This window comes from Streptomyces sp. NPDC090108 (assembly GCF_044747185.1).
Taxonomy (GTDB): Bacteria; Actinomycetota; Actinomycetes; order Streptomycetales; family Streptomycetaceae; genus Streptomyces.
Genome location: NZ_JBIVDQ010000001.1, coordinates 416,015 through 473,685, shown reverse-complemented (window position 1 = coordinate 473,685; position 57,671 = coordinate 416,015). Strand labels below are relative to the sequence as shown.

Annotated in this window: 45 protein-coding genes, 1 tRNA gene and 3 pseudogenes (1 of these 49 cut by a window edge); 33 read left to right on the top strand and 16 right to left on the bottom strand. The window is 71.0% G+C overall.

Features of this window, described 5'->3' with window-relative positions; translation table 11 throughout:
• Positions 1–465, top strand: partial view of a MarR family transcriptional regulator gene (locus ACIPRD_RS02015; protein ID WP_356405488.1) — the 3' portion only. Its footprint begins 33 nt before the window's first position; 465 of the gene's 498 nt are visible here — the last part of the coding sequence; its start codon lies beyond the left edge, outside the window; it ends in the stop codon at positions 463–465.
• A 173-nt stretch (positions 466–638) separates the two neighbouring features.
• Here the strand turns inward: ACIPRD_RS02015 and ACIPRD_RS02010 are convergent, their stop codons facing one another.
• Complete coding sequence (locus ACIPRD_RS02010; protein ID WP_401559139.1) at positions 639–1,427, bottom strand: hypothetical protein; 789 nt, start codon at positions 1,425–1,427, stop codon at positions 639–641.
• Positions 1,428–1,809: 382 nt separating this feature from the next.
• Between ACIPRD_RS02010 and ACIPRD_RS02005 the strand changes: the two genes are divergently transcribed.
• The 5 genes from ACIPRD_RS02005 to ACIPRD_RS01985 are packed head-to-tail and all read left to right on the top strand — an operon-like array spanning position 1,810 to position 7,606.
• The gene (locus ACIPRD_RS02005) at positions 1,810–4,779 is read left to right on the top strand and encodes a nitrate- and nitrite sensing domain-containing protein (protein ID WP_401559138.1); all 2,970 of its coding nucleotides are present in this window, start codon (positions 1,810–1,812) and stop codon (positions 4,777–4,779) included.
• Entirely contained in the window at positions 4,776–5,273 is a 498-nt protein-coding gene (locus ACIPRD_RS02000; protein ID WP_356405482.1) for a roadblock/LC7 domain-containing protein, read from the top strand. The genes ACIPRD_RS02005 and ACIPRD_RS02000 overlap by 4 nt, the downstream gene beginning before the upstream one ends.
• A complete protein-coding gene (locus ACIPRD_RS01995; RefSeq protein ID WP_356405480.1) occupies positions 5,270–5,689 on the top strand; it encodes a DUF742 domain-containing protein in 420 nt (139 codons plus the stop codon). The genes ACIPRD_RS02000 and ACIPRD_RS01995 overlap by 4 nt, the downstream gene beginning before the upstream one ends.
• Positions 5,670–6,323 (top strand): GTP-binding protein, encoded by a 654-nt coding sequence (locus tag ACIPRD_RS01990; protein WP_401559134.1) that lies wholly within the window; start codon positions 5,670–5,672, stop codon positions 6,321–6,323. The genes ACIPRD_RS01995 and ACIPRD_RS01990 overlap by 20 nt, the downstream gene beginning before the upstream one ends.
• A gap of 26 nt (positions 6,324–6,349) precedes the next feature.
• Complete coding sequence (locus ACIPRD_RS01985) at positions 6,350–7,606, top strand: styrene monooxygenase/indole monooxygenase family protein (protein ID WP_401559131.1); 1,257 nt, start codon at positions 6,350–6,352, stop codon at positions 7,604–7,606.
• Between the two features lie 83 nt (positions 7,607–7,689).
• Here ACIPRD_RS01985 and ACIPRD_RS01980 read toward each other — a convergent pair whose 3' ends face one another.
• The 10 genes from ACIPRD_RS01980 to ACIPRD_RS01935 form a co-directional block, all read right to left on the bottom strand.
• Positions 7,690–8,736, bottom strand: a complete 1,047-nt coding sequence (locus ACIPRD_RS01980) for an NlpC/P60 family protein (RefSeq protein WP_401559128.1) — start codon at positions 8,734–8,736, stop codon at positions 7,690–7,692.
• A 158-nt stretch (positions 8,737–8,894) separates the two neighbouring features.
• Positions 8,895–9,275 (bottom strand): hypothetical protein, encoded by a 381-nt coding sequence (locus tag ACIPRD_RS01975; RefSeq protein ID WP_401559125.1) that lies wholly within the window; start codon positions 9,273–9,275, stop codon positions 8,895–8,897.
• Between the two features lie 4 nt (positions 9,276–9,279).
• Positions 9,280–9,939 carry a TetR/AcrR family transcriptional regulator gene (locus ACIPRD_RS01970; protein WP_401559122.1) on the bottom strand — a complete coding sequence of 220 codons (660 nt, stop codon included), beginning with the start codon at positions 9,937–9,939 and terminating at the stop codon, positions 9,280–9,282.
• Positions 9,940–9,984: 45 nt separating this feature from the next.
• Positions 9,985–10,923: a diiron oxygenase gene (locus ACIPRD_RS01965; protein WP_401559119.1), complete on the bottom strand. Its 939-nt coding sequence runs from the start codon at positions 10,921–10,923 to the stop codon at positions 9,985–9,987.
• 253 nt (positions 10,924–11,176) lie between these two features.
• Positions 11,177–12,634: a penicillin-binding transpeptidase domain-containing protein gene (locus ACIPRD_RS01960; protein WP_401560007.1), complete on the bottom strand. Its 1,458-nt coding sequence runs from the start codon at positions 12,632–12,634 to the stop codon at positions 11,177–11,179.
• Positions 12,635–12,657: 23 nt separating this feature from the next.
• Positions 12,658–14,019: an FtsW/RodA/SpoVE family cell cycle protein gene (locus tag ACIPRD_RS01955; protein ID WP_356405464.1), complete on the bottom strand. Its 1,362-nt coding sequence runs from the start codon at positions 14,017–14,019 to the stop codon at positions 12,658–12,660.
• A 49-nt stretch (positions 14,020–14,068) separates the two neighbouring features.
• Complete coding sequence (locus tag ACIPRD_RS01950; RefSeq protein WP_401559116.1) at positions 14,069–14,542, bottom strand: SH3 domain-containing protein; 474 nt, start codon at positions 14,540–14,542, stop codon at positions 14,069–14,071.
• Positions 14,543–14,937: 395 nt separating this feature from the next.
• On the bottom strand, positions 14,938–16,197 hold the full coding sequence (locus tag ACIPRD_RS01945; RefSeq protein ID WP_401559114.1) for an ATP-binding protein: 1,260 nt from the start codon (positions 16,195–16,197) through the stop codon (positions 14,938–14,940).
• Entirely contained in the window at positions 16,194–17,051 is an 858-nt protein-coding gene (locus ACIPRD_RS01940; RefSeq protein WP_401559111.1) for a hypothetical protein, read from the bottom strand. Before ACIPRD_RS01940 ends, ACIPRD_RS01945 begins: the two co-directional genes overlap by 4 nt.
• A 206-nt stretch (positions 17,052–17,257) precedes the next feature.
• Entirely contained in the window at positions 17,258–17,782 is a 525-nt protein-coding gene (locus ACIPRD_RS01935) for a dual specificity protein phosphatase family protein (protein ID WP_356405456.1), read from the bottom strand.
• Positions 17,783–17,884: 102 nt separating this feature from the next.
• On the opposite strand from ACIPRD_RS01935, the gene ACIPRD_RS01930 reads away from it, so the two are divergent.
• Positions 17,885–18,688, top strand: a complete 804-nt coding sequence (locus tag ACIPRD_RS01930; protein ID WP_356405454.1) for a nuclease-related domain-containing protein — start codon at positions 17,885–17,887, stop codon at positions 18,686–18,688.
• Positions 18,689–18,694: 6 nt separating this feature from the next.
• Here ACIPRD_RS01930 and ligD read toward each other — a convergent pair whose 3' ends face one another.
• On the bottom strand, positions 18,695–19,582 hold the full coding sequence (gene ligD / locus ACIPRD_RS01925) for a non-homologous end-joining DNA ligase (protein ID WP_401559107.1): 888 nt from the start codon (positions 19,580–19,582) through the stop codon (positions 18,695–18,697).
• Between the two features lie 93 nt (positions 19,583–19,675).
• Between ligD and ACIPRD_RS01920 the strand changes: the two genes are divergently transcribed.
• Together ACIPRD_RS01920 and ACIPRD_RS01915 are read left to right on the top strand one after the other, a co-directional pair.
• Positions 19,676–20,863, top strand: coding sequence for a Ku protein (locus ACIPRD_RS01920; protein WP_401559105.1), 1,188 nt, complete (start codon positions 19,676–19,678; stop codon positions 20,861–20,863).
• A gap of 159 nt (positions 20,864–21,022) precedes the next feature.
• On the top strand, positions 21,023–22,279 hold the full coding sequence (locus ACIPRD_RS01915) for a hypothetical protein (RefSeq protein ID WP_401559103.1): 1,257 nt from the start codon (positions 21,023–21,025) through the stop codon (positions 22,277–22,279).
• A 148-nt stretch (positions 22,280–22,427) separates the two neighbouring features.
• Here the strand turns inward: ACIPRD_RS01915 and ACIPRD_RS01910 are convergent, their stop codons facing one another.
• Positions 22,428–22,586, bottom strand: coding sequence for a hypothetical protein (locus tag ACIPRD_RS01910; protein WP_401559101.1), 159 nt, complete (start codon positions 22,584–22,586; stop codon positions 22,428–22,430).
• 436 nt (positions 22,587–23,022) lie between these two features.
• On the opposite strand from ACIPRD_RS01910, the gene ACIPRD_RS01905 reads away from it, so the two are divergent.
• From ACIPRD_RS01905 to ACIPRD_RS01895, 3 genes are all read left to right on the top strand, one after another.
• Positions 23,023–23,364, top strand: a complete 342-nt coding sequence (locus ACIPRD_RS01905) for a hypothetical protein (protein WP_356405444.1) — start codon at positions 23,023–23,025, stop codon at positions 23,362–23,364.
• A 287-nt stretch (positions 23,365–23,651) separates the two neighbouring features.
• The gene (locus ACIPRD_RS01900) at positions 23,652–25,187 is read left to right on the top strand and encodes an FAD-binding oxidoreductase (RefSeq protein WP_401559098.1); all 1,536 of its coding nucleotides are present in this window, start codon (positions 23,652–23,654) and stop codon (positions 25,185–25,187) included.
• A 177-nt stretch (positions 25,188–25,364) separates the two neighbouring features.
• The gene (locus ACIPRD_RS01895; protein WP_401559095.1) at positions 25,365–25,955 is read left to right on the top strand and encodes a hypothetical protein; all 591 of its coding nucleotides are present in this window, start codon (positions 25,365–25,367) and stop codon (positions 25,953–25,955) included.
• Positions 25,956–26,534: 579 nt separating this feature from the next.
• Here ACIPRD_RS01895 and ACIPRD_RS01890 read toward each other — a convergent pair.
• Positions 26,535–27,041: a hypothetical protein gene (locus tag ACIPRD_RS01890; protein WP_401559092.1), complete on the bottom strand. Its 507-nt coding sequence runs from the start codon at positions 27,039–27,041 to the stop codon at positions 26,535–26,537.
• Between the two features lie 740 nt (positions 27,042–27,781).
• On the opposite strand from ACIPRD_RS01890, the gene ACIPRD_RS01885 reads away from it, so the two are divergent.
• From ACIPRD_RS01885 to drmB, 5 genes are read left to right on the top strand one after another with little or no spacing between them, the layout of a single operon-like run.
• Positions 27,782–28,672: a hypothetical protein gene (locus ACIPRD_RS01885; protein ID WP_401559089.1), complete on the top strand. Its 891-nt coding sequence runs from the start codon at positions 27,782–27,784 to the stop codon at positions 28,670–28,672.
• A complete protein-coding gene (locus ACIPRD_RS01880; protein WP_401559086.1) occupies positions 28,645–30,234 on the top strand; it encodes a hypothetical protein in 1,590 nt (529 codons plus the stop codon). The genes ACIPRD_RS01885 and ACIPRD_RS01880 overlap by 28 nt, the downstream gene beginning before the upstream one ends.
• The gene (locus tag ACIPRD_RS01875; protein ID WP_401559083.1) at positions 30,234–31,970 is read left to right on the top strand and encodes an NERD domain-containing protein; all 1,737 of its coding nucleotides are present in this window, start codon (positions 30,234–30,236) and stop codon (positions 31,968–31,970) included. The genes ACIPRD_RS01880 and ACIPRD_RS01875 overlap by 1 nt, the downstream gene beginning before the upstream one ends.
• Positions 31,967–35,434, top strand: coding sequence for a helicase-related protein (locus tag ACIPRD_RS01870; RefSeq protein WP_401559080.1), 3,468 nt, complete (start codon positions 31,967–31,969; stop codon positions 35,432–35,434). Before ACIPRD_RS01875 ends, ACIPRD_RS01870 begins: the two co-directional genes overlap by 4 nt.
• Positions 35,431–37,323: a DrmB family protein gene (drmB, locus tag ACIPRD_RS01865; RefSeq protein WP_401559077.1), complete on the top strand. Its 1,893-nt coding sequence runs from the start codon at positions 35,431–35,433 to the stop codon at positions 37,321–37,323. Before ACIPRD_RS01870 ends, drmB begins: the two co-directional genes overlap by 4 nt.
• A 246-nt stretch (positions 37,324–37,569) precedes the next feature.
• Here the strand turns inward: drmB and ACIPRD_RS01860 are convergent, their stop codons facing one another.
• Entirely contained in the window at positions 37,570–38,379 is an 810-nt protein-coding gene (locus ACIPRD_RS01860) for a hypothetical protein (protein ID WP_401559074.1), read from the bottom strand.
• Positions 38,380–38,681: 302 nt separating this feature from the next.
• Here ACIPRD_RS01860 and ACIPRD_RS01855 point away from each other — a divergent pair.
• The 3 genes and pseudogenes from ACIPRD_RS01855 to ACIPRD_RS01845 form a co-directional block, all read left to right on the top strand.
• Positions 38,682–39,074 (top strand): annotated as a pseudogene (locus ACIPRD_RS01855) (replication initiator); the annotation flags it as partial.
• A 20-nt stretch (positions 39,075–39,094) separates the two neighbouring features.
• Positions 39,095–39,265: a helix-turn-helix domain-containing protein gene (locus tag ACIPRD_RS01850; protein WP_355803087.1), complete on the top strand. Its 171-nt coding sequence runs from the start codon at positions 39,095–39,097 to the stop codon at positions 39,263–39,265.
• Positions 39,262–40,637 (top strand): annotated as a pseudogene (locus ACIPRD_RS01845) (tyrosine-type recombinase/integrase). Before ACIPRD_RS01850 ends, ACIPRD_RS01845 begins: the two are co-directional and overlap by 4 nt.
• 655 nt (positions 40,638–41,292) lie before the next feature.
• Here ACIPRD_RS01845 and ACIPRD_RS01840 read toward each other — a convergent pair.
• Positions 41,293–41,364: transfer RNA gene (locus tag ACIPRD_RS01840), tRNA-Arg, on the bottom strand.
• 108 nt (positions 41,365–41,472) lie between these two features.
• Between ACIPRD_RS01840 and ACIPRD_RS01835 the strand changes: the two are divergent.
• The 13 genes and pseudogenes from ACIPRD_RS01835 to ACIPRD_RS01775 form a co-directional block, all read left to right on the top strand.
• Positions 41,473–41,979: pseudogene (locus ACIPRD_RS01835) on the top strand (response regulator); the annotation flags it as partial.
• 372 nt (positions 41,980–42,351) lie between these two features.
• Entirely contained in the window at positions 42,352–43,734 is a 1,383-nt protein-coding gene (gene nrtL, locus ACIPRD_RS01830) for an ArgS-related anticodon-binding protein NrtL (protein ID WP_401559071.1), read from the top strand.
• A gap of 60 nt (positions 43,735–43,794) precedes the next feature.
• Positions 43,795–45,186: a diaminopimelate decarboxylase gene (lysA, locus tag ACIPRD_RS01825; protein WP_356405424.1), complete on the top strand. Its 1,392-nt coding sequence runs from the start codon at positions 43,795–43,797 to the stop codon at positions 45,184–45,186.
• 360 nt (positions 45,187–45,546) lie between these two features.
• Positions 45,547–46,845, top strand: a complete 1,299-nt coding sequence (locus tag ACIPRD_RS01820; RefSeq protein ID WP_356405714.1) for a homoserine dehydrogenase — start codon at positions 45,547–45,549, stop codon at positions 46,843–46,845.
• 6 nt (positions 46,846–46,851) lie between these two features.
• Positions 46,852–47,910, top strand: a complete 1,059-nt coding sequence (thrC, locus tag ACIPRD_RS01815) for a threonine synthase (RefSeq protein WP_356405422.1) — start codon at positions 46,852–46,854, stop codon at positions 47,908–47,910.
• Positions 47,911–48,485: 575 nt separating this feature from the next.
• Positions 48,486–49,415, top strand: a complete 930-nt coding sequence (gene thrB / locus ACIPRD_RS01810; RefSeq protein WP_356405420.1) for a homoserine kinase — start codon at positions 48,486–48,488, stop codon at positions 49,413–49,415.
• A gap of 408 nt (positions 49,416–49,823) precedes the next feature.
• Positions 49,824–51,785 carry a transcription termination factor Rho gene (gene rho / locus ACIPRD_RS01805; protein ID WP_356405418.1) on the top strand — a complete coding sequence of 654 codons (1,962 nt, stop codon included), beginning with the start codon at positions 49,824–49,826 and terminating at the stop codon, positions 51,783–51,785.
• 642 nt (positions 51,786–52,427) lie between these two features.
• Positions 52,428–53,561 (top strand): LCP family protein, encoded by a 1,134-nt coding sequence (locus tag ACIPRD_RS01800; RefSeq protein WP_401559067.1) that lies wholly within the window; start codon positions 52,428–52,430, stop codon positions 53,559–53,561.
• Positions 53,562–53,769: 208 nt separating this feature from the next.
• Positions 53,770–53,991 (top strand): 50S ribosomal protein L31, encoded by a 222-nt coding sequence (gene rpmE, locus ACIPRD_RS01795; RefSeq protein ID WP_330459817.1) that lies wholly within the window; start codon positions 53,770–53,772, stop codon positions 53,989–53,991.
• A 106-nt stretch (positions 53,992–54,097) separates the two neighbouring features.
• Entirely contained in the window at positions 54,098–55,174 is a 1,077-nt protein-coding gene (prfA, locus tag ACIPRD_RS01790; protein WP_356405412.1) for a peptide chain release factor 1, read from the top strand.
• A gap of 203 nt (positions 55,175–55,377) precedes the next feature.
• Positions 55,378–56,217 carry a peptide chain release factor N(5)-glutamine methyltransferase gene (gene prmC / locus ACIPRD_RS01785; RefSeq protein ID WP_356405410.1) on the top strand — a complete coding sequence of 280 codons (840 nt, stop codon included), beginning with the start codon at positions 55,378–55,380 and terminating at the stop codon, positions 56,215–56,217.
• A 52-nt stretch (positions 56,218–56,269) separates the two neighbouring features.
• Positions 56,270–56,917 carry an L-threonylcarbamoyladenylate synthase gene (locus ACIPRD_RS01780; protein WP_356405408.1) on the top strand — a complete coding sequence of 216 codons (648 nt, stop codon included), beginning with the start codon at positions 56,270–56,272 and terminating at the stop codon, positions 56,915–56,917.
• Entirely contained in the window at positions 56,914–57,591 is a 678-nt protein-coding gene (locus ACIPRD_RS01775; protein ID WP_356405406.1) for a protein-tyrosine-phosphatase, read from the top strand. The genes ACIPRD_RS01780 and ACIPRD_RS01775 overlap by 4 nt, the downstream gene beginning before the upstream one ends.
• Positions 57,592–57,671 lie beyond the last annotated feature (80 nt).

Sequence of the window (57,671 nt, the reverse complement as noted above, 5' to 3'; positions counted from 1 at the left end):
GTCGCCGGCGAGATGACGCCGAGCGGCGCGGACCAGGAGTTCCTGGCGCTGGAGCGGGAGTTGACCGTGCTCCTGCGGCGCGCCCGGGCCAGTCAGGGCGAGATGGCCCGCGAGGTGCACCCCGATCTGGAGTCCGCCGCGTACGGCCTGCTCATCCGTCTCGACGAACTCGGCGGCCAGCGCGCCACCGCGCTCGCCGCCTACATCGGCGTCGGCAAGGCGACCATGTCCCGCCAGCTGAGGGCCCTGGAGGAGCTGGGTCTCGTCGCCCGCGCGCCCGATCCGGCCGACGGCCGCGCCTGGCTCGTCACCCTCACCGACGAGGGCCGCCGCCGGGTGGGCAAGGTCCGTGAGGCGCGCCGGGCCCGTTACGTCTCCCAGCTCGCCCACTGGGACCGCCGCGAGGTGGCGGAACTGGCACGCCTGCTGCACGAGTTGAACGGCGGCACGGACAGACACGGCTGAGCGGCGCGGACAGACACAGCTGAGCGGCTCGGACCGCCACGGCTGAGCGGCATGGACCGGCACGGCCGAGCGGCACGGAGGGACATCGGCGGGCGGACCAGAAGGACACCGCCGGGTGGGCCGTAGGGACACCGCCGAGTGGGCCGGAGGGACACCGCGGGGCGGACCGGAGTTCACAGCTCCACGTACACGACCGTCGCGTCGTCGTGCGTCTTGCCGCGTCCCAGGAACGCCCGTTCGCCGGCGTCCGCCGCCTCCAGTTCCCGTACCCGGTCGACCAGCGAGCGGGCGCCCTCCTTCGCGACGATGTCGAACAGGGCCGTCCAGTCGCCCTCCTGGAACTTCTCCGTCCAGCGGGTGGCGCCGTCCGTCAGCGCGGCCAGGGCGCGGACCTCGTGGCGGGGCACCGTGCCGGTGACGGCGTGTTCCGCCACCGAGGGGTCGGCGGCCGCCGTGAAGAAGCCGCCCTCCTTGTTGCGCAGGGTGGCGTCGACCAGGGCGTCGGTGGCGAGGGCGGACCGGGGCAGCCGGGCGAGGCGGTCGTCGAGCACCGGGGTGACCGTGCCGGAGGGTGAGCGCAGGAGCAGCGCGGAGTCCGACAGGACCAGGTACTCCAGGGTGTCGGCCGACCAGCGGGCCAGGACGGCGGTTGCCTGCGGTGTGCGAGGGTGAGAAAGGTCACACGTGTCCACATGGGCCCGGGATGTTTGGCCGATCGCCCGGGTGAGCACCTCGGGCAGCGTCAGATCTCCGCGCGAAACGGTCAGTTCGGTCAGCGCCCCGCCCAGACGGGCGGTGAACCACGGCACGGAGTGCACGCAGCCCGTGCCGTCGCGCGGCGGCGTCACTCCGTCCAGCAAGATCGCGCAACCTCCCTGCCCGGAGGCGGGAAGTCCGACACTGGCGAAGTCCTCGTTGGGGCGGGAAGGGTCGCCGGGTTCCGTGACGAGTTCGGTGCGCATCCGGCCAGTCTGCACGAGCCCTTCACAGGGTCCCCCAAAGAGCGCCGGATCGCGCGTAATTGGCATGACCGCGCAGGTCAGCCGCCTGGTTTGGGGGTAATTGGGGTACTCCGGGAAGGCGTGGCGGCGAATACTGCCAAAGCCTGCCGCGCGCGTCCAACCGGCCCGCCGTGCGGGGCCGTCGCACCGGCCCGCGGAACTTGCCCGTCAACTCCCCTCCGATGTTCACTCCTTCGGGTGGCCGGTCAGGTGATGCACGACCCCTGCCCACCGGCGCTGGGAGGGTCGGGAACCGTACGAACCGGGTGTTCGCACCACTTACACCGAGACGACGGGTCACCGCCCGGGACCTTGCTGGACGAGTTCAGGATTGCGAGCACCGGTGCAGAAGAAGCGGCCGCGGCGCACAGGCAGGCAGACGGCCCCCGAGGGGATCGCCGAGCAGACTCCCGTCGGCACCGGCCGCCCCACTCATGTGCGTACCCGTCTGATCATCGCCGTGGCGGCGGTAGCCGCCGCCATCGCGGGAGCCGGCGCGCCCGCGCTCCTCACCGCCTCCGGCGACGTCAGTGACTCCCAGGAACTGGTGACGCTGGCGGGACGCACCGAGGACGCGCTCGCGCTCGCCCACTCGCTGGCCGACGAACGCGACGAGGTCACCGCCTACATCGCCGCCGGACGCCCCAAGTCGCAGGCGCCGTCGGAGCAGCGCAGCGCGCGGGTGGACCGCCAGATAGAGGACATCCGCGCCGACACCGCCACCCCGGGCGCGCTGCTGACCGATCTCGACGGCATCGCGACCACCCGGCGCGCCGCCCTCACCGGCAAGACGGACGCGCTGCGCACCCATCAGGCGTACTCGGCGACCATCACCGAACTGCACCGGCTCGCCGAGCAGCTGGCGGAGCGGATGCCCGCGCGGGCCGGCTCCGGCGCCCACGCGCTCGCCGAACTGGACACCGCCGTCCAGCAGTCCGCCGCCGCCCGCGGCCTGCTGCTGGCCGCGCTGGACATCCCGTCCTCGACCCGGACGGTGATCGACCCGGCCACCGGGCTGCCCACCACGACCAGCAGCTCGTCCACCGCGGACACCGCCAGGCGGGACGCGCTCACCGCGGCCGCCCAGCAGGCCAGGCTGCGCGCCGACGCGGCCCTCGCCGACTTCCACGCCACCGCGCCCAAGGCGTTCGCCGACTCCTACGACTCCACGGTCACCGGGCCCGAGGTCAACTCCGCCGAGAAGTACCTCTCCCTGCTCACCGCCCAGCCCACGCTCACCGGTACCGCGCTGAGCACCAGTACCAGGAAGCTGGACGCGGCCCTGTCCGCCCGGGTCGACCTGATGCGGGGCGCCGAGTCGGCCCTCTACGACCACCGCACCAAGGACCTCGCGAAGCTCCGGGACGAGGACGTCACCGCCCTGGAGATCCGGGTCGCCGTCCTCGGCGCCCTGATGCTGGTCGCCGTCGGCATCGCCACCGCCATGGCCCGCACCCTGACCCGCCCCCTGTCGGTGCTGCGCCGCGGCTCGGCCCGCCTGGCCGCCGCGGCCGACCCGGCGGCCGAGGAGCCGATCGCCTTCACCGGCCGCAACGACGAGTTCGCCCAGGTCGTCCGCTCGGTCAACGCCCTGCACGCGCACGCCGTCGGTCTGCACGCCACGCTGGGCGAGCGGGCCGGCGCGCTGAACGAGCGCGTCGCCACCCTGGAGGCCGACCGCAAGCACCTGGTCGGGCAGCGGCAGAAGATGGCCGACGCCCGCGAGCAGCTGCGCGCCGAACTCGCCGACTCCGCCGCACAGCTGGAGCGGCTGCGCACCAGCATCGGCGGCACCTTCGTCAACCTCGCGCTGCGCACCCTCGGCCTGGTCGAGCGCCAGCTGTCGGTCATCGAGGGCCTGGAGGAGCGCGAGCAGGACCCCGAGCGCCTCGCCACCCTCTTCAAGCTGGACCACTTCGCCACCGTCATGCGCCGGCACAGCGAGAACCTCCTCGTGCTGTCCGGCACCGAGCACATCCAGCAGCACCACGGTCCGGTCCCGCTGGTCGACGTGGTCCGCGCGGCGGTCAGCGAGATCGAGCGCTACGAGCGGGTCCGGATCGCCACGCTGCCCCCGCACGCGCACATCGCGGGCTTCGCCGCCGACGACCTCTCCCACCTCCTCGCCGAGCTCATGGAGAACGCCAGCTCGTTCTCCCCGCCGGAGCGGCCCGTCGAGGTCTCCGGCTGGCTGCTGGAGTCCGGCGAGATCATGCTCTCGGTCCAGGACGAGGGCATCGGCATGACGAACGGCCGCATGGAGCGCCTCAACGCCCGCCTCGCGGAGTTCGACCCCGAGTCGCCGTACGACCAGGAGGGCGAGGACGGCCTCGGCCTCGGTCTGTACGTCGTGGCTCGCCTCGCCCACCGGCACGGTGCCCGGGTGCAGCTGCGCGAGCAGAAGCAGGGCGGGGTGGCGGCCGTGACCGTGCTGCCCCGCAGCCTCCTCGCCGAGGCGCCCGCCACGCCCGCCCCGGCCGGCCGGGGCGGCGTCGCCCAGACCATCGCCCTGCCCGGAGCCGACGCCGAGGCCAACTCCAACGTCCTGCTCGCCCGCAACAAGGACACCGACCTCCTGGTGGCCCTGGCGGAGCGGTCGGTCCACGACGCGGAGACCAGCGAGAACGCGGCGACCACCGGGGACACGGAGACCAGCGAGAACACGGAGCGCGCGGCGGACACCGCCGGCGCCACCGCACCCTCCGAGAGCGCCGCGGGCGCCGGGAGTTCCGCGCACCACGAAGCCCCCGAGGCGGAGGCCCCCGAGACCCACACCAGGGCGGAGACGACCGGCCCGGCCACCGGGCAGGCGCCGAGCCGCCCGAAGGAACCGGCCGAGACCTTCGCCGAGACCACGATGGAGCTGCTGCTCCCGGACCCCGCGACCGCCCCGGAGGCCTCCCGGCCGACGGCCGGCGAGAGCACCGGGACCGCCGGCTCCGACCCCATGAACCAGCAGGCCGCGGGAGAACACCCCCGCTCCCCCCAGCCCGTGGCCGCACACGGCGAGACAGCCCCGCAGGGGCCGTCCGCACCCGACGACGACAACCGCGCGCGTTCCGCGGACGGCCACGAGAGCGCCGAGGGCGAAGCCGAGGCGCTCACCAGCAAGGGCCTTCCCAAGCGCACCCCCAAGATCACCAGCCCCACCGAGGCGCCGCGCCAGCGGACCCGCTCCGTCGACGCCGAAGCCCTGCGCCGCAGGCTCGGCGGCTTCAGCCGGGGAGCTCACGCCGGCTACCGCGACGTAGAGGCGGAGATCGCCGCCACCGAACCAGCCACGGGGGGCACAGCCGAGGAGGCAAGCAGTTGACCGCGCCCAGTACCTATGGCCTGAGCAGCGCAGCCCGCAACCTGCAATGGCTGCTCACCAACCTGGTCGAGGAAGTACCCGGCATCCAGTCCGTCGCAGTCGTCTCCTCCGACGGCCTGCTGCTCCTGTCCTCCGACCCCAGCCACACGGAGGAATCACGCCAGGCGCGCCCCACCAAGGGCCCCCGCGGATCCTCCGCCGACCTGGCCACCATCGTCTCCGGCATCGGCAGCCTCACCCTCGGGGCCACCAAGCTCATGGAGTACGGCGGGATCAAGCACACGATGGTCGCCATGGAGGAGGGGAGCCTGTTCGTGATGTCGATCAGTGACGGCTCCCTGCTCGGCGTCCACGGCTCCGCCGAGTGCGACATGAGCGTCGTGGCCTACCACATGGCCCTCTTCGTGGGCCGTGCCGGACACGTCCTCACCCCCGAACTCCGCAGCGAGCTGCGCAAATCACTGGAATCCGAGTCGACGGGGAGCGGCCGATGAGCGGCACAGCCGGCAGGAACCAGCTCCCCGTACGCGGCGGTGAACGCAAGAAACCCGCCCGCGTCCGCCCCTATTCGCTCACCGGCGGCCGTACCCGCTTCGGCCACGTCCTGCTGGTCGAGACGTTCGTCGCGGCCATCGAGGCCCCCGAGGAGCGCAAGGAGCTGACGAGCAATCCGGTGGCCCCCCGGGTCATGCCGGAGATGCTCGCCATCGTCGAACTCTGCCGCCGTATGCGCACGGTGGCAGAGATCGCCGCGCTGCTGCAGATGCCGCTCGGCGTGGTCCGCGTGCTCCTGAGCGATCTCGCGGACCAGGGAAAGATCCGTGTGCACGGAACCGGGACCGGTCACGGCACCGGCCGGCCGAACCGAGCGCTGCTGGAAAGGGTGCTGAGTGGACTCCGCCGTCTCTGACGTCTCCGCCGCGGGGGCCGTCCCCCTCGTCGGTGGCTTCACCGAGCCCGACGAGGATCTGAAGGCCTGGCAGCAGGACGGCAGTCAGGCCCCCGTCGCCACGAAGATCGTGGTGGCGGGCGGCTTCGGCGTGGGCAAGACCACGCTGGTCACGTCCGTCTCGGAGATCACGCCTCTGCAGACCGAGGCGCTGATGACCCAGGCGAGCGAGGAGACCGACGACCTCACCGCCACGCCGGAGAAGCTGACCACCACGGTCGCCATGGACTTCGGCCGCCTCACGCTCGACGACGACCTGGTGCTCTACCTGTTCGGCACGCCGGGCCAGCAGCGGTTCTGGTTCATGTGGGACGACCTGGTGCGCGGCGCGATCGGCGCCGTCGTGCTGGCCGACACCCGCCGGCTGAAGGACTGCTTCCCGGCGCTCGACTACTTCGAGAGCTGCGGGCTGCCGTACATCGTCGCGGTCAACCACTTCGACCGGACCGAGCGGTTCGACCCGGACGACGTCCGGGAGGCCCTGACCATCCCCCCGCACGTCCCTGTCATGATCATGGACGCGCGACGCCGGATCTCGGTGATCGAGACCCTGCTGGTCCTGGTGGGCCACGCGCTGGACGAAACCCCCGAGTAGTCCCGGAACTAGGAGTCACCACCCGCATGCGGAAGATACTCGTCGTCGGAGCCGGCCAGTCCGGCCTCCAGCTCGCCCTCGGCCTGCAGTCGCACGGCTACGAGGTCACCCTGATGTCGAACCGGACCGCCGACGAGATCCGCTCCGGCCGGGTCATGTCGACGCAGTGCATGTTCGACACCTCGCTCGGCCACGAGCGCGACCTCCAGCTGAACTTCTGGGAGTCCCAGGCGCCGAAGATCGAGGGCCTCGGCGTCTCGGTCGCCGCCCCCGGCTCCTTCGACCCGGGCCCGTCCCAGCGGGTCATCGACTGGGTCGGCAAGCTCGACGGGTACGCCCAGTCCGTCGACCAGCGGGTGAAGATGGCCGGCTGGATGGAGACCTTCGCCCAGCGCGGCGGCCAGCTGGTCATCCACGGCGCCGCCGTCTCCGACCTCGACTACTTCTCCCGCACCTACGACCTCGTCCTGGTCGCGGCCGGCAAGGGCGAGCTGGTGTCGATGTTCGCCCGCGACCCCGAGCGCTCCCCGTACGCCGAGCCGCAGCGCGCCCTCGCGGTCGCCTACGTGCACGGTCTGGCCCCGCGCCCGGAGCACCCGGAGTTCGACGCCGTCCGCTGCAACCTGGTGCCCGGTGTCGGCGAGCTGTTCATCATGCCGACCTTCACCACCTCCGGCCGCGCCGACATCCTCTTCTGGGAGGGCGTCCCCGGCGGTCCGCTCGACGTCTTCAACGGCGTCAAGGACCCGTCCGAGCACCTCGCCCTCACGCTGGACCTCATGAAGAAGTTCACGCCGTGGGAGTACGACCGTGCCACGGACGTCGAGCTGACCGACGCCGGCGCCACCCTCTCCGGCCGCTACGCGCCGACCGTGCGCAACCCCATCGGCCGGCTGCCCGGCGGCGGCCTGGTCATGGGCGTGGCCGACGTGGTCGTCGCCAACGACCCGATCACCGGCCAGGGCTCCAACACCGCGTCCAAGTGCGCGGCCTCCTACCTCGCCTCGATCCTGGAGCGGCAGGACAAGCCGTTCGACGAGGAGTGGATGCGGGGCACGTTCGACCGCTTCTGGGACACCACCGCCCAGCACGTCACCAAGTGGACGAACGCCATGCTCGCGCCCCCGCCGGAGCACATCCTCAACCTCATCGGCGCGGCCGGCCAGCTCCAGCCGGTGGCGGACCGTTTCGCCAACGGCTTCAACGATCCCTCGGACTTCGAGAACTTCTTCTACGAGCCCGAGAAGACCGGCGCCTACCTGGCCTCGGTCGCCGGAGCCTGACCGGACGCACCGAAGCGCCCGTACGGTCCGGCCGGTCCGGCCGGACCCGGCGGCAGCCCGTGCGCGGGTCCCGCCCGACGCCCTCAGAGTCCCGCACCCCGACCGGCGTCGGGCCGGACCGCGCCCAGGATCGGGTTGGCCGCCATCGGCGAGACCTTGATGGCCTCGCCCGGCCGCGGGGCCTGGACGACCTTGCCCGCCCCCACGTACATCGCCACATGGGTGGCCTCGGGGAAGTAGACGACCAGGTCACCGGGGCGCAGTTCGCCCAGCGGGACCTTCCGCAGCCGCGCCCACTGCTCCTGGCTGGTGCGCGGGATCGGTGTCCCGGCGTGGTCCCAGGCCTGCGAGGTCAGCCCCGAGCAGTCGTAGGACGCGGGGCCCTGCGCCCCCCACGCGTACGGCTTGCCGACCTGGCTCATGGCGTAGCTGACCGCCCGGGTCCCCTCGGCCGAGGGCGTCCGGGCGTCGCCCAGCGTGCCGGATTCCGTGAGCCTGCGCTGCGCGTCCGCGGTGCCCGCGCTCTCCAGCCTGGCCACCCCGGCCAGCTGCTGGGGGGTGAGCGAGGCCAGGAGGCGTTCGACGTCGGCCAGCCGGCCCCGGACGTCGTCCTGCTGCTTCTTCTGCTTCTCGCCGAGCGTCAGCGCGGTGTCCAGGGCCCGCCGGGCGGACCGGGCCAGCGCGTCCTTGTTCGTCTCCGTGGCCGCCAGCCGGTCCACCGTCCGCGCGCGCTCGCCGGCCAGCCGCCCGATGACGTGCCCCTCGTCCAGCGCGTGCTGCGGGTCACGGGCGAGCAGCAGCCGCACGTAGGGGGAGAAGTCGCTGCTGCTCTGGTACTGCTGCCGGGCCAGCCGCCCGGCCTCGCTCCGGCTGCCGCGCAACGCGATCCGGGCACGCGCCAGTTCGCCGTCCAGCCGGGTCACCTCGGCCCGCTGCCGCGCCAGCTTCTCGGCGGTGGCGTTGTACGTCTCGGCGGCCTGCTCGGTCCGCCGGTACAGCTGCTGGAGGTCGGTCAGCAGCTGGGCGACGGAGCGCCGCGGTTCCGGTGCGGCGGCCGCGGGCACGGGCGCGAGCACGGCCTGGACCGCCACCGCCGCCGTACAGGCCAGGCGCGGGAGTACTCCTGACACGTCATCACCTCCGGTGCGGGGCGGCCGGACCCTCCGTCCGCCTCCGTACCGTGAGCATCAGACGCGCGCACGCCGAGCGCGCGCGGTGCGTGCGCGGTTCGGCGCAATCTTGTCACCCGTACGCGTCTTCCGGCTTGCCGGACGGCGTGTTGTCCGGATCACTTCCCGGGCGGGGTGCTCGGGCCGTCCGCTTCACCGGCCGCGTCCGGTCCGCCGGGCCGGTCGCCGCTACCGGCCGCGTCGGGTCCGCCCGCCGTCTGCGGGCCGCCGGTGCCCGCCGGCTTCGACCACGGCCACCGGATCCCGCCGCCCCGTCCGCCCTCGGCGTCGTAGCGGTACTTCCACCCCGTGACCCGCCCCAGCCGCTTGCTGTGCCCGCGCGGCTCGCGGCGGTACACGAGCACGGTGGGCGGCCCGCCGGCCGCGTCCGGGACCGGGATGCGGTACGTCTTCGGGGGGTGGCCGGTCGCGCCGAGCAGCACGGGCAGCGTCCGCCCGTCCATGGGGCCGCCTTCGAAGGGGGTGTCCTGACTCTTCACCGTCTCAGTCTCGGTCATCCCCGGCGAGCGCGCCGAGGACGGCCGCCGTCTGCGGGTCGCGGCCCGCGGTGACCGCGAGGGCCGCCGTGAACTGCTCCACCAGCCAGTCGCGCAGCTCGCCGGCCGGCGGCCGCTTGTCCTCGTCGAGCCACATCAGGGAGGCGGCCTCCACCGAGGCGATCCACATCCGCACGGTCATCCGCAGCCGCGGCCCCGGATCGCCGACCCGGAGATGGCCGAAGATGCTCTCGGCGGCGGTCCGGCGCACCTCGTCCACGATGGCGGTGGTCCGCGACGTCTCCACCACGCTGCCGCCCTGCAGCAGGGCGCTGAACCCGGCGTCGTGCCCGTCCACGAAGGCCAGATACCGGTCCAGGGCCCGGGACAGCCGGGACGGCAGCGGCCCTTCGTGCGCCTCGTCGAAACAGTCCTGGAGCGCGTCGGCCGCCGACCGCAGCGCCGCCTCGTACAGCTGCTGCTTGCCGCCCGGGAAGTACCGGTAGACCAGGGGGCGCGAGACTCCGGCCGCCTCCGCCACGTCGTCCAGGGACACGTCCTCGGGCGCCCGGTGCGCGAACAGCGACAGCGCGGAGTCGAGCAGCTGGCGGCGCCGCTCCTCGACACTGAGGCGGCGGTAGGCGGGCGTGGCGGCCTGGGGGGTCATGCTGCGCAGCGTAATCGCTCCCGGCGCCGCCCCCGCCGGCACCGCCTACGCGAGCAGCCCCGACGACCTCCACAGCCGCCGCCCGGCCCCCCGCAGCACCCCGATCTCGTCCAGGAAGTCGGTCAGCCGCTTCGCGCCGGTGCGCATGACCTCCTGCCGGTGCCCGCTCGCCCGCACCTGTGCCACCGCCTCCCGCCGGTCGAGCCCGGCGTGGGTGTACACGTCCGGGTTCACGAAGGCGACGGAGAACACGCGGGCGAACTCGCCGGAGCTGACCCGGGTGAACTCGCGGGACCACCTCGGCGCGGTCGTCATCTGGCGGCGCAGCTCCTCGCGGGCGTAGCGCACGTGCCGGGCCTCCTCCACCACGTGGATGCGCGTGACCCCGCGGATCAGCGGCTGCACCCGCTCGTCCGGGAAGGTCAGCCGCTGCATCCAGTCCAGCACCTCCTCGCCGAGCAGCGTGGCGGTGAAGGAGCCCGGCGTGGTGGAGACGGTCTTGAAGAGGCGGCCGAGGTGGTGGTGGGCCCGGCTGACGGGGTACCAGGGGGTGCCGCCGTGCTCGATGAGCCGGGCGAACATCTTCGAGTGCCGGCACTCGTCCTCGATCTCGGTGAGCGCGTACCGCACGTGCGCGCTCGTCGCCGCCTGGTCGTAGATGTGCCGGGCCAGCAGCTGCATCAGGATGATCTCGAACCAGATGCCGAGCGAGGCCAGCGCGGCCGCCTCGTGCCGGGACAGCAGGATCCGCTGCTCCTCGCTCATCCGCCGCCACATCGGGGTGCCGTACAGGGACACCAGCTCCGGCGGCCAGAACCACTTGCCGTCCTCGAAGGGCGCGTCCCAGTCCAGTTCCGTGTCGGGGTCGAAGGAGTGCCTGGCGGAGGAGGCGAGCAGCCGCTGGGCCACCTGCTCGCGGTCCTTGAGGAGGCCGAGCGCGTCGCGCAGCCCCTCCACCGCGTCCTCGTCCGTCACGGTCGCCATGGCTCTCACCTCGTCACCCGGTGGTGTGTCGTCGGCCTCTTATGAGACTGCCCGTCAGCAAGCGCGTCAATCCCTCGCGCGGCACTTGTCGACCCGACATCCCCAGGAGCCCCCCGGCGTCTCCGGGCGTCCACGGGTGAACCCCCTCGCCCCGCCCGCCCCTCCAGGCACTCCCGCCCCGCCCGCTCCTCCAGGTCACCCCCGCCGTACCGGGCGGACGCGACCCCGGCTCACCCCGCGAGCGCGAGCCCCCTCATCTCCCGAGCACGGCCCGCATGACGTCCCGGGCGATCGGTGCCGCGTCCCCGCCGCCGCTGATCTCGCCGCGGTCCGCCGAGGCGTCCTCGACGACCACGGCCACCGCCACCTTGGGCTCCATGTCGCCGTCACCCTGCGCCCAGGAGACGAACCAGGCGTACGGCACACCGGAGTTGCCGATGCCGTGCTGCGCGGTACCGGTCTTGCCGCCGACCGTGGCGCCGCGGATGGCGGCGTTCGTGCCGGTGCCCTCCGTGACCACGCCCGTCATCAGCTCCTTCAGCCTGACGGCCGTCGACGGGCGCATGACCTGGAGCACCGGGTGCGGACCGCTGCCCGCCACCGTCTCGCCGCCCTGTCTGACGGTCCGCTCCACCAGGTACGGCGTGTGCAGCTGCCCGTCGTCGGCGACGGCCGCGGCGACCATCGCCATCTGCAGCGGTGTGGCCCGCGTGTTGTACTGCCCGATGGAGGACAGCGCCAGCTGCGCCTTGTCCACCCTCGTGTCGAAGGTGCTGGTGGCGGCGGAGAACGGCACCCGCGTCCGGGTGTCGTTGAAGCCGAACGCCTCCGCGGTGTCCTTCATGTCCCGCACCCCGACGTCCACGCCCAGCTTCGCGAACACCGTGTTGCAGGACCACTCGAACGCCACCCGCAGCGAGGCGTTCCGGCAGCCGTCGCCCTCGTTGGTCAGCCGCGTGGTCGCGCCGGGCAGCCGGTACGGGTCGGGGGAGTCGGTGCGCGCGTCCAGATCCGTCACCACGTCCGCGTCCAGCGCCGCCGCCGCGGTGACCACCTTGAACGTCGACCCCGGCGGATACGTCTGCCGCACCGCCCGGTTGAGCATCGGCTTGTCCGGGTCGTTGTTCAGCCGCGCCCACGCCGCCGTCGCGGCCTCGCTGTTGCCGGACAGCTCCGCGGGGTCGTACGACGGGGTCGACACCAGGGCGAGGATCCGCCCCGTGGACGGCTCGATCGCGGCCACCGCCCCCTTGCGCCCGGCCAGCCCCCGGTACGCCGCCTGCTGCGCCGCCCGGTCCAGGGTGGTCAGCACGTTCCCGGCCGGGCTCACCGAGCGGGACACGTCGTTCCACAGCGGGAACGGCGCCAGCAGCGGATCGGTGCCGGACAGCACCCCGTCCTCCGCGTGCTCCAGGAACGTGGTGCCGTACTTCTGCGAGGCGAATCCGGTGACCGGGGCGTACAAGGGGCCGTCGAGATAGGTGCGTTCGTACCGCAGCTGTTCGCGGGTGTCCTTGGACCCGGTCACCGGCGAGCCGCCGACCAGGATGTCGCCGCGCGGCTGCTGGTAACGGACGATCGTGGAACGGCGGTTGGCCGGGTTGCCGTCGTAGGCCCCGGCCTGGACGACCTGGACCCGGGCCGCGTTGACCAGCAGCGCCACGAGCAGCAGGGCGCAGAAGCCGGACGCGTGCCGGATGTACTTGCCCATGGGCCGGGCGCCGCCGTATCCGGTCACGGTGCCTCCCGGCCGTCGTACTGGCTGCGGGCCGAGTCGCTCACCCGGATCAGCAGGGCCACGATCGCCCAGTTGGTCACGACCGAGGAGCCGCCCTGGGCGAGGAAGGGCATCGCCATGCCGGTCAGCGGGATCAGCCCGGTGACGCCGCCCGCGATCACGAACACCTGGAGCGCCACGATCGAGGCGAGCCCCACGGTGAGCAGCCGCCCGAACGGCTCGCGCAGCGCCAGTCCCGCCCGGTAGCCCCGCTCCACGAGCAGCGCGTACAGCAGGAAGATCGCCGCCAGGCCCGCGAGCCCCAGTTCCTCCCCGGCCGTCGCCAGGATGAAGTCCGACTTGGCCGCGAAGCCGATCAGGATGGAATGGCCGAGGCCGAGCCCCGCGCCCAGCACACCGCCCGCCGCGAAGGCGAACAGCGACTGGGACAGCTGGTTCGGGCCGAGGCCCGCCTCGATGGTGGCGAAGGGATGCAGCCAGTCCTCGATCCGCCCGTTCACATGCGGTTCCAGCCGCCCGACCGCGAACGCCCCGAGCACCGCCAGCAGCAGACCGACCGCGAGCCAGCCGGTGCGGCCCGTGGCGACGTACAGCAGGATCACGAACAGGCCGAAGAACAGCAGCGAGGTGCCCAGATCGCGCTCCAGGACCAGCACCCCGACGCTCAGCAGCCAGATCGTCACGATCGGGCCGAGCACCCGCCCGGTCGGGAACTGCAGCCGCCACAGCCGCCGGCCGGTGTACGCGAGCGCGTTGCGGTTGGCGGCCAGGTAGGCGGCGAAGAACACCGCGAGCAGCACCTTCGCGAACTCGCCCGGCTGGATGGAGAACCCGCCGATCCGGATCCAGATCCTGGCCCCGTTGACCGCGGGGAAGAGGCTCGGCAGCAGAAGCAGCCCGAGGGCGGCGACCACGCAGACGTACGCGTACCGCTGGAGCACCCGGTGGTCGCGCAGCAGCAGGACGACGACGATGAACAGGCCGACCCCGAGCGTGGACCACACCAGCTGGGCCGGGGCCTCGCGGTGTCCGGGCGTCTCCAGGTCCAGCCGGTAGATGAGCACCAGCCCCAGCCCGTTGAGCAGCACCGCGATGGGCAGCAGCAGCGGATCGGCGTACGGCGCCCGGACGCGGACCGCCAGATGGGCGCACAGGGCGAGCACCCCGAGGCCGGCGCCGTAACCGGCCGCCCCGGACGGAACGGCGCCGGTCCTCGCCAGCCCCACCGCGCAGTAGCCGTACACGGACAGCAGGACGGCCAGCACGATCAGCGAGAACTCGACGCCGCGGCGCCGGGCCAGGCGCCTGGCGGGCGCGGGGGTGTGCGGCGCCGCCACGGCGGTTCCGGCGTTGGTCATGCCCGGAACCTACCCAAAGGTGCCGCTTTGTTCCTCTTCCGCCTCGAAGTCAGCACCAGCGTGGCGCCGGCCCGACGTTGTCGATGTAACGCGCCGCGCCCCACGACCAGGTCCCGTCCGTGAGCAGGTACCAGAGGGAGTTGCCGTCCACCGTCTCGCTGCCGGACTTGCAGTAGATCGAGACGGTCTGCCCCTTCGCCAGGAAGCGCACGCGGCGGCTGCCGCGGTCGGGGCGGTCGCGCAGCCACAGGCCGTTCTCGGCGGTGACGACACCCCGGTAGCGCCGCGGATCCCGGTCGCCCTTGCCCTGATGCCCGGCGCCCTGGCCGTCGGCGGCCTGTCCATCGGCGGCCTGGGCGGTCCCGTCCCCGCCGTCCGCGGCCATGGCCGCAGGTGCGGTCACGGGGGCCGTGGCGACCGTGGCGGCCGCGGCGACGGCGTCGGCGGCGGGGGCGGCGGTGACCAGCGCGGCCGTCGCGGCGGCCAGGGTGAGGCCGCGGGGGAAGGCGGAGCGCAGGGACATGGGGGTACCTCCGAAATGCTGCGGAACGCGGTGAAGCTGACCAATCGCCACATTAGGAGCGGTGGCCGCGGGGTGCCTGCCGCAGTGGGCCAAAGGGGAGGGGGCCGGGGGGTGTGGGGGTGCGGGGTTCCGGGGTTAGGGGTTGCGGGGGTGCGGGGGTGCGGGGTTCGGGGGTTCGGGGGGAGGTCGCGGGCCGAGGGTTCGGGGCCGGGGGTTGCGGGGCTGGGGCTGTCCGGGCCGCGCCCGTCTCCGGTCGGCGGGTCCATTCCGTACGCGGTCCGGCCGGGGTCGTCTCTTGGGTCGGCGGGTCCATTCCGTACGCGGTCCGGCCGGGGTCGTCTCTTGGGTCGGCGGGTCCGATTCCGTACGCGGTCCGGCCGGCGTCGTCTCTCCGGTCAGCCGGTGCGTCCCGTGTCGGCCTCCGGCAGGGTCAGCACGGCCACCGCCCCGCCGTCCTCCGCGTTGCCGAACGTCAGCCGCGCGCCCAGCACCTCCGCCTGCCCGAGGGCGATGGTCAGCCCGAGCCCGTGCCCCGTGGCCCCGCCCTCGGTGCGGAAGCGCTGCGGCCCGTGCGCCACCAGGTACGCCGGGTACCCGTCCCCGTGGTCCCGCACGGTCACCACCGGCCCGTCCACGGTCAGCGTCACCGGACCCCGCCCGTGCCGGTGCGCGTTGGCCACGAGATTGCCCAGCACCCGCTCCAGCCGCCGCCGGTCGGTCTCCACACGTACGTCCCGTACGACCCGCACCCCGGTGTCCGTCCCCGAGGCCCGCACCACCCGCCGGGCCAGCGCCCCCAGTTCCTCGCTGTACACGGCGGGCCGTTCCCGGCCGGTGTCCAGACGCGAGATCTCCAGCAGGTCCTCGGTGAGCGTGCGCAGGGCCGCCACCCGGTCCCGGACCAGCTCCGTCGGCCGCCCCGGCGGCAGCAGTTCGGCGGCGGCGTGCAGCCCGGTCAGCGGGGTGCGCAGCTCGTGCGCCACGTCCGCGGTGAACCGCTGCTCGCTCAGCAGTTTGGCCTGGAGGCCGGCCGCCATGGAGTCCAGCGCGGCGGCCACCGTCGCCACCTCGTCCCGCGAGCGCGCCGGATCCTTCGTACGGGGGTCGTTCACCCGGGCGTCCAGATCGCCCTCGGTGATCCGCCGGGCCACCTGGGCGGTGCCGTGCAGCCGCCGGGTCACCCGGGTCACCGCGAACGCCGCCGCCAGCACGGTCACCCCGATGGCCAGCGCCGACGACCACAGGATCGACCGGTCGAGCCCGGCGATGGTCCTGGACTGCTGCGAGTAGTCGACCTCCGCCGCGAGCGCCCGCCGCCCGTCGGCCGGGCCCGCCGCCCACATGGCCGGCCGGTCCCCGTGCGCGGCGACCATCGTGCCGCGCCGCCCGGCCCGCGCCAGCTCGCGCAGCGGTGCCGGCAGGCCCGGCGGATCCAGGCCGGCGCCGGGCGGGAACGCGTCCCCCGCCTCGAACGCGTGCGTGGCGTCGTCCAGCCGGGACAGCGCCGCGGCCCGGGCCTGTCCCACCGTCCGGTCGGTCACCGACACATGGACGAGGACACCCAGCAGCGCGGCCAGTGCGCAGCACATCACCGCGATGAACGCGGCCGCCTTCGCCGCGAGCGTCCCCGCCCACCGCGGCACCGCGAGCCTCATCGCGGGCTCGTGGGGGAGGAGGGCGTGGAGGCGTGCGGCGTGGAGGCGTGCGGTGTGGGGGAGGGGCGCGGCGCGGGCATGGAAGGAGCGGAGGGTGCGGAGGACGAGGGCGCAGGTCCGGCGGACGGTGGCGTGGTGGCGGAACCCGACGGCGCCGGAGCGGGCGTGTGGCTGCGCCGGCCACCGCCGGTGCGCAGGAACTCGTCGCGGGTGAAGACCATCGCCCGCTGCCCGGGGTCCCAGGCCCAGGTGGTGCGGTACTCGTACCCGGTGATCCCCGCCGGAGAGCGCACGATCACCGTCCGCCCGGCCAGCTCGACCCCGATGATCGCGTCGTTGTCGGACATCACCTGGACCAGCCGGTGGCCCTCGACCGTGTACACGCGTACGGCCGTCTGGTTGGTCGGGTAGAGCCGGAACCCGAGCGTCAGATCGTCCCGGCCGTCCCCGGTCAGGTCCCGGTAGTAGGCCTTCAGCAGCGGACAGCGCGCCCGGTCACCGCCCGGCCGGCACTCCTTCACCCGGCCGGGGGTCGCGCGGTAGCTCCCCGTCGGCCCGTACAGCTCGGGATGCGCGGCGATCTCGGCCTCCACGACGTCCACCGGGTCGACCGCGCGGATGTCGTCGCCGGGCACCCGGACGCCCCGGACGGTCTCCCGCGTCGCCACGTCGTAGGGGAAGGCGGGGCTGGACGCCGGCCGCAGGTCCGGCCACAGCTTCACCGGGCTGATCGCGGTCGGGGCCGCGCCCGCGTCCGCGAGGCCGCCGGAGTCCCCGCAGGCCACCGCCGTGGCCGCCAGCAGGGCGGCGACGGCCGCGGTGGCGGCGGTACGCGCGAGACGGCGGGCTGACACGCTGCTCCTGGGGTTTCGGGGGCTGACGCACCGCCGTACACCTTATTCCGGAGAGAGCGGGTACACCCGGTAGATCCGCCTTCGCGGTGAAATCATCCCCACCTTCCCGCCGGCCGGGCGGGAGTCGGGCAGCAGACTTCTTCGCTGGACGGGCGTAAGTCAGGGCAGACTTCCTCTCTCGACGGGCGGGAGTCAGGCGGCAGCGCCTACCCGCCCGCGCCTCCGGCCTCCCCCAGTTCCTCCAGCAGCCGGGCGGTGGGCAGCCCCGCACGCAGGTACTCCACGAACAGCGGGTTGTGCAGGGCCCACGGCGAACGCCGGCTGCGGATCAGCTCGATCGCCTCCTGCGCCGTACGGCCCCGCCGGACCAGCGTGTGGGCGACCACCAGCCCCGAGCGGTTGTAGCCGTGATGGCAGCGGACCAGGACCGAGCGCCCGGCGTCCAGCGCCTCGCCCGCCGCCCGCGCCAGCCGGATCACCCCCGCGAGCTGCGTCCCGTCCAGCGGGCCGTCCGGTATCGGCCACACATGATGTTCGACACCGGGTCCGGGGCCGTACCCCGCCCGGCGCAGCAGCGTCTGCACCACGTCGAACTCGTCGCCCACGACAGCCGGTTCCGGCCGCCCCGAACGCCCCCTGAACTCGTGCCCGCCCATCCAGAGTCCGGGCGCGACCTCGTTCCACGGCCGGTCCGGGACCGGTACCTCGGGCTGGATTCCGCGGGTCCGCAACGGCGCCTCCCCCACTCGCCCCCACCGGGGCCGACTCCACGGTAACCGGGTTCTTGCCCCCGGAGCACCCCTGCTGTTCCCATGGTCGAGGGGTGATGGCGCATGAGCGGACTGCGCGTGGTGCCGACCTGGCGGCTGGGCCGTGAACGGCTGTACGTCTGCGGCCGGGACGGCAGCGGTATCGCCTGGTACGACCGTGGGACCGGCCGGGTCAGCCTGCTCGGCGAGGACCGCAGGGACGAGGTCCTCGCGGCCCTGAAGCCGTTCCTGACCGGCCCGGTGACGGTGGGCCCGCCCCCCGTGCCCACCCCGGCGGAACTGGCCCGGCTGGCCCTGCGCCCCGACGACGACCTCGCCCCCAACCGCCCCGGCGAGGCCCTGCTCGTCGACCTCGACCGGCACGCGGCCCCCGCCCACCGGCTCCGCCCCGACCCGCGCCTGCGCGCCCTGGAAGCGGAGCGGGCCGTCGGCGGGACGCTGGACCGGCTGGAGGGCGCCGGCTGGCACACCCTGCACTCCCTCCCGCTCCCCGGCGGCGCCCGCATCCACCACCTGCTGATCGGTCCGGCCGGCCTCTTCGCCGTCCATGCCCTGCACGCCCGCAAGCACCGCGTCGTGGTCTCCGACCCCATGGTCGCCGTCGGCCGCCGGGAGGCCGTACCCCTGCTCCGGCGCCTGCGGGCCGACGCCGACCGCGCCTCCCACGCGCTGACGGCCGAGGTCCATCCGGTCCTGGCCCTGACGGAACCGGCCGCCGTACGGATCACGGCGACTCCGCGCGCCGTCCGGGTCCTGCGGGACACCGACCTGGAGAGCCTGACCCGGCTGGACGTCGTCCTCAAACCGGCGGACGTGGAGGCCCTGCACGCGATGGCCCGGGACCGGAACGTGTGGAGCCGGGTGTAGGGGTTCTCAAGGCAGCCGCGAAGCCCGTTCGCCGTCCAGCAGCCCCGCCATCAGATCGCCGTGCTCCCGCAGGCGCGGTCCGATGTCGTCGGCGAGGAACTCCAGCGCGGCGGGCGACCGGCAGCCCTCGACCTCCTCCCAGGTCACCGGCGTGGACACCATCGGGGCGGCGCGGGCGCGCAGGGTGTAGGGGGCGGCCGTGGTCTTGCCGGCGGCGTTCTGGCTCCAGTCGACGAACACCTTTCCCGGCCGCAGGCTCCGCGTCATCCGGTGCACCACCAGCCCCGGCAGCGCCCGCTCGGCCTCCACCGCCAGCGCCTTCGCGTACGCGCTCGTGTCCCGGGACGACGCCCCGCGCACGGCCGCCAGCAGGTGCAGCCCCTTCGAGCCGGCCGTCTTCGCGTACGCCTCGATCCCGTCCGCCGCGAGCCGCTCCCGCAGCCACAGGGCGGCCTCGCACGCCTCGACGACCGTCGCGGGCGCCCCGGGATCGAGGTCGAACACCAGCCGGTCGGCCTCGTCGGGGGCCTGGACCGGCCACTGGTGCGTGTGGAACTCGGCGACCAGGTTCGCCGCCCACACCAGGCTCGCCAGATCGTTCACCACCACCATCCGCGCCGGCCCGTCCGGGGACGACCGCGGCACCTCGGCGGTCGTGACCCAGTCGGGCGTACCCGGCGGCACGTTCTTGGTGAAGAACACCTGTCCGCCGGGCCCGTCCGGATAGCGCAGCAGGGACACCGCCCGGTCACGCAGGTGCGGCAGCATCACCCCGGCCGTGGTCGCGTAGTAGTGCACCAGCTCGCCCTTGGTGAAGCCGGTCTCCGGATACAGCACCTTCTCCAGGTTGCTGAGCGTGACCCGTCGCCCCTCCACCTCTGTGATCGGCGTCATAGGATGACAATCCCAGACAAATGGTTCTTCTGGTTCCTCGACGGTTCACCTGGTTCCTCGACGGTCCACCGCCACAAGGAAGGGACGCGGCACGTGCGATCCATATGGAACGGCGCCATCTCCTTCGGGCTCGTCAGCATCCCCATCAAGCTGGTGAACGCCACCGAGAACCACGCGATCTCCTTCCGCCAGATCCACACCGAGGACAACGGCCGTATCCGCTACCGCAAGGTGTGCGAGCTGGAGGACCGCGAGGTCACCCAGGACGAGATCGGCAAGGGGTACGAGGACGCGGACGGCTCCATCGTCCCGATCACCGACGAGGACCTCGCCCACCTCCCGATCCCGACCGCCCGCACCATCGAGATCGTCGCCTTCGTCCCGGCCGACCGGATCGACCCGCTCCAGATGGACGCGGCCTACTACCTCGCCGCCGGCGGGGCCAACGCCGCCAAGCCGTACACCCTCCTGCGCGAGGCCCTGAAGCGCAGCAACAAGGTCGCCATCGCCAAGTACGCCCTGCGCGGCCGGGAACGCCTCGGCATGCTGCGCGTGGTCGGCGACGTCATCGTCATGCACGGCCTGCTCTGGCCCGACGAGGTGCGCGCGCCCGAGGGGGTCGCCCCCGACGCCGACGTCACCGTCCGCGACAAGGAACTCGACCTCGCGGACGCGCTGATGGACACCCTCGGCGAGGTCGACCTGGAGGACCTGCACGACGAGTACCGCGACGCGCTGGAGGAGGTCATCGCTGCCAAGGCGGCCGGCGAGACCCCGCGCGAGGCGCCCGCCCCGGCCCCCGGCGGCAAGGTGCTCGACCTGATGGCGGCCCTGGAGAAGAGCGTCCGCGAGGCCCGCGAGTCGCGCGGCGCGGAACCTGTCGGGCAGGGCGCTGAATCCGCCGGGCAGGACGCTGAACCCGCCGGACAGGCCGAGGTCCGCCCGCTCCGGAGCCGTCGTACGACCACCCCCAAGGAGACGGGCGGCAAGAAGTCGACGTCGACGACGAGGAAGACGGCGGCCGCGAAGAAGACGGCCGCCCCGCGCAAGTCCACCTCGAAGGCCACGGAGGGTACGAGGAGGACGGCGGCGGCGAAGACGACGTCGAAGTCGACGGCGGCCAAGTCCACGCGGTCGACGGGGTCTGCGGGGTCTGCGGGGTCGACGCGGCCCACGGCGGCCGCGGGGTCCAGGGGGGCCTCAGGGTCCTCGGGATCCACTGGATCCACGGCGAAGAAAGCCCAGGCGAAGAAGGCGGCGTCCCGCAAGCGCACGGCGTGAGGACGTGGGCGCGGGAGCACGGGGGCACGGCGTGAGGAGGCGGACGCGGGGGTGCGCGCTGCCCCGCGAGGCGGGTTCCGGCGGCGGGACGGGCCCGATCCGGCCCGTGAGAGGGGAATTTCCCCCCGGGACGCACGGCACCTCGGGCACGATGTGCGCGTGACATACGTGGTGACCGTGGCCGTGACCCTCCCCGAGGGCGCTCCGCAACTCGATGCGCTGCAGCGGGAGGGCGTCATCCACCTGCTGCGCGGGGGCTTCGACTCGCTCGAGGCGATCGAGGGCCCCGACGGCATGGAGGTCGACCTGATGGACGACGTCATCGCCGCCCATCCCGGCGGAGCCCTGCTCAAACTCTTCGTGGACGCGCCGGCGCTGGAGTTCGCGGAGGAGGCCGCGCGCGAGGTCGTCGCCGAACTCCTCGAACAGACCGAACCGCTCGCCGGCTGGCTGATAGCCCGCTGCGCGGTGGAGCTGAACTCCGAACTTCTCCAGGAGAGCCTGGACGCCGCCGACGGCCCCGACGCCCCGCCCGCCGACCCCGCCGAACGCGCCCGCCGCCACGAGGCGGCCAAGCTCGCCGCCCCGGCCCAGGACCCCGGCCCCCGCCCCTCCGAGGCCGAGGCGATGCGCGCCCGGCTCCGCGAACTGGCACCGGCGCTGGCCGCCTCCCCCCTCGCATCCTTCGGCTACGACGAGGACCCGCAGGAGCGGATCGTCGGCAAGGAGGCCGCCGAGATCGCGGCGGGCGCCCTCGTCTACGCCATCGACCTCCTGGTCGACGAACTCTTCACCGACCTGGCCGGCCTGGAGGAGGACGGCCCGACCGTGGCGGACAGCAACGCGGCCTTCATGATCCTGGAGGACCTCCCCCCGCACCTCGCCCACGAGTACACGGTCCTGTTCACCCGCCGCCTCATGGTCACCGCGATCACCCTGACCGCCCGTCTGACCCAGCCGGCCCCCTTCCACCCGACCTGCACGGCCGAGGAACTCCTCCTCCGCTCCCTGCTCACCCAGGCCGAGGTGACCGCCGACCTCTACGGCCTCCTCACGGAGGAGGTGAGCACCGCGCTGGAACTCTTCGCCGAGTCGGCCTACGGCTCCGAGGCACTCGCCGCCTACGCCCGGGAACCCGACGAGTTCCCGGACCTCCCCGAAGAACCGGCCGAGTCACCGCGCGCGGAGAGCGTGGACACCTGGTTCACCCCGTTCACCCCGGCCGACCTGGTGCATCCGTACGCGGCGAACGAGGAGGAGGGCGAGGGCGACGGCGACGATCACAGTGAGGGCGAGGGCGAGGGCGAGGGCGAGGGCGGCGGCGACGGCCAGGAGGAGGACGGCGGCGCGGAGGGCGACGAGCCGGGCGCGGGCGACGGGAAGCGGCGGTCCGTGCGCCGCAAGCCGGACCGGTGATGACCGGCACCGGTGTCTCCGGGCCGCAGGCCGGCCCGATGACCGGCATCGGTGATGTCCGACTGCTGTGATGATCAGCGCCGGTGATGTCCGGCAGCGGTGGTGATCAGCGCCGGTGATGTCCGACTGCGGCGACGACCCCCGATCCTCAGATGTGGGCCCTGATCCGGCGCACAGGATGCCCCAAGGCCGCGGCGAGGAGGGCCAGTTCGCCGTCACCGAACCAGTCGACCCCCGGATTCCGGACCGCGATCTCGAACCGGGCGAAGCCGCACGGCCAGGAGTACTCCAGCGCGTCGAGCGACAACCCGGCCCCGCAACAAGGGACCTCCACGGCGAGGTCGGCGAAACCGTCCAGCCGGCCTCGTACTCCCCGAGGTGCAACCCGCCCAGGCAGCGGTCCCCGACCTGCGGAGCGGGCACGTGCGCCGCGTCCCCGCACGCGTCCTGGAGCACCGGCCGATCCGTCATGCCCGCATCCGACCAGTAGCCGTACGAGCCGAAGTCACCCGCACGGCCGACCGCCGCCCCACCTGGCCTCACGCCACGCGAGATGCCCCCGAAAGACCCGGACCTTACGATGGACGGCGAGTACGCCGATGGATGGACAGCCGGACGCACAGGCGTACGGCGTGACGGAGCAGTGGTTCCTTCCGCCCCGGCGTTCCGCGCGGCCGCTGCCGCGGATGGCGGAGCCGTCACGCCCCACGGGCCGCACCGTCACCCCCAAGGCAGGTCGAACAATGAACCGCACTCGCCGCCTCGCCGCCCTCACACTCGTCGCCATCCCGGCCCTCGCGCTGGGCCCCACGGTCGCCGCACACGCCGCCGCTCCCGCCGCCCCTTCCCGCGCGGCATGCCACGTCGAGACGGAGTCGGACGGCAAGTACCACCTGTGGGGCGTCGGCTTCCACGGCGACAAGAAGGTCACGTACTCGGGCACCACCTCGGGCGCCCCGTCGGGCACCGTCTCCACCGACAGATCGGGCCGGTTCGACATCGGCGGCCTCAGCGGCAACAGGTTCGTCGTCAGGACGGACGACGGCAAGACCAGGGTGACCTGCACGATGGTGCACCACGGCTGAGAGCCGGCCGGACCCCCGTACCCGACGGCCGAGGGCCCGCCCCCCCCCGCACCCGACGGCCGATGGCCCGCCAGACCTCCCTCCCCGGCACCCGACCGGACAGCGCGTCCGCGCAGCTACCGCAGTTGCCGCAGCCGCCGCAGCAGCAGCACCGGCGGGCACCCTCACCCGCGGCAGCGTGTCGAGCGATCCGACCGCGATCCCCTTGCTACCGTGCGCCTCGCCGAAATCATCCATAAAGAGATGATTTGCGCAACTCGGCGTTCGAGAGGACACGGACGATGCCCATGCCCATGCCCATGAACGACTACTCCCGCCGCGGACTGCTGAGGGCGACGGCGGCCGCCGGTGCCGGCACGGTCATGGTCGCCGGGGCGGCGGCCGCGGAGGCACCGGGCGCGAACGCCGCCGACGCGCGGACGGGAGCCGCTTCCGTCGAGTCCGCCGCTGCCGGAGGCGCGCAGTGCGCCCCGGCGAAGCTGACCGGTCGTATCGTCCGGCCCGACGACCCCGACTACGCCGAATCCAGCCTCGGCTGGGACGAACTGTTCGTCCACTACCCGCTGGTCATCGTCTACGCCCAGAAGACCCAGGACGTGGTCAACGCCCTCACCTGGGCGCGCCAGCACGACGTGGCACTGCGCGTGCGCAGCGGCGGCCACAGCCTGGAGGGCTGGTCGAACGTCGACAACGGCATCGTGATCGACGTCAGCGAACTGAAGGGCGCGCACATCGACACGGCCGCGCGCACCGCGACGGTCGGGGCCGGGCTCAGCCAGCTGGAGGCCGTGACCACGCTGGCGCGGAAGAACCTCGCGGTCACGACGGGCACGGAAGGCACCGTGGGTCTCGCCGGCGCGACGCTCGGCGGCGGCTTCGGCTTCCTCACCCGCTATCTCGGCATGGCCTGCGACAGCCTGATCGGCGCCGAGATCGTGGTGGCGGAGGGCACGGACTGCGCCAAGGTCGTCAAGGCGGACCTGAAGAACCACTCCGACCTGCTGTGGGCGCTGCGCGGCGCGGGCAACGGCAACTTCGGGATCGTCACGTCGCTCACCTACAAGGTCGCGCCCCTGAAGAGCGTCACCTATCTGACAGCGACCTGGGACGGAATCGGCGACCTGCGCGGAGTCTTCGACGCGTGGCAGCGCACGGCGCCGGTCGCGGACAACCGCCTCGGCACCCAGCTGGAGATCCACCGCAACCAGATCCTGCTCTTCGCGGTGCTCGCGGAGGGAACGCCGACGGAGGCCAGGAAGCTGCTGGCCCCGATCCTGTCGGTGGGACGCCCCGACGTCTCCACCCAGGTCGGCAACTGGGGCGACGTCTACGCGGGCTTCCAGATCCCGACCGAGGAGGAGCCCGCGAACTGGAAGTTCTTCTCGCAGTTCACCCACAAGCCGTTCCCGAGGAAGGCCATCGACGTGATCGCCTCCTTCATGCGGGAGGCGCCGACGGACGACAGCAACTTCTTCACCCAGGCCTTCGGCGGAGCCGTCCGCAAGAGCCCCCGCGGCGGTACGGCCTTCCCGCACCGCGACGCGCTCTTCTACTCCGAGCCGGGCGCCGGCTGGGGCACCCGCGGCGAACCGCACAGCGGCGACGAGCTGACCCCTCGGGCCCAGGCCTGGATCGCCGAGTTCAGCCAGGCCCTGCGCCCCTACGTCAGCGGCGCCTACGTCAACGTCCCGAACGTCGGCATGCAGGACTGGGAGACCGCCTACTGGGACTCCAACTACGACCGCCTGCGCAAGATCAAGGCCCAGTACGACCCCCGCAACGTCTTCCAGTACGAACAGAGCATCCCCCCGGCCTCCTGCTGACGGCGGCCCCGCGGACACCCCGCGCGCCACGCATGCCAGTGTGGCCACGTGCCCCCTTCCCCCAGCGCCCCACTCCTCCCTCCTGGCAACCGGCCACCACCTCCTGACCCTCCGAGGATCCTGGCCTCCTGCTGGCTGCACTGGATCGCCGTACCGACAGGCGACCAGGCGGGAGTCATGGAGGTGCTGGGGCTGGGCCGGCCGTACCCGGTGACCTTCGCCGAGGCCGCGGAGATCATCGACGAGGACGGCCACGGCGACGCGGAGGGCAACCCGGACGGCATGGCCCGGGTCTACGTCAGCCCGGAACTCGACGGCTGGACCCTGATCATCGGCCCGTGGTGCGACCCGAGCGACGCCGGCCGCAGCGACGACGTACTCCGCCTGTGCCTGGCCCTGAGCACCCGCTACGGCCAGGCGCAGGCGTACTACTACGGCGCTCAGGGCGACGGTTCGGCGTGGCTGGTCACCGAGAACGGCACCGCGCTACGCCGCTACTGCGAAACCGGCGTAGCCGAGAACGCCCACCTGACCCTGGGCGCCCCTCTGCCCCTCGAACGATCCCACCGAGCCCGCCTCGGCCTGCCGACGACCTGGGACGAGGCGACGGAATCGGACGAGGACGAGGCCGAATGGAAGTGGGAGACGTTCGGCCTGGCCCCTGAGATCGCCGCAGCCCTGGGCGTCAGCCCCCTGACCCTGACCCCGGACACCCCGGTCACCGGCAGAGGCCTCATCGCCTCCACCCGGCCTGCGCCAGACCTCTGAGCCGACCAGCCACGTCTGGACACCGCCGACCCCACCCCGGACACCCGACCCCCCCCAGCGAACCCTGCCCCGCTCTCGACGAACCCGGCTCCGGCACCCCGTGAGCCCTACGCCATCCCCGCCAAACCCCCGCGCACCAGACCCCGCCCGCAGGACGCTCGCCCATCCCCCGCAAACCCGGCTGTCCCCACCAAGGCCGGCACCACCCACTCAAGAAACGAACAACCTTGCCGAACCCTGCACCGCAGAGGACCTGAAGAAAGCCCCCCGACCCGCACACCAGAATTCCAAGCTCGCGCACACGGCTCCGGAGGGCCCTTCGGGATCCGGCGTTTGCACAGGTCGAGGGCCCATAACCAGTCGATGGCGTGCCATCCGTCCACAAGTAGTCCACGGCTGGCCGGTGTGCTACTCCGCAGGACGGGAGGGGGTTTCACGTTCTGCGGCGAGTGTCTGGACGGCAGTTACGTCTACTACTGGGACGGGCTCATCGTTCGCGACCCTGGCATCCCCGCGATGGTCGGGGTGATCGACGACGTCATCTCCTGCCGTCAGGATCCCGCTCGCTCTTCTTACTTGTCAGTCGTTGGCACGGGCCGTCAGCCAACGTTCCGCGACGGTCGCGGTCATTGTGTAAAAGAACTCCGACTTAAGCCCCGGTTCGGTTGTGAGCGCCTCCACCCAAGTCATCGGCCAGTTGCGGCGCTTGTAGCGCCGGTGCATGGTGCGCGTAAAGGCCGAGAGGTTGCCCTGAAGGTTCTTCTTCTCCATGCCCAGCTGGGTGGCCAGTGAGGTGTAACTCACCCGTGTGTCAGGCTGCTTAGCCAGGATGTCGAGCGCGCGGGCGACCGTCTGTACAGAGCCCAGCGGCTCGATCATCAGCTTGCGGAAGTCCTCGACGGTCCACTGGATGATCGGGAGCTTGCCGTCGTCCGCTGAGTCCGCCATTGAACTCGTGCCCGCCGGCGGAACCGGGGAGACAGGAAGAGTAGCGGTGCCGGTCAGCTCCGCAAGGTAGGCGTACACCTGCGTGACGTGCTGGCTCGGCACAGGCACCGAGATGAACTGCGTCCGGTCTTCCGTCATGGGTTCTCCCTGGGTGTATGCGCCAGTCCGGTGGCAGGAGCGATCGTGACACACTTACTGTCGGCACGTCTAGCCGTTAGTGCCGCTTACTTCCAGGTCACGCCCAGCGTGTGCCCTGGTATTCCTCTCTGACGTCACTTTGTGTCCAGACGGGAGGTGGCTGCGTCGTCTGCTGCCCGGGCTCCTGCTTCGCGCGGCTCGCCCACGGCATCTGCCGGGGGCTTCCTGGCGCGCAACTCCGGAGGGGCTTCGAGTCCGGGCATCCGTGCTGGTCACGCGCCTCTGGCCGATCGCATCGCCGTTCGTCGTCCACGGGTGGTCCATGAGCTGCTACAGCTAGGCGGAGGGTGGCGACCAGGGGTGGCCGATCGGGCATACCTCCGGACTGGGGCCTGCGGCGCCATGCCTGCAGCCTCCCCAGACGCCTCCAACCTGCCTTTCTCCGGAGCCGCCCCGTCCGCCCCCTGCGCCGCCCTGCCGAGTAGAAGAGGGGTGGTTTAAGTGTGAAGATATTGTAAGATCCACGCACTGTCAGAGGGGGGACGTCCTCGATGGTGGTGCCGGGGGATGTTCTCTTCGTGGGGGCTGGGGCTGGGGCGGTGGCAAGAGGCAAGACGTCGCTCCGTGGCGCGTCCACGCTGGTCGGCGACAGGTGGCAGACGCTGCCTGAGTGGGCGGCATGGTTCTCGGAGATCGGGTACTGGGCGGCAGGCCTGCGCGACGGAGGCTCAAACACGGTAGTGGCGCTGTCCGTTCCGACGCGTGAGTACATCGCAGTGTTGCTGGCTTATGGGGTGGTGAACCAGGCATCCCAGGAAGAAGTGTTTCCTTCGGAGGCGGAGCAGAACTTCGACCAGGCCCAGGGCCTGCCCCTCGGCGCCTGTGTCCGAGTCATTCCGGTCAAGGGTCCCGGGCAGGGACGGCGCGTGTACACGGGAGTGTTCGGCGGGGCGATTCAGAACCATCATGGACGGGTCTACGAACTCGCGGGCAGCAAGAGTCCTGGTCGGCGTCCTGGACCGATTTCGTGGTTTCCAGCAGACGACTACCGGCTCCAACTGCTCCGCTGGCCGGACCTGCCAGAGGATTACAAGGGCAGAAGCCGCTTCAGCGAAGAGCTTGAAATACCCGTCGGAGCCGAGAAGCTGTTGGTTGGACGGATGACCGACTTCTACGGACGCTGCTCGCTGCACAGCGTCGTGATAGGGGTAAGGAACACGGTCCTGGCCGAAGCCCAGGTCGTCGTCGGGGCACCCGGAGGACCGGCACTGCCCCTGCAGGACCTCCTGCGTCTGCGCGCAGTCCGCTCGCCTGGATCCCACTATCGCAGTGTGGTGCTGTCGAGCCGGGGCGATCCGGAGGAGTACCGCGACGTCGTGCGATCCTGTCGGCCGGCTGTGGCCGTGCTCGACAGTGCGGCAACGGTTCGGCGGTGGCTTGGAGCAAGTCTCGCGGGCGTGACGGTGGCTGTGGTTGAGCGCACAAGCCCGTCAGCGCTGGCCGCTGCAGACGCGCTCTACGAAAACCGATGGCGCAGCGTGGCCAACGTCGACGTGCCCAGAGACCTCGGCAGCCGTATTCCTCCGGGAGTTGAACTGCTGGCATGGAAGGGCAGGGGGGCGGCACGATGAGTTTGTGGGAGGTAGACAAGGTCTACCAGCATGCGGGCTGCGCCATCGAGGAGCAGCCTGTGCACCACGCAGGAGTGCACTCGTTCATGCGAGTAGCTTCGCAGTTTCTGCGTGCAGTAGGGGAGTTGGAAAGCTCTGACCTGTGGAGGCAAGCCTGCGTCGAGATCCGGCGGGTCCGGTGGCTCCTCGGTACCGTGCCGGTGCCCCTCAATAGCTCGCAGCTCAGGCTTCAGGAGACGGCGCACAGTTTGGCGGGCATCAGCGCTCGTTTGCGGCAGGCTGCGGATGCCGACCTGGTGCGCCAGCTGTCCGCCGTCGCGCAGGCCCTGACCCGCCTGGGAGCGGACTCCTCCAATCCCCTTATGGCCGGGGTTATGACGTTCCTGTCGTCTGGCCGCAAGGGCACGCCGCTTGTGGTGGTGACCAACCGCTTCTACCAGGACGCCGTTGTCCGCGCGTTCGGTGTGATCCACTACCCAGTGGAGATTGGCCTGGTCAGTGACCTGTTGGGGGCTGAGGTGTATGGCTCGGCCGTGGTCGTGGGACCGGTTGGTTGGCTTCCGCCGGGTGTGCTGAATGCTCCCCGGGCAGCGCGGCTCGGACTGGTCCACTATGACTTCTACCGTGAGCCGCTGGACGTACAGCCGCTATTCGACGAGGGGCCTGTGCTGCGCGGCACCATGCCAGCGCGCGTACGCCGCCGCGACACGAGGACAGTCGGAGCACCGTCCGAGCTCACGGGTGGTACGACGCCTGAGACTGCAGAGTTCCTGCTGACGGATCTCGATGTCGCTTCCCTAGCGCAGGATGCTGTCGCAGGACTTCCCGTTGAAGCTCTGCGGGACGGTGTTTCGGGCGGTCACGAGGGGGTGGAGGCCCGTGCGGCTCTGCTCGCCGACGGCTCGTATGTCCTGCTGCCCGTGGAATCCAGCGTTCACAAAATCCTGCTGGTTGAGCCGGATCCGGATGATGAGCCTTCTGTCGAGGCCGTCGACGGGGCCTCGATTTCGGTCGGCGACTACGTCGTACTTCGCGGTAGCTCCTACTATCAGAGCCTGGTCGAGCGGGCCGACGTCGTCCTAGGCGACGACGCACCTATGCTGCGGGCGCTACAACAGGGGTGGAAGACGCAGCTGGGCGATCGTATTGCCCATCACCCAGATGGTCGTCGGGGGGTTGCGAAGGACTTGGTGGCGCGCGGCGCGATAACAACCAACCTGGACTACTGGACGAGCTCCTGGTGCATCAGAACCCGGCGTAGAGATGACTTCGCTGTCGTCATGGCCTACCTGGGCCGCAGAGGGGAAGCGCAGGACGTCTGGGCTGCTCTCGGCCGAATCGACCATGCACATCGCAGTGCCGGGCGGGGTTACGCCGAGGCTGTGCAGCGTGCTGTCTCCGGGGATTTGTGGCAGCAGCTCTGGGTGGACCGCTGGTGCGAGATCCCCCTGGACGATACGGACTCGGGCGCCCGGGTGGCTCTGGTCGACGCCGTTCTCCCCGGACAGCTGTGCGTTCCCCCGCATTATCTCTGTCGGCTCCGCACTTCGGAGGTGCCCTGATGGCGCGCATGATCCCGTCGGCCTTCGATCCGGAAGTCACCCCAAGTCCCGGAGAGAAAGAGGTATTCCAGCGGTTCCGCGATGACCCTGGCACGGAAGGTTGGGTGGTGCTGCATTCGCTGGGGATCGCCAACCACCCGCGTCAGATCCAAGGTGAGGCTGACTTCGTCATCATCGTGCCCGGGAAGGGAATCCTAGTCCTAGAGGTGAAGGCCCATCTGCAGGTCAGGCGCCTCCCGAGTGGTGAGTGGCGGCTGGGCAGCCAGCCACCAACCCTGAGGAGCCCGTTCCAACAGGCCGATGAGGCCATGCATGCGGTCAAGGAGAAGCTCATAGGCCACGGTGGTGGGCTCGGAGCTGTACCCATGACGTCAGCGGTGCTGTTCACGCACAGCCGGTTCGCGGTGTCAGGCCCCATGGAGTGGCACTCATGGCAGGCGATCGACACAGTGGCTCTGCACAGCCGTCCCGTTTCCGCTCTGATCACCGGGGTCCTGGACGCTCACCGCGCGCACCTCACCTCAACTCCCACAGCAGGCTGGTTCAACCCGGCATCCGCCGCTCCCGACGCTGGCCAGACGGACCGGATCCTGGAGGCGCTGCGGCCCTCATTTGAGTTTGCCGAACCGCCCAAGCTGCGGCGGCAGCGGATGGAGCGGGAAACGCAGACGTTCACGAAGCAGCAGTACGAGGTGCTCGACATGATCGCCGCCAACCGGCGGTGCCTGGTCCGCGGTGCCGCAGGGACGGGCAAGACGTTCGTGGCGGTGGAGGCGGCACGGCGGTTCGCCGGAAACGGTCAGAGAGTTTTGCTGTGCTGCTTCAACCGGCAGTTGGGCCACTGGCTCAAAGAAGAGACCGCCGGGGTGGATGGGATCACGGCGGCTCACCTTCACTCCTACATGGCGGGACTGGTGCCCGCTGCACGCCCTGAGGCAAGCGGAGACGACGGGTTCTTCACCGAAGAGCTTCCCGATCTCGCCCTGGAAGCTTTGTTGGAGCGTGACGGCCCGCCGTTCGACGTGCTAGTGATCGACGAGGCACAGGACCTGATGCGCGAGTCCTACCTCAACGTCCTCGACTCCTCCTTGCGCGGAGGTCTGTCTAGTGGTCAGTGGCTGGCGTTCGGCGACTTCACGCGCCAGGCCCTCTATGACTCCGGCGGCGAGGGAATGAAAGCCCTCCACGGGCGGACGGCGGGCGAGCCAGCGGTATTCATACTGCGTCACAACTGCAGGAGCGTCCCCGACATCACCTTCTACGTGGAAGCAACGTCCGACCTGGACCCGGGCTACACCGGAACGCTGCGGCCCTCGAACGACCGGACCGCAGAGCACCTGTGGTGGACGGACAGCGAGGAACAGCAGCGGCTAATGGCGGACAGGCTCACCCAGCTCACCCGCGAAGGGTTCCGGCCCGAGGACATCGTCGTCCTGTCACCGCTGCGCAATGACCAGAGCGCGGCCGGCAACTGCCGGGACCCCCGTTGGCAAAACCGGCTCGTGCCCTTCGGCTCCCCGCGGCCGGGGGCGGTGCGATACGGGACAGTGCACGCCTTCAAGGGGCTGGACTCTCCGGCGGTCATCCTTACGGATATCGCCTCTTTCGGGTCGGCGCGCGACCAGACGCTCTTCTATGTGGGCGCTTCCCGCGCCAGGGACGAACTCACGGTGCTGATGTCCCAGAACGCACGCCCTAGCTTCCGCAAGCAGGTCTTCAAGGAGAAGGCAGCATGACCATCAGCGACCACCTCGGTCCGCGTGAGGACGTTATCGACGCCCTGAGGGCCGAGCTGCTCGGCCCTGCGCCCGCCGGCAAGTCCCTCAGCCCGGAACCGTTCGGCAACTGGGAGGAAGCCCGCGGCCCATGGGTGGACTCGGAGTCCGGAGAGGAGATCCTCGACCGGGCCCCGCTGGTGCGGTACGGCGTCGGCGTCCTGTACCCCGCCGAGAGCACCGCCCGGCCTGCGGACGAGGATTGCACGGTCGTTGCCGGTCTCGTGGACGGTGAGCTCGACGAAAAGGTCTTCGAGGGCCTGCAGGAAGCTGCACAGCGCACGGTCGGCGGGCCGCCGGAGGACGACGATTTCGACCTCGCCGGCGCGAACGACCGACGTCCCAGCACCATGGGCCTGTCGTTCATGCTGGCGGGCGGGAGCGGTACGGCTCTCCGCATCGTTTTCACAGGTGGCCGCTACCGGCACCGGAACGTGTCTGTGGCCGGCGATACGCGTCGGTGGTGGGTACGAAGCCCCGTTACGGCGGTCTGGGAGCTGTCCGCGGACGAGATCGCCACGGCCAACCGGGTCCTGCGGAAGCCGCAGCCAGACGCGGACACCGCGCGCAGCATTGAAGGGCTCGACCTGGAGCTGATCGTCAACGTGCGCAGCCACCAGGACGGCAGGCTGATCACAGTCGCCCTCGTCAACCGGACGGTCCCCGGAACTCAGCCACTCGATGCTGTGAGCCTCTTCCAGGCCGAGATGACCGTCGAGCCGCAGGGCGGGTGGCTCGCCCCCTACCCGGAGGCAGCCGAAGCCGAGACGCATCCGGACGACGCCTCGTTCAATCTGCTCTACCGGGAAGCACGGACCTTCGCTGTGGGGCACGGCTGTGCCGCGGACTGGGACGACCCCACAGAGGGCCGGGCCGCCTGGGCCAAGGCCGACCCGCTGCCCTGGTACGAGGCACCCAGCATCACCCCCGACATCCGGCAGAACGGCAGCCCGCTCACTGTCTCCATGGAGCAGCTTTCTGGGGACGGCCCTGGCGGTCCTGAGCGCCTGGAGCAGGTCGTCGGCGCGTACGCGGAGTGGATCGAGGGGCTCGAGGAGAAGGCTGCCGGCCTCGACGAGCGGTTCCGGACGACCGCCGTGCAGCACATCAAAGGCTGCCGCAAGGCTCTGCGCCGTATGAGGGAAGGGCTCGAACTGGTCCGTGACGCCCGGAGCGACGTGGGCCGTGCCTTTCGGATGGCGAACCGTGCCATGTTGCGTCAGCAGCTGCGCTCCGGGGCCGACCTGCGTGAGACGCAGTTCGTCGACGGGCGGTACCAGGTGGAGGGGGCCCAGCCGGATGAGAACGAGGCTCGTCGCAAGGGCAAGGGAAACTGGCGTGCCTTCCAGATCGCGTTCCTCCTGGCCGCCGTCCCCTCAAGTGCCGACCCCCTCCATGACGACCGTGAGGTTGTCGACCTCATCTACTTCCCCACCGGCGGTGGCAAGACTGAGGCCTATCTCGGACTGTCTGCCTTCACGATGCTGCTCCGTCGTCTGCGCAACGACGGCGACACGAGTGTCACCGTCCTCATGCGCTACACGCTGCGTCTGCTGACCGCTCAGCAATTCCTGCGCGCCTCCGCTCTCGTCTGCGCACTTGAGGAACTGCGCGCAGACGAGCCGGACCTCGGAACGGTCCCCTTCTCGATCGGGATCTGGGTGGGTGGCGAGACCACTCCCAACCGGCGCGCGGATGCGAAGTCAGCACTTAACAGGCTCTACCGCGGGGAGCAGGAGAACCCGTTTCTGCTGCTGCGCTGTCCCTGGTGCTCAGCTCAGATGGGGCCCGTCACCAGCCAGGAGGAAGTCACCGCGCCCGGGCAGCGCCGCCGTAGGACCGGTCGGCGCACCGGAGCGGCGGCCCGCACACCCGTAGCTGGGTACACGGAGTACCGCGGAACCGTGCGCTTCATCTGTCCGGACAATGAGTGCCGGTTCTCCACGGAGGACTCGCCACTGCCTGTCTACGTGGTTGACGAGGACCTTTACGAGCACCGGCCGACTCTCGTGATCGGGACGGTGGACAAGTTCGCCCTCATTGCCTGGCGGCCCAAAGCAAGGGCCCTGTTCGGCTTCGGATCCGACGGGCTCGGTTCGGACGGCTCCCGGGCCTACTCGCCCCCTTCGCTGATCATCCAGGACGAGTTGCACCTCATCGCCGGTCCGCTCGGTTCCCTTACGGGCCTCTACGAAGGCGTTATTGAAGAGCTGTGCACCGACCGGCGAGACGGTACACGCATCCTCCCCAAGATCGTCGCCTCCACCGCGACGATCCGGCGGCACGAGGAGCAGGTCAAGGCCCTTTACGGCCGTGAGCAGGTGCACCTTTTCCCGCCGCACGGCATCGACGCCTCCGACTCCTTCTTCGCCGTCTACGACCGCGATCCGGAGACCGGCACTCTCAAACCGGGGCGGCGCTACATCGGCGTGCACGCCCCCGCCCTCGGCTCCATGCAGACCACACAGGTCCGCACGTTCGCCGCCCTGCTCCAGGCAGCCAAGGACCTTCCCGAAGACTTCCGCGACCCCTGGTGGACGCTGCTCGCCTTCTTCAACAGCCTCCGTGAGCTCGGCAACTCACTGTCGCTCATGCAGTCCGACATCCCCGACTACCTGAGGACCATCAACAACCGCTCAGAGACGGACCGCACCGGGATGCGCTACCTCAACTGGGTCGAGGAGATGACCAGCCGCCTCCGGCAGGACCAGATCCCCGAAGCCATCCAGAAGCTCGAGCGGCAGCTCACGGACGAACAGCGGGCCGTCGACGCCTGCCTGGCCTCCAGCCTCATTGAGGTCGGCATCGACATCCCCCGTCTCTCGCTCATGACCGTTGTCGGCCAGCCCAAGAGCACCTCCCAGTACATCCAGGTCACCGGTCGCGTCGGACGACGCATTCCCGGACTGGTCGTCACCCTGTACGGGGCCGGCAAACCCCGCGACCGCAGCCACTTTGAGCGCTTCCGCAGCTACCACGAACGCCTGTACGCGCAGGTCGAACCGACCAGCTCCACCCCATTCGCCCCGCCCGCCCTGGACCGGGCCCTGCGCGCAGTCGCGGTTGCCTACATCCGGCAGACCGGACCGGAGGCACTTGAGCCTCAGCCGTTCCCCGCCGAAGGCTGGGAAGCGGCCAGAAAGCTTCTCCTCGACCGGGTCGACTTCTGCGACTCCGAAGAGGCTGACCGGACAGCCAGCATCCTGGACAGGATGCGCAAGGAGTGGGAGGCGTGGCAGCCCGGGCAATGGGGCGACTTCGGGCCCACGGTCAGCGGCGACCAGCTCCTGCGCCCCCTTGGCCAGTACGCGGACGAGCAGGCGCAGAGTATGACCTGGGCGATCCCCTCCTCCATGCGCGGCGTCGACGCCGAATGCCAGATCGAGGTCACGTCGGAGTACGCGATCCAGGAAGGACAGTCATGATCCGCGGCAAGGTCCGGCGCTCCCAGATGGTCGCTCCGTTCGGCCCCGGGGCCATGCATGTGCTGTCCGACGGGACGTCGGTCATTACGGCAGGCCTCGACCATTGGTTTCCACGCGGAGACGACCGCAACCAGGAAGAGTTCCGTATCCACGAGTGGCGCCTGGAACAGCATCTTGGTGTCGACGCGCTCTACTCTCCTCCGGATTACCGCACCCGTTCGGAGAACGGGGTCAACACCGGTCTCACCGTCCCGGTCCTCCGGTTCCCTACCTGGGGCTTCTGCCCGCGCTGCCGCAAGCTGGCCAAGGACCGGCTCCACCAGGAGAACCGTCCGGCCTGCAGGGAGCATGAGTCCTCCGGCCGCAAGCCCTTCTTTGCTCAGGTGCCCTTCGTCGCGATCTGTGAGCGAGGGCACCTCCAGGACTTCCCCTGGTTCGAATGGGCGCACAAGTCAGCGTCGCCCTCTTGCCGGGGACACCGCCTCTCGCTGCGGTCCTCTGGCGGCGGCACTCTGGCCTCTCAACGGGTGTCCTGTTCCTGCAAGGCGACCCGGAGTCTGGAAGGCATCACATCAACAAAGAGTAGTGCCGAGAGTGGCCTTTCCACGGTCCTCTCGGAAGAGCTCGAGCCGGGCGGGCCGGCGTACCTGTGCCGCGGTGGGGCGCCCTGGCTGGGGATCGACCGCGAAGGGGAGCCGTGTGGGAGTCCTCTCCGCGGTAGCCTGCGCGGCGCCGCGAACGTCTACTACTCGCTCCTGAAGAGCTCCATCTTCGTGCCAGAGATGGCCGCGTCGACTGCCGACCCAAAGGTCCTCGCTGTCCTGCAGGACGGGGCGATCGCGCAGGCGCGGCAGAGGGCAGCGGTCTTCCTTGACAAGGGAGAGGCTTTGCCTGTCCACATGCTCCGGAAAGCGGCCCAGGGCAACGCCTTCCTCCTCGAGGATTTCAGCGACGAGGAGATCGCCCGCGCACTTGCCGTGCTGCAACAGTCCGAATCCGGAGCCTCAGAGACAGAGGAGCCAGGCTCCGCGCAGGACCCAGCTCCATTCCGCGCCACCGAGTACCAGACGCTGCGCGGTGCGATCGAGTCCGAGGAACTGGTCGTACGCGAGCCTCGAGGACAGTACGCCCCGAGCGTTGCCTCCGCCTTCGCCCGCGTAAGGCTTGTAGAAAAGCTCCGTGAAACTCGGGTGCTATGGGGCTTCAACCGCGTTTTCGCGGAGTCCCCTTACGATGATGCGTCCCGCAAGGCACTGCTGCGCCGCACACCCGCGCGCCCGGGTGGCAACTGGCTTCCGGCATACGCTGTCAGCGGCGAGGGCATATACCTGGAACTCGACACGGCACTGCTGGGTGCCTGGGAGGAGCGCCAGGCCGTCCTGACGCAGGCTGAACTACTCACACAGCGCTTCTCGGACCTGGCCGCACAGCGAGGCCTGACTAAGCGCGAGTTGTCGCCGCGCTTCATCCTCCTGCACACACTGGCGCACTTGCTCATCAACCAGCTCACCTACGAGTGCGGCTACAGCTCGGCCTCCCTGAGAGAGCGCCTCTACGTGAGCCCTGGCCCGGACGGCATGGCCGGCATTCTCATCTACACCGCGGCTGGGGACTCGGAGGGAACCTTGGGCGGCCTGGTTCGGATGGGCGAGCCCGGTCGGCTGGAGGGAGTGCTGGAGAACGCCCTGGCACACGCTGCCTGGTGTTCCTCGGACCCGGTGTGCATCGAGAGCAGGGGCCAAGGTCCCGGATCCTGCAATCTTGCCGCCTGCCACGGCTGCGCGCTGCTTCCTGAGACTGCATGCGAGGAGTACAACCGCTTCCTTGACCGTGCCTTGGTGATCGGTGGGCTCGGAAAGAGCGAGCTCGGATTCTTCGCCACGAACTGAGAGCAGGTTGGTGGTGTGCGTGAGCGTCTCACCTCACGCACACCACCTTCGTCTAGCACTGCACGTGAGCGGTTCCGGAGGGCCCTTCACTGCTGAGGATTCCTGCAGGTCACAGGCCTACGGTTCCTCCTAGCGGGAATCCCCGTCCACAAATAGTCCACGGGTAGGAGCCGGCGTTGGTTGGGCCGCGTTCCGCGCTTCAGCAGCGACTGGGGCCATGGAGCGATACACCCATCCACTGACTTGTTACTCGGGACTGCTGATGGACATAACGCTTTCTGGGATTTTGCGCAGTGCGGCGAGCATCCGAGTGAGTGTGAGAGTCCACTCGTTGGCTTGTTTTGCGTCGATTGCGTAGTCGAGGCCGGCGGACTTGGCCCGCTCGGACATCTCTTCCAGTTGCTCGGGGAGCTCCCCGACTCCGTCCGCCAGCATGAGGATGTGGCGCTCGAACTCACGCCGCAGCCGTTCGAGTGCCTGGGTATCGGACTCCTCGGTGTCGGTGGCGCTGTCTGCTGGGTCGGTCCTGGTCAAGAGAGCAGCTTCGGGGGCGTCGAGGTCCTGCGGTTCCCATTCGGGTGCGCTGGGTTGGCCGGAGGTGGTGTTCTCCGTAGCCGACTGCTTTCGATAGCTTCGGGTGCCGGACTCCTTGGTGAAAGTTCGGTTGAACCACGCTCGGGTAGCCCGGCTAGCGGTTGGCAACCCGTCCGGACCGATTTGTGAAGGTGGGCGGTCGCCATGGTCCATTGCGTCGGAGATCTCGCGCAACAGGCCAACGGCAATGACGCGGTTGTTGCGCATCGCAGTGATGCTGTTCGTCACGCTACGCCGAACGCGGTCTGCCTTAGTTCCTTCGTCATCGATTTTCTGGCCGGCCAATGAACCACGGTCGGCATCAATGAGGTCGAACGCAGCGAGCCAGTGCGGCGCACGATATGCGAGCAATTCCTCGAATGCTTCGTCGTCCGTATTCGCAGCGGCCAGCAGGTCCACAAGCGTTCGCCCTGTTAGCTCAACTCCGTTGAAGGCCGCGGTGCGCTTGAGTACCTCGGCCACGCGAGGGTTCCACGGATTGGGGTAGCTCTCGGAGGTAAGGGCAGACCACGCACGCACCCGGCGGTTCACGTCAGAGGCTGACATTTGAGAGGGAGCGGGTTCGCTGAGTGCGCTACGGATCAACTGGCGCTTTTTTACTTCCTCCTTGGTCGGGAATAGTTCGATCAGTAGTCGCATCGACCGGATATCGCGCAGGGTGGAGATGAGGCGCCGTCGGGCACGTCGGGCAGGTCCGTGATGGGGGCAAGGCCAGTCAGAACGTCGGCGATCTTATCTTCCAGCTCGCCGTGAGCCGTATAGGTACCCAGCACCTCGACCGCCCGCTCAGGTTCCTCGCCGAGCTGGCCCAAGCCAGGCTGACCGAACACGCCCGCCAGCTGATCCGCACCGCGTGGGCCCTCGGCGCCCGTAAGGGCCTGGAGCACCCCCGCTTACGGGCCTGGGCGCACATGCTCGGCTTCCGCGGCCACTTCTCCACCAAGTCCCGCCGCTACTCCACCACCCTCGGCGCCCTCCGCACCGCCCGCGCCCACTGGCGCCGAGCTCAAGCGGCCGCCGCGCTGCCCGAACGGGAGCCCGAGACGACGTACGTCCTCGCGCACTGGGTCTTCGCCGGAACCGGCCTCTCGGCCGCCGAAGCCTGGCTGTCCGCATCCCTTGAACCCGCCCTCGGAACGGAAGGAGAACCGACGTGAACCACCGTCGCGATGAGCCGATGACCGTTCCCCAGATCTTGGATGAGCTGGGTGGGGTCTCTCGCCGGACGTTCTACCGCTGGCGCGAGCTGGGGTACGGGCCGGCCGCGTTCAAACTGCCCAACGGAGAGCTCCGGGTTTGGCGGAGCGACTTCACCACGTGGCTGCGACAGCTGGAGGCCGCCGCGTGAAGTCCCTCGACGTGAAGGTCTGGGCTGTACGAAAGCGCGATACGAAAACGCCCTCGTACGGCGTCCGGTGGTCCGTGGCGGGCAACGTCTTCTCCGACTCCTTCCGCACGAAGGCACTGGCCGATCACTACCGCTCGAAGCTCATGCGGGCGATGCGCGACGGCGAGGAGTTCGACCAGGTGTCCGGGCTTCCGGACTCGATGGAGCCGAAGAAGTCGGCTGTGTCCTGGTACGACTTCGCGCTCAGGTACCTCGCCATGAAGTGGCCCCACGCCGCCCCCAATACGCGGGACGGCATCAACGAATCGCTCACCAGCGTGACTGTGGAGCTCCTCGACGAGCGGGCGGGACGGCCGTCCGACCAGGCCATCCGCAAGGCGCTGCGCAACTGGGCCTTCGTCCTGCCGGGGCCCGACGCCCGAGACGTCCCGGACGATGTACGGAACGTCCTTCACTGGGTGTCGAAGGCCTCGCGGCCCCTCGCCGATCTCGCCGAACCGGCCACGGCTCGTGCGGTGCTGGACTCACTGAAACTCAAGCTCGACGGCACGGCCGCGGCAGCGGAAACGGTGCGGCGTAAGCGGCGGACCCTCGTCAACGCAGCGAACTATGCCGTCGACCTGGGGGAGCTGCGCGAGAACCCGATCACGGCCGTCCGCTGGCAGAAACCGAAGGTCTCCGGCCACAGGTCGACCCTCGCGTTGTCGCGAACCCCGAGCAGGCTCGCAATCTCCTGGCGGCCGTCTCCTACGTGGGCGGCTACCGGCGGGCCCGTGGTCGGCGCCTGGTGGGTCTCTTCGCCGCCATGTACTTCGGCGGTCTCCGGCCGGCTGAAGCGGTCGGCTTGGTCGAGACGGACCTGAATCTCCCCGGACAGGGTTGGGGCTCTGCGCTGCTTCACCGGACTCGTCCCTCGGTGGGCAAGCAGTGGACCGACTCGGGGGAGACCCACGACGACCGCGGTCTGAAGAACCGGCCCATGGAGGACGTCAGGCGGGTGCCGATCCCGCCTCACCTCGTCGCCGCACTCCGCGAGCACCTGGCCACCTTCGGCACGGCGGACGACGGACGGCTCTTCTTCAGCGAGAAGGGGTCGGTCGTCCCGTCCTCGACCTACTACCGCGTATGGCAGGAAGCCCGACTCCTCGCGCTCCCGCCATCCGTGGCCTCCTCGCCGCTCGCGAGTCGGCCGTACGACCTTCGGCACTCGGCGCTGTCGACGTGGCTCAATGCGGGTGTCGACCCCACCGAGGTGGCCGAGCGCGCCGGCAACAGTGTCGAGGTCCTGCTGACCCGCTACGCGAAGTGCCTCGACGGACGACAGGACGTCGCCAACCGGCGGATCGAGGATCTGCTTCGCGAGTACGAGTGAGACGGCCCGCCCCGAGATTGAGGCCCCAGATTTGGTCTGGGGCCTTCCTCGTTTTGAGCCGCACCCGCGGTGCGCTCCCTCACTTGCGCGGGCAGTTACGTTTGTCATGCCCGTGGTAGTCGCACACGCTGCACTTCCCAGCGTTGGGAGATACGTCGCACGACCGCCTGTCGTGCCCTCCCTCGCCGCACCAAGAGCAAGTGCGGGTCCCGCTCGCGCTCATTTTTGTCCTCCGTATTGTCCGTGGCTCGCCCTTCGGACGGGAGTCTAAACGTCGCGAACCTGCTAGATCGGCGTTTTGTCAGACGAACAGCCACATGGGATAAGGGAGTTGGCCGCCGCGCGTGCGGACGTCCGCTAGCCGCTTCAGTTCGACCGGAGATCGCCCCTCAGTGACGCGTCCCTTCCTGGAGACGTAAGCATTGCCCGCGTCGGCGGCATCCATGATCCCCGCCAGATGGGGCCGACTGCACGCGCTGGCAGGTGTTCGCCGTCTCCAGGTCCTCACCTGCGGCGATGCCCCAAGATCCCGTCCACGCCTCGTCCACAGACCCCGACATACGCTCGCTCCGAGCCGCAGGCGGCTGCACAAACACGAAGACCCCATCCTCAGCGTTTCCGCTGGTGACGGGGTCTTTGGACACTTCCTGCGAAGTGCCCCCGGCAGGATTCGAACCTGCGCACACGGCTCCGGAGGCCGTTGCTCTATCCCCTGAGCTACGGGGGCGTGTCGGGCGCTTGAGTTGTTGCTTGCGGCGACGGGTAGAACCCTAGCAGGTCTTCCGGGGTGATCAGGAACGCGTTTCCAGAGGTGGGTCGCCTGGACGGGGTGGAAGTGGGGAAAAGCCCTACGCGGTGGCCGGGGCGGACCTACTCTCGAGTTGTGCCAGGCGTGTCGGGCCGGGTGCTTGTTGTGGACGACAACAAGGTCATCCGGCAGCTGATCAGGGTCAACCTCGAGCTGGAAGGGCTGGAGGTCGTGACCGCGGCCGACGGTGCCGAGTGTCTGGATGTGGTGCATCAGGTGCGGCCCGACGTGGTCACCCTCGATGTCGTCATGCCCCGCCTCGACGGGCTCCGTACCGCTGCCCGGCTCCGTGCCGACCCCCGCACCCACGACCTTCCCCTCGCCATCATCAGCGCCTGCACGCAGCACGAGGTCGAGAGCGGCCTCGACGTCGGCGTCGACGCCTTCCTCGCCAAGCCCTTCGAGCCCGCCGAACTCGTCCGTCTCGTCAAGCACCTGATGGAGCGCAAGGGCGAGCGCGGCAAGGATCAGGGACAGAGGCAAGGGCAGGGGCAGGGTGGGGGCCGCGGTGGAGGTGCGGGCGCAGGCTCGGGCTCGGGAGACGGCTCAGGAGACGGTGAGGGCGAGGCGGAGAGCGAGGGGGACCGGGATTCCGGTGGCACTCGTGGTTCCGGCAGGGCCCGCAGTGTCGGTGGTGTCGCTGGTGTCCATGGTGTCGGTGGTTCCGGGGCCGTTCGCAGTGCCGGGAGTGGCGGCCGTGGCGAGGGCAGTGAGGTAGACGGGGGTACCGGGACCGCCGGAGTGGTGGCGGGGCTGGGGTGTCCCTCGGGCCCTGGGTGAGGAGAGTGGTCCGGGGTGGATCCTCGGCGCGGGTTCGCCCGGTCGTGCGGGTCCGGTCGGAGCCCGGGGGCGCTCCAGGGGAAACCTCCTCGACTGCCCGCTCCCTTCCTCCCCTACGCTTGTCCCGTGACACCCGTCGAGCTCTCCCGCACCGTGCTGCACGCGGTGCGCCGTGCCGTGGACGAGGGCGAGCTCGCTGTGACGGTGCCCGAGCGGGTCGTGGTGACCGAACCGGGGCCCGGCGGATGCGGCGACTACGCCACCAATGTCGCCCTCCAGCTGGCCCGGCCGGCCGGGCAGCCGCCGCGGCGGGTCGCCGAGATCCTGCGCGCGCGGCTCCTCCTCGACGACGGTGTCCAGGACGTCGTCGTCACCGGCCCCGGGTTCCTCAACATCAGCCTCGCCGCGCGATCCGACCCCGCCGCCGCGCTCGTCCGCGAGATCCGCCGGCTCGGTACCGCCTACGGGCACAGCGACGCCCTCGCCGGGCAGGTCGCCGTACTGACGGTTCCGTACGACGTCCGGGCCGAGGTCGTCGCCGACGCCGTCGTACGGATCATGGCCACCCAGGGCGGGCGGTGCGAGGTCGGGCACGGCGAGCCCGTCAATCTGCGGCCCGTCCCCGCTCCCGAGGACCCCGCGCCGCTCGGCGCCGACGCCGCCCAGTGGGCCCTGCTGCACCCCGCCGCGCACGACCGGCCCCGCATCACCGCCGACCACCTCGTGCAGCGCGAGGCCAATCCGCTGTTCCGGGTGCGGTACGCCCACGCCCGCGTCCGCTCCCTCAGCCGCAACGCCGCCCGCCTCGGCTTCGGCGCCGAACCCGGCGACCTCCGGCTCGACCCGCGGCCCGAGGGCGACCTCCTCCCGCCCCAGGCGGACCCCTTGCGGGCGCGGGCCGACCTCCAGCTCCAGGCGGACCCCCTGCGGGCGCAGGCCGACCTCCACTTCCAGGCACACCCCCCGCAGGCGCAGTCCGACCAGCACGACCTCCAGCCCCGGCCCCAGGACCAGCCCGGGTTCCAGGAACAGCCCCGGCCCCAAGGCGAGCCCCGCCCCCACGACCAGCCCCACCCCCACCCTGATCCCGACGCCGACGCCGACGCCGACGCCGACGCCGACGCCGACGCCGACGCCGACGCCGACGCCGACGCCGACGCCGACGCCGACGCCGACGCCGACGCCGGCAACCGCGTCCGCACCGTCGCCCACCCCACCCTCGCCCACCCCACCCCCACTCCCACCCCCGCCCGTCCCCTCCTCGCGGCCCTCGCCGCCCACCCCCGTGTCCTCGCCTCGGCCGCCGCGCACCGGGCTCCGGACCGGCTCGCCCGGCATCTCGTGACCGTCGCCGATGCCGTGCTGCCGTTCCTGCCCGCCGTGCTGCCGAGCGGGGAGGAGAAACCCTCGGCCGCCCACCGGGCCCGGCTGGCTCTTGCCGAAGCCGCCGGGACGGTGCTCGCCGGCGGCCTGTCCCTGCTCGGTATCGACGCACCCGAACACCTCTGAGGCCCGCAGCACACCCGACCCGGGCCCCGGAGTGAGACAGAGAGTCTGAGAGCCAACGTCATGAGCCGTTCCGCGCACCCCGCCGGCCCCCGCTACGCCGATGTCCTCCCCGAGGGGCACTACTCGGCGCCGCCCACGGACCTCAACGCCCTCGACCCCAAGGTGTGGGCGCAGACCGTCGGCCGGGACGCCGACGGCGTGCTGACCGTCGGCGGGATCCCGGCGACGCGGCTCGCCGAGGAGTTCGGCACCCCCGCCTACATCCTCGACGAGGACGACTTCCGCGCCCGTGCCCGCGCCTGGCGTCACGCCTTCGGCGCGGACGCCGACGTGTTCTACGCCGGCAAGGCGTTCCTCTCCCGTGCCGTCGTGCGCTGGCTGCACGAGGAGGGACTCAACCTCGACGTCTGCTCCGGCGGCGAGCTGGCCACCGCGCTCTCCGCCGGCATGCCCGCCGAGCGGATCGCCTTCCACGGCAACAACAAGTCCGTCGCCGAGATCACCCGCGCCGTCGAGGCCGGTGTCGGGCGGATCGTGCTCGACTCCTTCCAGGAGATCGTGCGGGTCGCGCACATCGCGCAGTCCCTCGGCGTACGGCAGAAGGTGCAGATCCGCATCACCGTCGGCGTCGAGGCGCACACCCACGAGTTCATCGCCACCGCGCACGAGGACCAGAAGTTCGGCATCCCGCTCGCCGGGGGCCAGGCCGCGGAGGCCGTACGGCGTGCCCTCCGGCTCGACGGGCTGGAGCTCATCGGCATCCACTCCCACATCGGCTCGCAGATCTTCGACATGTCCGGCTTCGAGGTCGCGGCCCACCGCGTCGTCAAGCTGCTGAAGGACATCCGCGACGAGCACGGTGTCGAGCTGCCCGAGATCGACCTCGGCGGTGGTCTCGGCATCGCGTACACGAGCGACGACGACCCGCGCGAGCCGCACGAGATCGCCAAGGCGCTCACCGAGATCGTCACCCGCGAGTGCGAGTCCGCCCGGCTGCGGACGCCCCGCATCTCCGTCGAGCCCGGACGCGCCATCGTCGGCCCGACCGCGTTCACGCTGTACGAGGTCGGCACGGTCAAGCCGCTCGACGGGCTGCGGACGTACGTCTCCGTCGACGGCGGCATGTCCGACAACATCCGTACCGCGCTGTACGACGCCGAGTACAGCGTGGCCCTGGTCTCGCGTACGAGCGACGCCGAGCCGATGCTGGCCCGTGTCGTCGGCAAGCACTGCGAGAGCGGGGACATCGTGGTCAAGGACGCGTTCCTGCCCGCCGACCTGGCGCCGGGCGACCTGATCGCCGTACCCGCGACCGGCGCCTACTGCCGTTCCATGGCCAGCAACTACAACCACGTGCTCCGGCCGCCGGTCGTCGCGGTGAAGGACGGCGAGGCCCGGGTGATCGTCCGGCGCGAGACGGAGGAGGACCTGCTGCGTCTCGACGTCGGCTGAGGACGACAGAGGGCAGGGAAAGGCGGAAGGCGGACGCCGGCTCCGGGCGGCGTCCCCCGCGCACCACCCCCCGGACCGGCCGGCGCACCGTCCCGCGCACCGTCCCGCGCACCGTCCCGCGCACCGCTTCCGACCTGGCAGTACCCGACAGGGCGCGGCCCGGAAGGCATGCCGGTCCGGGCCGTGGAGGCGTGCCGATCCGGGCCGGGAAGGCGAGCGCGGACCCGGCCGGAATTCCTCCGTCGTTCCGGTCCGGAGAAATGAAATTGATGTCTCACGATCCGGACGTAGGGGAGAAACTCCCGTCCGGTGCGTGAGACTGTTCCCACCGTAATCGGTATGAGGAAACGAGGTCGGATGATGCGTACGCGTCCGCTGAAGGTGGCGCTGCTGGGCTGTGGTGTCGTCGGCTCAGAGGTGGCTCGCATCATGACGACGCACGCCGACGACCTCGCCGCCAGGATCGGCGCCCCCGTGGAACTCGCGGGCGTCGCCGTACGGCGGCCCTCCAAGGTCCGTGAGGGCATCGACCCGGCCCTCGTCACCACCGACGCCACCGCGCTCGTCAAGCGGGGCGACGTCGACGTGGTGGTCGAGGTCATCGGCGGCATCGAGCCCGCCCGGACCCTCATCACGACCGCCTTCGAGCACGGCGCCTCCGTCGTCTCCGCCAACAAGGCGCTGCTCGCCCAGGACGGCGCCGCACTGCACGCCGCGGCCGACGAGCACGGCGCCGACCTCTACTACGAGGCCGCCGTCGCCGGCGCGATCCCGCTGATCCGGCCGCTGCGCGAGTCCCTCGCCGGCGACAAGATCAACCGTGTGATGGGCATCGTCAACGGCACCACCAACTTCATCCTCGACAAGATGGAGTCGACGGGCGCCGGCTACCAGGAGGCCCTCGACGAGGCCACCGCGCTCGGATACGCCGAGGCCGACCCCACCGCCGACGTCGAGGGCTTCGACGCCGCCGCCAAGGCCGCCATCCTCGCCGGGATCGCCTTCCACACCCGCGTGCGCCTCGACGACGTCTGGCGCGAGGGCATGACCGAGGTCACCGCCTCCGACTTCCGCTCGGCGAAGGAGATGGGCTGCACCATCAAGCTGCTCGCCATCTGCGAGCGGACCCCGGACGGGGCGTCGGTCACCGCGCGCGTGCATCCCGCGATGATCCCGCTGACCCATCCGCTCGCCTCCGTGCGCGGCGCCTACAACGCGGTCTTCGTCGAGTCCGACGCGGCCGGTCAGCTGATGTTCTACGGCCCCGGCGCCGGCGGCGCGCCCACGGCCTCCGCGGTGCTCGGCGACCTCGTCGCCGTCTGCCGCAACCGGCTCGGCGGGTCCACCGGGCCCGGTGAGTCGGCGTACGCCGCCCTGCCGGTGTCGCCCATGGGGGACGTCGTCACGCGGTACCACATCAGTCTCGACGTCGCCGACAAACCGGGTGTCCTCGCCCAGGTGGCGACGGTGTTCGCCGAGCACGGGGTCTCGATCGACACGGTCCGGCAGCAGGGACGGCAGGACAGCGACGGCGAGGCCTCCCTCGTCGTCGTCACGCACCGGGCCCTCGACGCCTCCCTCTCCGGGACCGTCGAGGCGCTGCGCAAGCTCGACACCGTGCGGGGTGTCGCCAGCATCATGCGGGTTGAAGGGGAGTAAGCAGCAATGACCCATCAGTGGCGCGGAATCATCGAGGAGTACCGGGACCGGCTGCCGGTGTCCGGCACCACGCCGGTCGTGACGCTCCGCGAGGGCGGCACGCCTCTCGTGCCCGCGCAGGTGCTCTCCGAGCGCACCGGCTGCGAGGTCCACCTGAAGGTGGAGGGGGCCAACCCCACCGGTTCCTTCAAGGACCGCGGCATGACCATGGCGATCTCGCGGGCCAAGGAGGAGGGCGCCAAGGCGGTCATCTGCGCCTCCACGGGCAACACGTCCGCCTCCGCCGCCGCGTACGCCGTGCGGGCCGGGATGGTCTGCGCCGTGCTCGTGCCGCAGGGCAAGATCGCCCTCGGCAAGATGGGCCAGGCCCTCGTGCACGGCGCGAAGATCCTCCAGGTCGACGGCAACTTCGACGACTGCCTCACCCTCGCGCGCGGCCTGAGCGAGAACTACCCGGTGGCGCTGGTCAATTCGGTCAACCCGGTGCGGATCGAGGGCCAGAAGACGGCCGCCTTCGAGATCGTGGACATGCTCGGCGACGCGCCCGACATCCACGTCCTGCCGGTCGGCAACGCGGGCAACATCACGGCCTACTGGAAGGGCTACAAGGAGTACGCGGCCGACGGCATCGCCGCCCGTACCCCCCGCATGTGGGGCTTCCAGGCCTCCGGCAGCGCCCCGATCGTGCGCGGTGAGGTCGTCAAGGACCCCGCGACCATCGCCACCGCCATCCGCATCGGCAACCCGGCCTCCTGGCAGTACGCCCTCGCCGCGCGCGACGAGTCCGGCGGCGCCATCGACGAGGTGACGGACCGTGAGATCCTGCGCGCCTACCGGCTGTTGGCCGCGCAGGAGGGTGTCTTCGTGGAGCCCGCGTCCGCCGCGTCCGTGGCCGGTCTGCTCAAGGCGGCCGAGCAGGGCAAGGTCGATCCCGGGCAGCGCATCGTGTGCACCGTCACCGGCAACGGCCTGAAGGACCCGGGCTGGGCCGTCGAGGGCGCGCCGCAGCCCGACACCGTCCCCGTCGACGCGGCCGTCGCGGCCGAGCGCCTGGGTCTCGCCTGAGACGAGGGCGCTACCCGCTCCCGGGGCCACGGCTCCGGGAGCAAGGGCCCCGGGCCGAAAGGGGAAGGACCCGGGCCGGAAGTGCAAGGGCCCCGGCATGAAGCGCAAGGGGCACGGCCCGGAAGTGCAAGGGCCCCGGGCCGGAAGTGCAAGGGTCACGGCCCAGGGAGCCAGGGGCACGGGTGAGCGCCCGCCCCGCGCGACTGCGGGTCACCACCTCCGCCCGACCGCGGGCCACCCCCGCGTGACGGCGGGGTCCGGCCCGCGCGACGGCCCGGACGAGGGAAACCCCTGATGGGATGCACAAGGGGCTTTCGACACGCATCGTGCGCCTCCTGTGCGCCCTATGTCGCGGCAGAACCTTCCTTCGATAGGCTGTGGTGAACCCGCCCACCGCATATGCCCGAGCGTGTGGCACGGATCCGCGTACGCCGCGCGACCCGAGGGTCTTCGCACGTCATCGAATGTCCACATCGAATGTCCGCCGAACAACCGCCGAATGCCACGTCATGCAACGTCTGGCGTCATCCGGCTGTCGTCCGGCAGTCCCGCAGCTCAAGGAGTGTCTTCGAGCGATGGCCGGTCCAGCGTTCCGCGCCGCCGCCGTCCGGGTGCGCGTTCCCGCCACCAGTGCCAACCTCGGTCCGGGCTTCGACGCCCTGGGCCTCGCGCTGGGGCTCTACGACGACGTCGTCGTCCGGGTGGCCGACTCCGGGCTGCACATCGACATCGCGGGTGAGGGGAGCGAGACCCTGCCGCGGGACGAGAAGCACCTTCTCGTCCGTTCCCTGCGCACCGCGTTCGACCTGCTGGGCGGGCAGCCCCGCGGCCTGGAGATCGTGTGCGCCAACCGCATCCCGCACGGCCGGGGCCTCGGTTCCTCCTCCGCCGCCATCTGCGCCGGCATCGTCGCCGCCCGCGCGGTGACGATAGGCGGCGAGTCCCGCCTCGACGACACCGCGATGCTGGAGCTGGCCACCGAGATCGAGGGACACCCCGACAACGTCGCGGCCTGTCTGCTCGGCGGATTCACCCTTTCCTGGATGGAAGGGGGAGCGGCGCGCGCCATCAGAATGGAGCCGGACGATTCCATCGTTCCGGTGGTTTTCGTGCCCGGAAAGCCAGTACTCACCGAAACCGCGCGCGGTCTCCTTCCGCGCACCGTCCCGCACGTCGACGCCGCCGCCAACGCGGGCCGTGCCGCACTGCTCGTCGAGGCGCTCACCCGGCGCCCCGGGCTGCTGCTGCCCGCCACCGAGGACCGGCTGCACCAGGAGTACCGGGCCCCCGCCATGCCGGAGAGCGCCGCGCTGGTGGAGCGACTGCGCGCCGACGGCATTCCGGCCGTCATCTCCGGTGCCGGGCCCACCGTGATGGCGCTGGCCGACGCGGGTACCGCGGACAAGGTAGAGGCACTGGCCGGCGCCGAATGGACCGCCAACCGGCTGAGCCTCGATGTAAAGGGAGCGAGCGTGCTGCCGCTCGCACCCTCAGGTCTTGATTAACTGCGCACGCTTGCCGGATTTGGAGAGGGGGAATGTTTGTTGGATCCGGTAGTGTTAACCTCAAGTCTGCACCCGACCCCACCATGGCGAGGTGCTTCGTGTCCCCGTCAGGGACAGACATTCTTCCGGGAGCCTCCCAAGCCACTTCGTGTTCCGTGCGCCGTACCTGGGCAGTACGTCGTACGCGGGCACTGAGCGGGTTGCCGGGCACGCTCCGGAATCGGCGCTTTCACGCCACGTGACACCGCGTGTCGCGGCTCGCGGAAGCGTCATCACCAGAAATTCCTCCTCCGCCGCTTTGGCGGACCACCGCCCCGGCTTGGTTCGTAAGAGACAGAACCGATGCCGGACAGCACAACCGGTCGCCGAGCCAGACAGGCCGACGTCCGCTCCAGGGAAGGACCCTTCGTGAGCGACACCACCGATCTGATGGGCGCACGTGTCGAGGAGACCGCTGCCGCGCCCGCCACGGACGCCTCCGCGCCTGCCACCGGTGCAGGCTCCCGGCGGCGCCGCGGTACCGGCCTCGAGGGCATGGTGCTGGCCGAGCTGCAGCAGGTCGCATCCGGCCTCGGCATCAAGGGCACCGCGCGCATGCGCAAGAGCCAGCTGATCGAGGTCATCAAGGAGGCGCAGGCCGGGGGCGGTGCCCCCAAGGCCGAGGCCGTCGCCGAGACCAAGCCCAAGCGCCGCACCACCTCCAAGGCCCGTACGGGCGAGGAGGCCGAGAAGAAGGCGGAGAAGGCCGTCGAGGCCCCCGCCGACAAGGCGCAGCAGCAGATCGACATCCCCGGCCAGCCGGCCGGAGGCACCGCCCGTTCGGGCGAGGCCGGCGCCGACGACGCGCCGGGCGAGCGCCGTCGCCGCCGTGCGACCGCCGAGGCGGGCAGCCCGGCCGCGGGCGGCGCCGAGACCGTCGCCGCCGAGGCGAAGGGCGACGCGCAGGCCGACGCCGGTGACGGCGAGGGCCGTGGCCGCCGCGACCGCCGTGAGCGCGGCCGTGACCGTGACCGCGACCGCCGTGGCGGCAAGAGCGACGAGCAGCAGGGCGGACAGCAGCGCCAGGCGCAGGGCCAGCAGGGCGGCCGTCAGGGCCAGCAGCAGCGGCCCGACGAGGACGGGGACGACTTCGAGGGCGGCCGCCGCGGCCGCCGTGGGCGTTACCGCGACCGCCGTGGCCGCCGTGGCCGCGACGAGATGGGCGGCCCCGAGCCGCAGCTGGCCGACGACGACGTCCTGATCCCCGTCGCGGGCATCCTCGACATCCTCGACAACTACGCCTTCATCCGGACCTCCGGCTACCTGCCGGGTCCGAACGACGTCTACGTCTCCCTCGCCCAGGTCCGCAAGAACGGCCTGCGCAAGGGTGACCACGTCACCGGTGCGGTCCGTCAGCCGAAGGAGGGGGAGCGCCGCGAGAAGTTCAACGCGCTCGTCCGCCTCGACTCCGTCAACGGCATGGCCCCCGAACACGGCCGCGGCCGCCCGGAGTTCAACAAGCTGACGCCGCTCTACCCGCAGGACCGCCTCAGCCTGGAGACGGACCCGGGCGTGCTGACCACCCGCATCATCGACCTCGTGTCGCCGATCGGCAAGGGCCAGCGCGGTCTGATCGTGGCCCCGCCGAAGACCGGCAAGACCATGATCATGCAGGCGATCGCCAACGCGATCACGCGCAACAACCCCGAGTGCCACCTGATGGTCGTCCTGGTCGACGAGCGTCCGGAAGAGGTCACCGACATGCAGCGGTCGGTCAAGGGCGAGGTCATCTCCTCGACCTTCGACCGTCCGGCCGAGGACCACACCACGGTCGCCGAGCTCGCGATCGAGCGCGCCAAGCGTCTGGTGGAGCTGGGCCACGACGTCGTCGTGCTGCTCGACTCGATCACGCGTCTGGGCCGCGCCTACAACCTGGCGGCGCCGGCCTCCGGCCGCATCCTGTCCGGTGGTGTCGACTCGACCGCCCTGTACCCGCCGAAGCGCTTCTTCGGTGCGGCCCGCAACATCGAGGACGGCGGCTCGCTGACCATCCTCGCCACCGCTCTGGTGGACACCGGGTCCCGCATGGACGAGGTGATCTTCGAGGAGTTCAAGGGCACCGGCAACATGGAGCTCAAGCTCGACCGGAAGCTCGCCGACAAGCGCATCTTCCCGGCCGTCGACGTGGACGCCTCCGGTACCCGTAAGGAAGAGATCCTGCTGGGCGCCGAGGAGCTGGCGGTCGTCTGGAAGCTGCGCCGGGTGCTGCACGCCCTGGACCAGCAGCAGGCGATCGAGCTGCTGCTCGACAAGATGAAGCAGACGAAGTCGAACGTCGAGTTCCTGATGCAGATCCAGAAGACGACGCCGTCCTCCGGGAACAACGACTAGTCGCCCGACGGTCCGCAGAGGCCGCCCCCCGCCGTACGCCGGCGGGGGGCGGCCTTTCGGCGTTACGGACGCCCCTTTCGGCGTTACGGACGCCACGAGGTGTGCCGTACGCGCGGAGGCGCTCACGGTGTCTCAGCTGCCGTCCCCGCACGCGCCGGTGAGCCGCTCGCACGCGCCGGTGAGGTTCCCGGACGCGACGGCGGTGCTTCCGCGTCCGGCCGGACCGGCCTTCACCTGACCGCTGATGACGGTCCCTCTGGACGGCCGCGACGGGCGGGACTTCGCCCGCCCCCCGGCTCCGGCGATGCAAGCAGCGGCGGCCGGCGCCTGCCCGCCCCACCGGGGTGCCTTTTTGTCCGTACATGAACATCCTTGGCGTGATCGGCGAGACGTTCGCCACAGGTGTCTCGTTCGGTACCGGCTGCGACCGGTACGACCGGTTCGGCAGAAGTCGCAGGTGGGCGGGGATCGCCCCGCATCCACGGCTACACAGGGTGGCCGGTGCGGCACAGGGCGGTCACTCCGCGCTGTGCAACGCTTTCCGAGTTCCTCCGTCTGGCCAGGTGGAGCGACGATGGGGTGGTGAGGACCGCACCCGACCCCGGATCCAGGGGGTAACACCGGACGAGACCTAGGAGTGACGTGTCCGCCGAGAGCACGCCGCAGCCCGGCATACCGGAGCCGGCCACCACCGACCCCGGACGCCGCGGCAAGGGCCGCCGCCGCAAGCCGCCCAGCAAGGGCCGCAAGGTCATGCGCGTCATGGCCTGGACGGCCGCGGGCGTGGTCGTCCTCGGGGGCACCGGAGCCGGCTACCTGTACTTCAAGCTCAACGGCAACCTCAAGAGCGTCGACATCAACCAGGCCCTCGGCGCGGACCGGCCCGTGAAGATCGACAACGGCTCCGAGAACGTCCTGGTGCTCGGTTCCGACTCGCGCGCCGGCACCAACAAGAAGCTCGGCGGCGGCACGGACGACGGAGTCGCCCGCTCCGACACGGCGATGATCGTCCACATCTACAAGGGCCACAAGCGCGCCAGTGTGGTCTCGGTGCCCCGCGACACCCTCATCGACCGGCCCGCGTGCACCGACGCCAAGGGCACCACCTACCCGGCCGCGTCGGGCGTGATGTTCAACTCCGCGTACGCCACCGGCGGCGCCACCTGCGCGGTCAAGACGGTCGAGTCCCTCACCGGCATCCGCATGGACCACTACCTGGAGGTCGACTTCGCCGGCTTCCAGAAGCTCGTCGACGACCTCGGCGGCGTCCCGGTCACCACCACGAAGAAGATCGACGACCCGCAGAGCCACCTGCGCCTGCCGGCCGGCACCCACACCCTCAGCGGGCGCGAGGCCCTCGGCCTGGTCCGCACCCGGCACGGCGTGGGCGACGGCTCCGACCTGGGCCGCATCCAGCTCCAGCAGGCCTTCATGAAGGCGCTGCTCACCCAGGTCAAGCACGTCGGCGTCTTCAGCAGCCCCAAGAAGCTGTACGACCTCGCCGACACCGCCACCAGGACCGTCACCACCGACTCCGACCTCGGCACGGTCAACTCGCTCGCCGACTTCGCCGCCGGGCTCAAGGGCATCGGCTCGACCCACATGAAGATGGTCACGATGCCCGTCCAGTACGACCCGGCCGACCCCAACCGGGTCCTCCTGGAGAAGACGAAGGCCCAGCTCATCTGGACGGCGCTGGAGCACGACCGCCCGATCCCCGCGGCGGCCACCACCGGCTCGGCCACCGGCGGCGCCAAGGGCGTCGTGGCGTCCTGACGGACCCCGGCACCGCCCGCACGTCGCCGCGGCACCACCCCCGCACGCGCCCGCGGCACCCCCGCGCGCACCCCCGGGAATACCGGGCGCGGGCTCCCGGTTTTGGGGGATGGCGCCAGTGCTGGCAGACTGGTACGTCGGCTCCGGTTCACGCCCCCGCATCCCGCGGGTCGGCGACCCGGCGCCCTCCCGGAACCTAGGAGACACCTTGAAGCGCGAGATCCACCCCGAGTACGTCGAGACCCAGGTCAGCTGCACCTGTGGCGCGTCGTTCACGACCCGCAGCACCATCGACTCCGGCACCATCCGTGCCGAGGTCTGCTCCGAGTGCCACCCGTTCTACACGGGCAAGCAGAAGATCCTCGACACCGGTGGCCGTGTGGCCCGCTTCGAGGCCCGCTTCGGCAAGGCTGCCGGCTCCAAGAAGTAGCGAGCCCCGATCCGCCGGTCCACGGCCGCGTCCCCACCGGGGCGTGGACCTGGACCGGCGTTTTTGGTCGCCCGCCAGCCCTCACCCGCAGTACAGGAGCCGAAAGATGTTCGAGGCCGTCGAGGAACTCGTCGCCGAGCATGCCGATCTGGAGCAGAAGCTCGCCGACCCCTCGGTCTTCGCCGACCAGGCGAACGCGCGCAAGCTGAACAAGCGCTACGCCGAGCTGACCCCGATCGTCGCCACGTTCCGCTCCTGGAAGCAGACGGGTGACGACATCGAGACCGCGCGCGAGCTGGCGGCCGACGACCCGGACTTCGCCGCCGAGGTCAAGGAGCTGGACAAGCAGCGCGACGAGCTCACCGAGAAGCTGCGTCTGCTGCTCGTCCCCCGGGACCCGAGCGACGACAAGGACGTCATCCTGGAGATCAAGGCGGGCGCCGGCGGCGACGAGTCCGCCCTGTTCGCCGGTGACCTGCTGCGCATGTACCTGCGCTACGCCGAGCGCGTCGGCTGGAAGACCGAGATCATCGACGCCACCGAGTCCGAGCTCGGCGGCTACAAGGACGTCCAGGTCGCCGTGAAGACCAAGGGCGGCCAGGGTGCCACCGAGCCCGGCCAGGGCGTCTGGGCCCGGCTGAAGTACGAGGGCGGCGTGCACCGCGTGCAGCGCGTGCCCTCGACCGAGTCCCAGGGCCGCATCCACACCTCCGCGGCCGGTGTGCTCGTCACGCCCGAGGCCGAGGAGGTCGACGTCGAGATCCACGCGAACGACCTGCGCATCGACGTGTACCGCTCCTCCGGCCCTGGCGGCCAGTCCGTCAACACCACCGACTCCGCGGTGCGCATCACGCACCTGCCCACCGGAGTCGTGGCGTCGTGCCAGAACGAGAAGAGCCAGCTCCAGAACAAGGAGCAGGCCATGCGCATCCTGCGCTCCCGGCTGCTCGCCGCGGCCCAGGAGAAGGCCGAGGCCGAGGCCGCCGACGCCCGCCGCAGCCAGGTCCGCACGGTCGACCGCTCCGAGAAGATCCGTACGTACAACTTCCCGGAGAACCGCATCTCGGACCACCGGGTCGGTTTCAAGTCGTACAACCTGGACCAGGTCCTGGACGGCGACCTCGACGCGGTCATCCAGGCCTGCGTCGACGCCGACTCGGCGGCCAAGCTCGCGGCCGCCTAGGACGACGGCCCCTGCCGCCCGGGGCCGGGGTCCCGCGGCGGCACCGCCCGGGACCGCGCACGGCGGGCGGACCGCGTACAGCAGGACCGCGCACGGCAGGACCGCGGACGGCGCGACCGCGCAAGGCATGCAGGACGAAGCACGAGGACCGGAGGACGAGCGTGCAGCAAGACTTCGGGGGGCGACCCCCGAGCCCCCGCAGCGTGCTGCTCGCGGAGGTGGCCCAGGCCACCCAGCGGCTGGCCGACGCCGGCGTGCCCTCACCGCGCAACGACGCGGAGGAGCTCGCCGCGTTCGTGCACGGCGTGAAGCGCGGCCAGCTGCACTCGGTCAAGGACGCGGACTTCGACGCCCGCTACTGGGAGGTCATCGCCCGCCGCGAGCAGCGTGAGCCGCTCCAGCACATCACCGGCCGGGCGTACTTCCGCTACCTGGAGCTCCAGGTCGGCCCGGGTGTCTTCGTGCCCCGGCCGGAGACCGAGTCCGTGGTCGGCTGGGCCATAGACGCCGTGCGCGCCATGGACGTGGTCGAGCCCTGCATCGTCGACCTGTGCACCGGCTCCGGCGCCATCGCCCTCGCGCTGGCCCAGGAGGTGCCGCGCTCGCGCGTGCACGCCGTGGAGCTGTCCGAGGACGCCCTGGTGTGGACCCGCAAGAACGTGGCGGGCTCCAGGGTCGACCTGCGCCAGGGCAACGCCCTGGACGCCTTCCCGGAGCTCGACGGCCAGGTCGACCTGGTCGTCTCCAACCCGCCGTACATCCCGCTCACCGAGTGGGAGTACGTCGCCCCCGAGGCCCGCGACTACGACCCCGAGCTGGCCCTGTTCTCCGGCGAGGACGGCCTGGACCTCATCCGGGGCATCGAACGCACCGCGCACCGGCTGCTGCGCCCCGGCGGCGTCGTCGTCATCGAGCACGCCGACACCCAGGGCGGCCAGGTGCCGTGGATCTTCACCGAGGAGCGGGGCTGGGCCGACGCGGCCGACCACCCCGACCTCAACAACCGGCCCCGCTTCGCGACCGCCCGCAAGGCGATGCCGTGAGCACCCTCTTTTCTTCCAGCCCGCAGTACGTGTACGAGGAGGCCCGCTAGACATGGCACGGCGATACGACACCAACGACGCGACCGACCGTGTGACGGGTCTGCGTGAGGCCGCGTCGGCCGTCCGCCGGGGCGAACTGGTGGTGCTGCCGACCGACACGGTGTACGGCATCGGCGCCGACGCGTTCTCCTCGCAGGCCGTCGCCGACCTCCTCGACGCCAAGGGCCGGGGCCGCAACATGCCCACCCCCGTCCTCATCGGCTCCCCGAACACCCTGCACGGCCTCGTCACGGACTTCTCCGAGATGGCCTGGGAGCTCGTCGACGCGTTCTGGCCGGGCGCCCTCACGCTCGTCGCGCGGCACCAGCCGTCCCTGCAGTGGGACCTCGGCGACACCCGCGGCACGGTCGCCGTGCGCATGCCGCTGCACCCCGTCGCCATCGAGCTGCTCACCGAGGTCGGCCCCATGGCCGTGTCCTCGGCGAACCTCACCGGCCACCCCGCGCCGGAGACCTGCGAGGCCGCGCAGACCATGCTGGGCGACTCCGTCTCCGTCTACCTCGACGGCGGCCGGACCCCCGGCAACGTGCCGTCGTCCATCGTGGACGTCACCCGCGAGGTGCCCGTGCTGCTGCGCCAGGGCGCGCTCTCCGCGGAGGAGCTGCGCAAGGTCGTACCCGACCTCGAGGTGGCGAATTGACGGCCCCTGAAGCGGGGCGTGGCATAGGCAATGAGGAACGCGCGGCGGAGGTCACGACGACCTTCGGCTTTCCGCGCGACACCTTCCGCATCCTCCACGTCAGCACCGGCAACGTGTGCCGCTCGCCGATCACCGAGCGCCTGACCCGCCATTTCGTGGCGGAGCGGCTCGGCGTACTCGGCGGCGGGCTGATCGTGGAGAGCGCGGGCACCTGGGGTCATGAGGGCGCGCCGATGGAGGAGAACGCGGAGACCGTGCTCGCCGAGTTCGGCGCGGACGCCTCCGGATTCACCGGCCGTGAACTGCTGGACGAGCACGTGATCATGGCCGACCTCGTCCTGACCGCCACCCGCGACCATCGTGCCCAGGTCATCTCCATGGGCCATTCGGCGGGCCTGCGCACCTTCACGCTGAAGGAGTTCACCCGCCTGGTGCGGGCGATAGACCCGGCCACCCTGCCGCCCCTGGAGGACGGCGTGGTCATGCGCGCCCGCGCCCTGGTCCGCGCCGCCGCCGCGCTCCGCGGCTGGCTGCTGGCGCCGACCGCGGAGGCGGACGAGGTGTACGACCCCTACGGGGCGCCGCTGCCGTTCTTCCGGTCGATCGGCGACGAGATACACGAGGCGCTGGACCCGGTCGTCACCGCGCTCACGGGCGTGCCCGCCCGCGCCTGACGCCCCGAGGCGATCCGGCGTACCCGCGGCGCTCCTCCCGGGGGGTACGAGGACGGCCATGACGGCCATGACGGCCACGA

What these genes read in the sequence shown, in the direction of transcription:
- ACIPRD_RS01995 (WP_356405480.1), top strand. Translation starts at nt 5,270, where the DNA reads ATGAGCGGCACAGCCGGCAGGAACCAGCTCCCCGTACGCGGCGGTGAA.
- ACIPRD_RS01985 (WP_401559131.1), top strand. Translation starts at nt 6,350, where the DNA reads ATGCGGAAGATACTCGTCGTCGGAGCCGGCCAGTCCGGCCTCCAGCTC.
- ligD (WP_401559107.1), bottom strand. Translation starts at nt 19,582, where the DNA reads ATGACGCCGATCACAGAGGTGGAGGGGCGACGGGTCACGCTCAGCAAC.
- ACIPRD_RS01895 (WP_401559095.1), top strand. Translation starts at nt 25,365, where the DNA reads ATGGAGGTGCTGGGGCTGGGCCGGCCGTACCCGGTGACCTTCGCCGAG.
- prfA (WP_356405412.1), top strand. Translation starts at nt 54,098, where the DNA reads ATGTTCGAGGCCGTCGAGGAACTCGTCGCCGAGCATGCCGATCTGGAG.
- ACIPRD_RS01900 (WP_401559098.1), top strand. Translation starts at nt 23,652, where the DNA reads ATGCCCATGCCCATGAACGACTACTCCCGCCGCGGACTGCTGAGGGCG.
- ACIPRD_RS02010 (WP_401559139.1), bottom strand. Translation starts at nt 1,427, where the DNA reads ATGCGCACCGAACTCGTCACGGAACCCGGCGACCCTTCCCGCCCCAAC.
- ACIPRD_RS01850 (WP_355803087.1), top strand. Translation starts at nt 39,095, where the DNA reads ATGACCGTTCCCCAGATCTTGGATGAGCTGGGTGGGGTCTCTCGCCGG.
- ACIPRD_RS01780 (WP_356405408.1), top strand. Translation starts at nt 56,270, where the DNA reads ATGGCACGGCGATACGACACCAACGACGCGACCGACCGTGTGACGGGT.
- ACIPRD_RS01950 (WP_401559116.1), bottom strand. Translation starts at nt 14,542, where the DNA reads ATGTCCCTGCGCTCCGCCTTCCCCCGCGGCCTCACCCTGGCCGCCGCG.
- ACIPRD_RS01955 (WP_356405464.1), bottom strand. Translation starts at nt 14,019, where the DNA reads ATGACCAACGCCGGAACCGCCGTGGCGGCGCCGCACACCCCCGCGCCC.
- ACIPRD_RS01945 (WP_401559114.1), bottom strand. Translation starts at nt 16,197, where the DNA reads ATGAGGCTCGCGGTGCCGCGGTGGGCGGGGACGCTCGCGGCGAAGGCG.
- ACIPRD_RS01870 (WP_401559080.1), top strand. Translation starts at nt 31,967, where the DNA reads ATGACCATCAGCGACCACCTCGGTCCGCGTGAGGACGTTATCGACGCC.
- ACIPRD_RS01970 (WP_401559122.1), bottom strand. Translation starts at nt 9,939, where the DNA reads ATGACCCCCCAGGCCGCCACGCCCGCCTACCGCCGCCTCAGTGTCGAG.
- ACIPRD_RS01905 (WP_356405444.1), top strand. Translation starts at nt 23,023, where the DNA reads ATGAACCGCACTCGCCGCCTCGCCGCCCTCACACTCGTCGCCATCCCG.
- thrB (WP_356405420.1), top strand. Translation starts at nt 48,486, where the DNA reads ATGGCCGGTCCAGCGTTCCGCGCCGCCGCCGTCCGGGTGCGCGTTCCC.
- ACIPRD_RS01960 (WP_401560007.1), bottom strand. Translation starts at nt 12,634, where the DNA reads ATGGGCAAGTACATCCGGCACGCGTCCGGCTTCTGCGCCCTGCTGCTC.
- ACIPRD_RS01875 (WP_401559083.1), top strand. Translation starts at nt 30,234, where the DNA reads ATGGCGCGCATGATCCCGTCGGCCTTCGATCCGGAAGTCACCCCAAGT.
- thrC (WP_356405422.1), top strand. Translation starts at nt 46,852, where the DNA reads ATGACCCATCAGTGGCGCGGAATCATCGAGGAGTACCGGGACCGGCTG.
- lysA (WP_356405424.1), top strand. Translation starts at nt 43,795, where the DNA reads ATGAGCCGTTCCGCGCACCCCGCCGGCCCCCGCTACGCCGATGTCCTC.
- ACIPRD_RS01890 (WP_401559092.1), bottom strand. Translation starts at nt 27,041, where the DNA reads ATGACGGAAGACCGGACGCAGTTCATCTCGGTGCCTGTGCCGAGCCAG.
- drmB (WP_401559077.1), top strand. Translation starts at nt 35,431, where the DNA reads ATGATCCGCGGCAAGGTCCGGCGCTCCCAGATGGTCGCTCCGTTCGGC.
- ACIPRD_RS01965 (WP_401559119.1), bottom strand. Translation starts at nt 10,923, where the DNA reads ATGGCGACCGTGACGGACGAGGACGCGGTGGAGGGGCTGCGCGACGCG.
- ACIPRD_RS01880 (WP_401559086.1), top strand. Translation starts at nt 28,645, where the DNA reads ATGGAAGGGCAGGGGGGCGGCACGATGAGTTTGTGGGAGGTAGACAAG.
- ACIPRD_RS01820 (WP_356405714.1), top strand. Translation starts at nt 45,547, where the DNA reads ATGCGTACGCGTCCGCTGAAGGTGGCGCTGCTGGGCTGTGGTGTCGTC.
- ACIPRD_RS01930 (WP_356405454.1), top strand. Translation starts at nt 17,885, where the DNA reads ATGAGCGGACTGCGCGTGGTGCCGACCTGGCGGCTGGGCCGTGAACGG.